Here is a 56,687-nt window from a genome sequence, read left to right on the forward strand (position 1 = left end):
GTTCCTGATTGACCTGGAAGCCCGCGAAAAAGCGCGTACCGGCCTGGCCAACTTGAAGGTCGGCTACAACCGTGTGCACGGCTACTTTATTGAGTTGCCGAGCAAGCAGGCCGAGTCGGCGCCTATCGACTATCAACGTCGCCAGACCCTCAAGGGCGCCGAGCGCTTTATCACTCCGGAGCTCAAAGAGTTCGAAGACAAGGCGCTGTCGGCCAAGAGCCGTGCACTGGCTCGGGAAAAGATGCTGTATGAAGCCTTGCTTGAGGACTTGATCAGCCAATTGGCACCGCTGCAAGACACCGCCGCCGCCCTGGCCGAGCTGGATGTGTTGAGCAACCTCGCCGAACGTGCGCTGAACCTTGACCTGAACTGCCCGCGTTTTGTCAGCGAGCCGTGCATGCGCATCGTGCAGGGCCGCCACCCGGTGGTAGAGCAAGTGCTGACGACACCGTTCGTCGCCAACGACCTGTCGCTCGACGACGACACCCGCATGCTGGTAATCACCGGTCCGAACATGGGCGGTAAATCCACCTACATGCGTCAGACCGCGTTGATCGTGCTGTTGGCGCATATCGGCAGCTTTGTGCCGGCGGCCAGTTGCGAGCTGTCCCTGGTGGACCGCATCTTCACCCGGATCGGCTCCAGCGATGACCTGGCCGGTGGCCGTTCGACCTTCATGGTGGAAATGAGCGAAACCGCCAACATCCTGCACAACGCCACCGAACGCAGCCTGGTGCTGATGGACGAAGTCGGTCGTGGCACCAGCACCTTCGACGGCCTGTCCCTGGCCTGGGCGGCAGCCGAGCGCCTCGCGCATCTGCGCGCCTATACATTGTTCGCCACCCACTACTTCGAACTGACCGTATTGCCGGAAAGCGAGCCGCTGGTGGCCAACGTGCACCTCAACGCGACCGAGCACAACGAGCGCATCGTGTTCCTGCACCACGTGCTGCCAGGGCCGGCGAGCCAGAGCTACGGCCTGGCCGTGGCGCAACTGGCCGGCGTACCGAACATCGTGATCAGCCGCGCCCGCGAGCACCTCAGTCGCTTGGAAACCACGGCGCTGCCCCATGAAAACGTGGTCGCCAGCCCCGCCAAAGCCACGAGCAAAAACGCCGCGCCGCACCAGAGCGATATGTTCGCCAGCCTGCCTCACCCGGTGCTGGATGAATTGGCAAAGCTTGACCTGGATGACTTGACGCCGCGAAAAGCGCTCGAAATGTTATATGCACTGAAGACTCGGATATAACGCTGAGGCTTGCAAGCTGGTAGACTCTCGCGCGGTTTGGGATGCTGCGGGCTCTTAGCCTGGTCCGCAGACTACCACTCCCGAACCTCGCGAGCCCTGCCACAAAGGGTTTCGCCGCCGCCGCCTGAGGAGAGAATTAGAAATGACCTTCGTCGTCACCGACAACTGCATCAAGTGCAAGTACACCGACTGCGTGGAAGTATGTCCGGTGGACTGCTTCTACGAAGGCCCGAACTTCCTGGTCATCCACCCGGACGAGTGCATTGACTGCGCCCTGTGTGAACCGGAATGCCCGGCCGTCGCAATTTTCTCCGAGGACGAAGTCCCGGCAGGTATGGAACAGTTCATTCAGCTCAACGTCGAGCTGGCGGAAATCTGGCCAAATATCACCGAGAAGAAAGATTCGCTGCCAGATGCAGCTGAATGGGATGGCAAGCCCGGCAAGATCGCCGATCTGATTCGCTGATCGGTTTGCTACGACTTAAAAGGCCCTCAAGGGCCTTTTTTGCGTTTTGCAGGCTAGGGTTCACTTTTCTACAGGCAAAAAAAAGGGGCGGTATGACCCGCCCACATTTTTTCCCTAGTCCCTGTATTCCTTTTCATCATCCTGATGAATCGCATCCTGCGACGTTCCTTCAAACCATCGTTCCTTGATGGCTGTGTCAATCCGTGGACACGGGGCCGATCTTAAAGAGTTCCAAAGGAAGTTCAACGGCAACCCAGCCGCCGGCCGAGAGATTTGCGCCTCAGAACAAAAGTAAATAATTGTTATTATTCAATAGGATAGAAAACAACCCGAGTGTATCGAGACGCCCATGGCGGCTAAAAAAACCAAACACTTACGAGAAAGTAAGTAATTGCTTACACGAGCAATTGCGTAAAAGCGTAACTGGCAGGCCTTGAGCGCTCTTCAGACATGAAAAAGCCCCGACACCGTCGAGGCTTTTCTCCTTCACGTCGCTTAGTCGTCGCTGACGGTAATCGTCGGCATTGCCGGTGAAGCCGCTTCCTGCAGGACGATCCGCGCGCCTACGTGGCGGGCCAGTTCCTGATAAATCATGGCAATCTGGCTGTCAGGCTCGGCGACAACGGTAGGCTTGCCTCCGTCGGCCTGCTCACGAATCAGCATGGACAACGGCAACGAGGCCAGCAGCTCGACCCCGTACTGGGTGGCCAGCTTCTCGCCGCCGCCCTCGCCGAACAGATGCTCGGCGTGACCGCAGTTGGAGCAGATGTGCACCGCCATGTTTTCCACGACGCCCAGCACCGGGATGTTGACCTTGCGGAACATCTCCACACCTTTTTTCGCGTCCAGCAGCGCCAGGTCCTGGGGCGTGGTGACGATCACAGAGCCGGCCACCGGGACTTTCTGCGCCAGGGTCAGCTGGATGTCGCCGGTGCCTGGCGGCATGTCGATCACCAGGTAATCCAGGTCGCCCCAGGCAGTCTGGGTTACCAGTTGCAACAGCGCGCCGGAAACCATCGGGCCGCGCCAGACCATCGGCGTGTTGTCGTCAGTGAGGAAGGCCATGGACATGACTTCCACGCCCAGGGACTCAATCGGCACAAACCATTTCTGGTCCTTGACCTTCGGTCGGGTGCCTTCGGCGATGCCGAACATCACGCCTTGGCTCGGGCCGTAGATGTCGGCGTCGAGAATACCCACGCGGGCGCCTTCACGCGCCAGGGCCAACGCCAGGTTGGCGGCGGTGGTGGATTTGCCGACGCCGCCCTTGCCGGAAGCGACAGCAACGACGTTCTTGACATTGGCCAGGCCCGGAATCTGCGCCTGGGCCTTGTGCGGTGCAATCACGCACTGGATGTCGACCCTGGCCGAGCTCACGCCGTCCAGGCCTTCGATCGCCATCTGCAGCATCTGCGCCCAGCCGTTCTTGAACAGACCGGCGGCATAACCCAGTTCCAACTGGACCGACACCCGCTCGCCCTCGATCTCGATGGCGCGCACACAGCCGGCACTGATCGGGTCCTGGTTCAAATAGGGGTCGGTGTACTGGCGAAGAACGGCTTCCACCGCTGCGCGATTCACGGCGCTCATGGGCTACTCCCGAAAAAGACTGACTGAAACAGGCGACTATCCTAACCGTTCCTATGGCTCAACGGCATGCTTTCGCAGGTTTGGAAGATGTTGAAACAGCGCCACGGGGTGAAATATATTTCCCGGCGCTTTATAGTGGCCGACCTCCGTTTCATCAAGTAGCCGAGCCCCATGTCCGAGCCACGCAAGATCCTCGTCACCAGCGCCCTGCCCTATGCCAATGGTTCCATCCATCTTGGCCATATGCTTGAGTACATCCAGACCGATATGTGGGTGCGCTTCCAGAAGCATCGCGGCAACCAATGCATCTATGTCTGCGCGGACGACGCCCACGGTTCGGCCATCATGTTGCGCGCCGAAAAGGAAGGCATCACCCCGGAACAACTGATCGCCAACGTGCAGGCCGAACACAGCGCCGACTTTGCCGAGTTCCTGGTGGATTTCGACAACTTCCACTCGACCCACTCCGAAGAAAACCGCGAGCTGTCGAGCCAGATCTACCTGCGCTTGAAGGATGCCGGGCACATCGACCAGCGTTCGGTCACCCAGTATTTCGACCCGGAAAAGAAGATGTTCCTGGCCGACCGCTTCATCAAGGGCACCTGCCCGAAATGCGGCACCGAAGACCAGTACGGCGACAACTGCGAAAAATGCGGTGCGACCTACGCACCGACCGAGCTGAAGGATCCGAAGTCGGCGATCTCCGGCGCCACCCCGGTGCTCAAGGATTCCCAACACTTCTTCTTCAAGCTCCCGGACTTCCAGCAGATGCTGCAAACCTGGACCCGCAGCGGCACCCTGCAGGACGCCGTGGCGAACAAGCTCTCCGAGTGGCTCGACAGCGGCCTGCAACAGTGGGACATCTCCCGCGACGCGCCGTACTTCGGCTTCGAGATCCCGGGCGAGCCGGGCAAGTACTTCTATGTGTGGCTGGACGCGCCAATCGGCTACATGGCCAGCTTCAAGAACCTGTGTGATCGCACCCCGGAGCTGGACTTCGACGCGTTCTGGAACAAGGATTCCACCGCCGAGCTGTACCACTTCATCGGCAAGGACATCGTCAACTTCCACGCCCTGTTCTGGCCGGCCATGCTTGAGGGTTCGGGCTACCGCAAGCCGACCGGCATCGCCGTGCACGGCTATCTGACGGTCAACGGCCAGAAGATGTCCAAGTCCCGTGGCACCTTTATCAAGGCGCGCACCTACCTGGACCACCTGTCGCCGGAATACCTGCGCTACTACTACGCCTCCAAGCTGGGCCGTGGCGTAGACGACCTCGACCTGAACCTGGAAGACTTCGTACAGAAGGTCAACTCGGACCTGGTAGGCAAGGTCGTCAACATCGCCAGCCGTTGCGCCGGTTTCATCCACAAGGGCAACGCTGGCCTGCTGGTGGCCGAAAATGCCGCACCGGAACTGACCGACGCGTTCCTGGCCGCCGCACCGAGCATCGCCGAAGCCTATGAAGCCCGCGACTTTGCCCGCGCCATGCGCGAAATCATGGGCCTGGCCGACCGCGCCAACGCCTGGATCGCCGACAAGGCACCGTGGTCGCTGAACAAGCAGGAAGGCAAGCAGGCGCAAGTCCAGGCGATCTGCGCCACCGGCGTCAACCTGTTCCGCCAGTTGGTGATCTTCCTCAAGCCGGTGCTGCCGCTGCTGGCCGCCGACGCCGAGGCGTTCCTCAACGTTGCGCCGCTGACCTGGAAGGACCTCGCGACCCTGCTCAGCAACCATCAGTTGAACGAGTTCAAGCCGCTGATGACCCGCATCGACCCGGTCAAGGTCCAGGCCATGACCGACGCATCGAAAGAAGACCTGGTCGCCAGCCAGACCGACACCGGCTCGGCTGCGCCAGTAGGCAATGGTGAATTGGCCAAAGACCCGATCTCTGCGGAAATCGACTTTGACGCTTTCGCCGCAGTCGACCTGCGTGTCGCGCTGATCGTAAAAGCCGAAGCCGTGGAAGGTGCCGACAAGCTGCTGCGCCTGACGCTGGACCTTGGCGGCGAGCAACGCAACGTGTTCTCCGGGATCAAGAGCGCTTATCCGGACCCGTCCAAACTCGATGGTCGCCTGACCATGATGATCGCCAACCTCAAGCCACGGAAAATGAAGTTCGGCATCTCCGAAGGCATGGTGATGGCGGCCGGTCCTGGCGGTGAAGAGATCTACCTGCTGAGCCCTGACAGCGGCGCCAAGCCCGGTCAACGGATCAAGTAAGCCTGCAAGACGGCCCTGTCGCTTCGGCGACAGGGCTTTTCAGCTAGTTCCCCCTTCTCGCTTGCCGGATAATCAGACCCTGTTTGTCTAACCTACCGGCACGCCAATGATCACAGCATGAACCTCATTCAACGTATCGACGCGCTGCTACCGCAGACCCAATGCGGCAAATGCGGGCACCCCGGATGCAAGCCTTACGCAGAGGGCATCGCCAGCGGCGAAGCCATCAACAAGTGTCCGCCTGGTGGACAGGAAACCATCGCCGGCCTGGCGCACTTGCTGAACGTGCCGGTGCTGGCGCTGGATACCTCCCGTGGCGAAGCTGCGGCGCAGATTGCGTACATCCGTGAAGCCGAGTGCATCGGCTGCACCAAGTGCATCCAGGCGTGCCCGGTGGATGCGATTGTGGGCGCCGCCAAGTTGATGCACACGGTGATCGTCGACGAATGCACGGGTTGTGATTTGTGTGTGGCGCCGTGCCCGGTCGATTGCATTGAAATGCGCCCATTGGTCAGCGTGCTGCCGATCGTGGGAGGTCTGGCAGCCAATGATCACGAGCGCCACGAACGCAGCCTCAAGCGTGACCGGGCACGGCGTCGCTACGAACAACGCAACGCGCGCTTGCAGCGGGAAGAGGAGCATCGGCTCGCCGAGCGCCAGGCACGGACCAAACGACCGGCACCGATGGAAACCGCGCCGGTAGATGCCCTGCAAGCGATTACGGACGCAGCGGTGAAGAAGGCCAAGATTGAGGTGGCGATGAGCCGCGCACAGCTGCACAAGTCCTTGAAAGCCTTTGGTCATCCACCGACCTTTGAACAGCAATCTCAGTTGATCGTCCTGCAACAGCAGTTTGAGGCCGCTGAACGCGCATTGGCTGCACTGGAACCAGACAGCACGCCAGCAATGCCACGGTCGCCCGTGAATACTGCCGAACTCAAACGCGCCAAAATCCAGCTGGCGATGCGCCGCGCCGAGCTGAAGAAAGCGCAGGATCGGCTGGCCGCCCCGCAAGAACTGGCCGACGCACAAAACCGGCTCGATGAAGCGCAACGTCAAGTCGATGCCCTGGGCACGTGACCTGCAACGTTGAGACGGGTCAGCAACTGTTTGCTGCATTGCGCTCACGCTAGGGTTGTTACGCGGCGAGGCAGACACCACTTTGATGCCTACCGGGTTTATCCTGCTGGGGTTACTACTGGCAGGGGGCCCGGCCTGGACCCTTTTCACCTTCTCGCTGAACACCGGCAAGGAACCACTCGTCCCATGAACGCCGTAAAACGCCTGGAAATTTTCCGCAGGTTTCACGAAGACAATCCGGAACCCAAAACCGAACTGGCCTACTCCTCGCCGTTCGAGCTGCTGATTGCGGTGATCCTGTCGGCACAATCCACCGACGTAGGCGTCAACAAGGCCACGGCCAAACTGTACCCGGTAGCCAACACGCCAGCGGCAATCCATGCCTTGGGTGTCGATGGGTTATCGGAGTACATCAAGACGATCGGCCTCTACAACAGCAAGGCCAAGAACGTGATTGAGACCTGCCGGATGCTGGTTGAGCTGCACGGCGGTGAAGTGCCACAAACTCGCGAAGCGCTGGAAGCCCTCCCCGGCGTAGGGCGCAAAACCGCCAATGTTGTGCTCAACACCGCGTTCCGACAGTTGACCATGGCGGTAGACACGCACATTTTCCGGGTCAGTAACCGAACTGGTATCGCCCGCGGCAAGAACGTGGTCGAGGTGGAAAATCAATTGATGAAGTTCGTGCCCAAGCCGTATCTGCTCGACTCCCATCACTGGCTGATCCTGCATGGGCGCTATGTTTGTCAGGCGCGCAAGCCGCGCTGCGGCAGCTGTCGCATCGAGGACCTGTGCGAATACAAGGACAAGACATCAGACGATTGAGCAATCATTGGTTTTTTTGATCTGTCGATTGAAAAAATCTTTTTTACCCATTCATGGATTATCGTTATAAGGAGCGCCAACGGCAGTCTTAGCCCGGAGTGAACCTTATGAGCACTGGCAAAGAACAATTGGATGTAGAAGACGACCTCGTTGCAGAGCCGGATGACGATGGCGAAGCCCCCGTTGCGGAGGTGGCCAAGACCAATCTGAGCAAACGTCGCACTATCGACAATCTTCTGGAAGAGCGACGCTTGCAAAAACAACTGGCCGATTACGACTTCGACCTCTGACCTGGCCGTTGACGACCAGAAGCCTCCCTGACGGAGGCTTTTTTCCAACGAGTACTCTGGTTACCTATCGGCGTTTTGATGGACCCCTTCCCACCTATACCAACCCATTGCGCTGGGCCAGTTCAATCAGGTCCACCAGGGAGCGGGCATTGAGCTTGAGCAACAAGCGCGTCTTGTAGGTGCTGACGGTCTTGTTACTGAGGAACATGCCATCGGCGATCTCCTTGTTGGTTTTACCACGGGCCAACTGCTGCAACACCATCATCTCCCGGCCCGAAAGGCGTTCAACCATGTCGGCCTCGCTGGCATTGCCCATGGTAGAGCGCACCGAATTCAGCGCCTGGTTCGGGAAATAGCTGTAGCCGGAAAGCACCGCCTTGATAGCGCTCAGCAACTCGGTCAGGTCCTGTTGCTTGCATACATAGCCTGCCGCCCCCGCCTGCATGCATCGCATGGAGAAATGCCCCGGAGCCTGCGACGTCAGCACCAACACCTTGAACGGCGCAGGCTGTTTGACCGAGGAGAGCCGGCAAATAACTTCCAACCCATCGAGCTTGGGAATTCCAATATCCAGTATGACAATGTCCGGCATATGTTCCCGTGCAAGTTGCAACGCATCGACACCGTTATCGGTCTCGGCAACGACCTCATAACCATGACGCTCCATTAGCATACGCACAGCAAGACGAATGACGGGATGATCATCCACGATCAGCACTTTATTCATAAGAAAGTCCAATTTCGCTGTTCGAATTATTCAGAGCAAGCACAATAGCCTAGTCGTTTCCTAGTTGGCATAGTATTCCCCCCCGCGCAACAGCAAGCAGAGACCCAACCCACAACGTAATAGGAATTGACCTACAAAAAAACGCAAAGTCGACCGTAGCGAGTTGTATGAGGCCTTTCAGATCTTTCCGGTCCCACACATATTTTGAATAAATTACCCCACGGATATGGGATGGACGGCGAAAGTAACGCACACGACTTTCAGGAAATATCCCTTGCTTGTGGTCATCGCTCCCTTGAGAAGCCAAGAAAACCACCACCTTTTTAGTTCCATTAAACATATTTATTTACACCCATATTTCCTACAGAACATTCAGCGCACAACAATTAAATTGTGCTTACTTGTGTGATTTATCTGTAAGACATAGTTCCTTGTCAGGTGTAATTAATTCATTTCACCTCGCAAACAAGCCATCACGTGCAGTTGGCCCGGCAGACAAATTTCCTGTCACCTTAACTTCAACAAAGTTTAAACATCGATAAACAAAAGATCGAATCAAGGCTGCCTGGTTTTTCATCGGGCAAAAAAAAGCCCCTTTCAACAAGGGGCTTTCCTTAGAGTGTCTTGAGCACTCAGAACAACTTGCGACCTTTGTTGGCCGCAATGCGCATGCGCAGTGCGTTCAACTTGATAAAGCCCGCTGCGTCCGCCTGGTTGTAGGCGCCGCCGTCTTCTTCGAAGGTGGCGATGTTGGCGTCGAACAGCGACTCATCGGATTTACGCCCGGTGACGATCACGTTACCTTTGTACAGCTTCAGGCGCACAACGCCGTTCACGTGGACCTGGGAAGCGTCGATCATCTGTTGCAGCATCAGACGCTCAGGGCTCCACCAGTAGCCGGTGTAGATCAGGCTGGCGTACTTAGGCATCAGCTCGTCTTTGAGGTGAGCCACTTCACGGTCCAGGGTGATGGACTCGATGGCGCGGTGAGCGCGCAGCATGATGGTGCCGCCCGGAGTTTCGTAGCAGCCACGGGACTTCATGCCCACGTAACGGTTCTCGACGATGTCGAGGCGGCCGATACCGTGTTCGCCACCGATACGGTTCAGGGTCGCCAGCACGGTAGCCGGAGTCATTTCGACGCCGTCCAGCGCGACGATGTCGCCGTTGCGGTAGGTCAGTTCCAGGTACTGTGGCTTGTCTGGCGCGTTCTCCGGGGAGACGGTCCATTTCCACATGTCTTCTTCGTGCTCGGTCCAGGTGTCTTCCAGCACGCCGCCTTCATAGGAGATGTGCAGCAAGTTGGCGTCCATCGAGTACGGGGACTTCTTCTTGCCGTGGCGCTCGATCGGGATTGCGTGCTTTTCAGCGTAATCCATCAGCTTTTCACGGGACAGCAGGTCCCATTCACGCCAAGGGGCAATCACTTTGACGCCCGGCTTGAGCGCGTAGGCGCCCAGTTCGAAACGCACTTGGTCGTTGCCCTTGCCGGTCGCGCCATGGGAAATGGCGTCGGCGCCGGTTTCGTTGGCGATTTCGATCAGGCGTTTGGCGATCAGCGGACGTGCGATGGAAGTACCCAGCAGGTACTCGCCTTCATAGACGGTGTTGGCGCGAAACATCGGGAAAACGAAATCGCGGACGAATTCTTCGCGCAGGTCGTCAATGTAGATCTCTTTCACGCCCATGGCTTGCGCCTTGGCACGTGCAGGTTCGACCTCTTCGCCCTGACCCAGGTCAGCGGTGAAGGTCACCACTTCACAGTTATAAGTATCCTGCAGCCACTTGAGGATCACCGAAGTGTCCAGGCCGCCGGAATACGCGAGAACGACCTTGTTTACGTCGGCCATGCCATCACTCCACGGGGTTGTACGGAAAGGCGACGATTCTACCGATCAAAACCGTGAAATTACAGGGGCGCGACAGCAAATGAAGATAAAGCGACAGATTATGTCGAGAGGGCGACCGGTGGTCGCACCTTATGAGGTGGCCGCGGGATTGCTCCGGACCGCAGCCTGGGGTGCCGGTTTCTCGGGGGTTGCGACCCGCTCCAGCTGAATATTGACGCGGCGGTTGCGTGCGCGGTTGGCAGCATTGGTGTTGGGCGCCAGCGGGTAGCTTTCGCCGTGGAAGCGCAGGGTAATCTGCGACTCCTCGACGCCGTTGGCCTTGAAGTAGTCCATCACCGCCAATGCACGACGCCGTGAAACATCACGATTGGTCAGGCGGTTGCCGCTGTTGTCCGAGTGGCCGTTCAACTCGATGTGGTTGACGGTCGGGTCGGCCTTCATGAATTCAAGAATCACTGCCAGCTTCTGCTTGGCCGCCGCATCCAGCTCGATGCCACCGCCCGGAAAGCCGACTTCGGTCTGCTTGACCTGATCGTAATTCATCGGCAGCAGCTTGGCGGTGCACAGTTGATAGTCGCTGTAAGCCTTGTTGAACTTCACCGGCAACAGGCGGATTTCCGAGTAGCCGCCCTCACGCCCGTAATGCCGTACGGTCGGCGAACGCCCCTCGAGCAAACCATTGAACAGGCGCCCGGCCTGGGCCTGTGAGCTGTTGAACAGCACTTCGCCACTGCCGGCACGCACGGCTCCCAGATTGATGTCGCCGCGTCCGGGCTGCCAAGGTGCGGCAGCGGCCAGCAAGGTGGCCGAACCTGCGCCCAGCGAACCATTAAAGGCTTTCAGACGAAACGTCGCCTGCTCGCCGGCCCGGCGCACGAACTCACCCGAACCAAAATCGGTGATCGGTTGGCTCAGACGGCACTCAAACTTGTCGCCCTCTACCTTCCACTCAATATTCTCCAGACGTGTCTGGAACGTGAGGGCCATCGCAGGCAGGCTGGCGAACACACTGAGCAGGGCTAGATAATGCTGGCGCACGGGAGGCTCCACTGGTTTCTACAACACTTCAAAGCGTCATACATCGATAAGGCATACGAAAGGCTATCGGATGCATCCTGTAAAACTTGATAGCGAGTGCCTGCAAGAGTCTTTTCCGGTAGCATTCCCACCAGATTGACCCGCCTGGAATCCCCAATGTCCGACCGCCTGACCCTGCTGCGTCCCGACGACTGGCATATTCATCTTCGCGATGGTGCTGCGTTGCCCCAAACCGTGGCCGATGTTGCGCGCACGTTTGGCCGTGCCATCATCATGCCTAACCTGGTACCTCCGGTGCGTAACGCCGCTGAAGCCGACGCCTATCGCCAGCGTATCCTCGCTGCGCGCCCGGCCGGCAGCCGCTTCGAACCGCTGATGGTGCTCTACCTCACCGACCGCACCCAGCCCGACGAGATTCGCGAGGCCAAGGCCAGCGGCTACGTGCACGCCGCCAAGCTGTACCCGGCTGGCGCGACCACCAACTCCGATTCCGGTGTGACAAGTATCGACAAGATCCTGCCGGCCATCGAAGCCATGGCCGAAGTCGGCATGCCGCTGTTGATCCACGGTGAAGTCACCCGTGGCGACGTGGACGTGTTCGATCGCGAGAAGATCTTCATCGACGAGCACATGCGTCGCGTGGTCGAACTGTTCCCGACCCTCAAGGTAGTGTTCGAACACATCACCACCGCCGATGCCGTGCAGTTCGTCACCGAGGCCTCGGCCAACGTCGGCGCGACCATCACTGCGCACCATCTGCTGTACAACCGCAACCACATGCTGGTGGGCGGGATTCGGCCGCATTTCTATTGCCTGCCGATCCTCAAGCGCAACACCCATCAGGTGGCACTGCTGGATGCCGCCACCAGTGGCAATCCGAAGTTCTTCCTCGGCACCGACTCCGCGCCACACGCCCAGCATGCCAAGGAAGCCGCGTGCGGCTGTGCCGGTTGCTACACGGCCTACGCGGCGATCGAGCTGTACGCCGAAGCGTTCGAACAACGCAATGCCCTGGACAAGCTCGAAGGTTTCGCCAGCCTCAACGGCCCGCGTTTCTACGGCCTGCCGGCGAATACCGACCGCATCACCCTGGTCCGTGAAGACTGGACCGCCCCTGCCAGCCTGCCGTTTGGCGAGTTGACTGTTATCCCGCTGCGCGCCGGTGAAACACTGCGCTGGCGCCTGCTGGAGGAAAGCAAGTGAGTGAAGACCATTACGACGACGAACACGAGCACAGCGGTGGCGGTTCACGCCACCCGATGGCCGAGCGGTTCCGCGGCTATCTGCCGGTTGTCATCGACGTAGAAACCGGCGGTTTCAATTGCGCCACCGACGCCTTGCTGGAGATCGCAGCCACCACCATCGGCATGGATGAACAGGGTTTCGTGTTCCCGGAACACACCCACTTCTTCCGCGTCGAGCCGTTCGAAGGCGCCAACATCGAGGCGGCGGCCCTGGAATTTACCGGGATCAAGCTCGATCACCCGCTGCGCATGGCCGTGAGTGAAGAAGCGGCACTGACCGACATCTTCCGTGGTGTGCGCAAGGCGTTGAAGGCCAATGGCTGCAAACGCGCGATCCTGGTCGGCCACAACAGCAGCTTCGACCTGGGCTTCCTGAACGCCGCCGTGGCGCGGTTGGACATGAAGCGCAACCCGTTCCACCCGTTCTCCAGCTTCGACACCGCTACCCTCGCGGGCCTGGCTTACGGCCAGACCGTACTGGCCAAAGCCTGTCAGGCAGCCGGTATCGACTTTGACGGTCGCGAAGCCCACTCGGCGCGCTATGACACCGAGAAGACCGCCGACCTGTTCTGCGGCATAGTCAATCGCTGGAAGCAGATGGGCGGCTGGGAAGACTTCAACGACTAACAGCGCTGTTGTAGTGAGCGGGCTTGCCCCGCGCTGGGGGGCGAAGCCGCCCCAAATCCAACCGCCTCCGTTTTACTGATACACCGAGGTGCCTGGGTTTAGGGCGGCTTCGCCCCCCAGCGCGGGGCAAGCCCGCTCACTACAGCCATTTCCCGCCCATAAAAAAACGGCCTTCTCAGGCCGTTTTTTTGTACCTCAAATCTGGCTTACAGCTTGCCAGCGTTCTCGGTCAGGTAAGCCGCAACGCCTTCTGGCGAAGCGTTCATGCCTTTGTCGCCTTTTTTCCAGTTGGCAGGGCAGACTTCGCCGTGCTCTTCGTGGAATTGCAGGGCGTCGACCAGGCGGATCAGTTCTTCCATGTTACGGCCCAGCGGCAGGTCGTTGATGATCTGGGAGCGCACAACGCCCTTGTCATCGATCAGGAACGCGCCACGGAAAGCCACGCCGCCTTCGGATTCAACGTCGTAGGCCTTGGCGATGTCGTGCTTCATGTCGGCAGCCATGGTGTATTTGACTTTGCCGATGCCGCCATCATTGATGGCAGTGTTGCGCCAGGCGTTGTGGGTGAAATGGGAGTCGATGGAAACGGCAACCACTTCAACGTTACGCGCCTTGAAATCGTCCATGCGGTGGTCCAGAGCGATCAGCTCCGACGGGCAGACGAAGGTGAAGTCCAGCGGGTAGAAGAACACCAGGCCGTATTTGCCTTTGATGGCTTCAGACAGTTTGAAACTGTCTACGATTTCGCCATTGCCGAGGACGGCAGGTACATCGAAATCCGGGGCTTGTTTGCCGACGAGTACGCTCATTGGGTATCTCCTGATGTGAGGGTGACGATTGAAGTAAAAGGACCGGCCCAGTCTGGCGCCTGTAGGCGACAACCCTGTGACGCAGTCACGCTTCGTGAAGACCGACCATCATACACTGAAAAAACCGTTCGTCAGCGCAGGGGCAATACGCGCAAATACCCTACGAATCTACTTTGACAATCATTCTCGTTAACATTAAGATCCATCGCACTCAAGCCTTAAACCCGCGACGGTTCTCCCTTATGTATGTGTGCCTCTGTACTGGCGTCACCGACGGACAAATCCGCGAAGCAATCTACGAAGGTTGCTGCAGCTACAAGGAAGTGCGTGAAACCACCGGCGTTGCCAGCCAGTGCGGTAAATGTGCTTGCCTGGCCAAGCAAGTGGTACGGGAAACCCTGACGCAGCTGCAGACAGCCCAGGCCACGCTCCCCTATTCAGCAGAATTTACACACGCTTAAATCGGCGTGTTTTAAAGAACCGGACTTAGTGTCCGGTTTTTTTATGCCCGCAATTCAATAAGTTAGCGCTAAGACGCGGAACACAAACATTCTTATTCCGATTAATTTTCATTTATTATTCAATAACTTAGGTTTGACACTAAGGTTTTCGCCGCTCAAACTCCGGCCTATATACAGCTATTACAGGGCAGGACCCCAGTCATGAAAGGCGACATCTCAGTCATCCAGCAACTCAACAAAATCCTTGCCAATGAACTGGTCGCGATCAATCAGTACTTCCTGCATGCACGCATGTTTGACGATTGGGGCCTGGAAAAGCTGGGCAAGCGTGAATACAAAGAATCGATCAAAGCCATGAAGGACGCCGACGCGCTGATCAAGCGCATCCTGTTCCTCGAAGGCCTGCCGAACGTGCAGGACCTGGGCAAGCTGAGCATCGGCGAGCACACCCAGGAAATGATCAACAGCGACCTGAAATTCGAGCAAAAGAGCCACAGCGACCTCAAGGCCGCCATCGCTCACTGCGAAACCAAAGGCGACTTCGGCAGCCGTGAGCTGCTGGAAGATATTCTGGAAGACCAGGAAGAACACATCGACTGGCTGGAAACCCAACTGGGCCTGATCGACAAAGTCAGCCTGGAAAACTACCTGCAATCGCAGATGGGCGAATAAGCCCTCGGCACGCAGGTATAAAAAAGCCCCGCTCTCTCACGAGAAGCGGGGCTTTTCATTGCAAGCGAATCAAGCGTCAGTCTTGGCCGCCGCGTTTGCCGCCGCTTCCTTGATCAGCGCTTGCAGCGAACCATCAGCCGCCATCTCAACGATGATGTCGCTACCGCCGACCAATTCACCGGCAACCCACAGTTGTGGGAACGTAGGCCAGTTGGCGTACTTGGGCAGGTTGGCACGGATTTCAGGGTTCTGCAGGATGTCCACGTAAGCGAATTTCTCGCCGCACGCCATGATCGCCTGGGAAGCCTTCGCGGAGAAACCGCACTGAGGAGCGTTTGGCGCGCCCTTCATGTAAAGCAGAATGGTGTTGTTGGCAATCTGCTCTTTGATCGTTTCGATGATATCCATGGAACACCTCGGCTGGAACTTTGCGACTCACAGGTCGGCACGGTGGCGCATTGTAACGCAAAATTCCAGCGCAGTGCTCAGGCGGCTGCGACCTGAACCGGAACGCCGTTGAGCGCAGCGTTGCCCGACAACTCGTCCAAATGCCGCTCGTCGGTCAAGTCGTTCGCACTCGCCCCCGGCTGCCCACTGGCAATGCTCATCTGCACACCCGGACGGCCATGCCCCCAACCGTGGGGCAGGCTGACTACACCGGGCATCATATCCAGGCTGGCCAGTACTTCCACTTCGATCATGCCGATGCGCGAACTCACTCGCACGCGCTGACCATCGCTCAATTGCCGACTGGCCAGATCGTCCGGGTGCATCAACAACTGATGACGGGGCTTGCCCTTCACCAAGCGGTGATAGTTATGCATCCAGGAGTTGTTGCTGCGCACGTGGCGACGACCGATCAACAACAACTCATCCGCCACAGGCAGCGGCTGCGCGGCAAAGCGCGCCAGATCGGCAAGGATCACCGCCGGTGCCGCCTGCACTTTGCCATCCGCCGTTTTCAAGCGCGCAACCAGATTGGCCTTGAGCGGCCCCAAGTCGACGCCATGGGGATGTTCCGCCAGCATCGCCACCGACAACTTGTGGCTCGACGCATCACCGTAAACCCCGGCACGCAACCCGAAGTCGATCATCTGCGCCGGCGCCATGGTCGGCTTCAGCACTGCACCGGTCTGCGCGGCAAACGCCTCTGCCAGACCTACGAAGATCTCCCAGTCATGCAGCGCCCCCGCCGGCTTGGGCAAGATCGCACGGTTGAAGCGGGTGACGTTACGCACCGCGAACATATTGAAGGTGGTGTCGTAGTGATCGTTCTCCAGTGCCGATGTAGACGGCAGGATCAAGTCGGCATATCGCGTGGTCTCGTTGATATAGAGATCGATGCTGACCATGAACTCCAGCCCATCCAGCGCCTGTTCCAACTGGCGGCCGTTGGGTGTCGACAACACCGGATTGCCGGCCACCGTGACCAATGCGCGGATTTGCCCTTCGCCCTCGGTAAGCATTTCCTCAGCCAGGGCCGACACCGGCAACTCGCCGCCATATTCCGGACGCCCGGACACCCGGCTCTGCCAGCGATTGAAATGCCCACCGCCTGTCGACGCCACCAGATCCACCGCCGGCGTGGTGCACACGGCGCCACCGGCACGGTCCAGGTTGCCAGTGACCAGGTTGATCAGTTGCACCAGCCAATGACACAAAGTGCCGAACGCCTGGGTGGAGACGCCCATGCGCCCGTAACACACCGCCCTGTCCGCCGCCGCAAAGTCCCGCGCGAGCTGGCGAATCTGCGCGGCCGGCACTGCACATTGGCGACTCATGGCCTCGGCGGTAAACCCGACGATTGCCTGGCGCACATCGTCCAGGCCAGCGACCGGCAGGTGACTGTCGCGAGTCAGGTTTTCACTGAACAAGGTGTTGAGCACCCCAAACAACAACGCCGCATCTCCGCCGGGGCGCACGAACAGGTGCTGATCGGCCATCGCCGCTGTCTCACTGCGCCGCGGGTCGACCACCACCACTTTGCCGCCACGGGCCTGGATGGCCTTGAGACGCTTCTCCACATCGGGCACGGTCATGATGCTGCCGTTGGATGCCAATGGGTTGCCGCCGAGGATCAGCATGAAATCGGTGTGATCGATGTCCGGAATTGGCAGCAATAGGCCATGACCGTACATCAGGTGACTGGTGAGGTGGTGGGGCAACTGGTCCACCGAGGTCGCCGAGAAGCGGTTGCGCGTCTTCAACTGGCCCAGGAAGTAGTTGCTATGGGTCATCAGCCCATAGTTATGCACGCTGGGGTTGCCCTGGTACACCGCCACCGCATTCTGGCCGTGCCGGGCCTGGATACCCGCCAGGCGCTCGGCTACAAGGGCGAAGGCGTCTTCCCACGGGATTGGCTGCCATTCGCTGCCCACCCGCAACATAGGCTGGTGCAGGCGGTCCGGGTCATTCTGGATGTCCTGCAGTGCCACCGCCTTGGGGCAGATATGCCCGCGGCTGAACGTATCCAGCGCATCACCCTTGATCGAGGTGATCGCCAGGCTGCCGTCGTCGGCCTCGGTGGTTTCCAGGGTCAGGCCGCAGATGGCTTCACACAGATGGCAGGCACGGTGGTGGAGAGTCTTGGTCATGGCCAGTCTCTTTATAGGGGCTTTGACTCAACTATGAGCCGCCACATGCAGGGGCGCCACCAACGTTCGCGGTGTGAATCGACGGGCATCAGGCCCGGCCATGGCTAAGAGTGAGCAAATGTTTCAGAAGCCCGCAAAGCATCGCTGAAACCGACGCAACCGGGCCCAAGCCCGCCGCCGCGCATTGCAAAAGGTTGCGGCGCCAGTGTACAAATGGCCCGCTGCCGTATGGAATTCGTCTTCAAAAGCGCTCTCGCGCCCTTCTTGAACACCCCTAAAAACGTAGCCCTATTGGTAAGACGCGACATTTAATGTCAATATCGCGCCTTCCCCTATTTCGTCGCCCCGTGCGGCTTTCGCCGCAGGTCTCGCCCGTTGTCACAATAAACAAGGCTTTGAGTATCTGCGGTCTGTTGCAAAAAGGTAGTTAATGATGAGCGCAAGGCACTTTCTCTCTCTGATGGATTGCACGCCCGAAGAGCTGGTCAGCGTGATCCGTCGAGGCATTGAGCTTAAAGACCTGCGTAACCGCGGCGTACTGTTCGAGCCTTTGAAAAACCGCGTTCTCGGGATGATCTTCGAGAAATCGTCGACCCGCACCCGCCTGTCCTTCGAAGCCGGCATGATCCAGCTGGGTGGCCAAGCCATCTTCCTGTCACCGCGCGACACCCAACTGGGCCGTGGCGAGCCGATCAGCGATTGCGCGATCGTCATGTCGCGCATGCTTGATGCGGTGATGATCCGTACCTTCGCCCATAGCACCCTCACCGAATTCGCCGCCAACTCCCGCGTGCCCGTGATCAACGGCCTGTCCGACGACCTGCACCCGTGCCAGTTGCTGGCCGACATGCAAACCTTCCTTGAGCATCGCGGTTCGATCCAGGGCAAGACCGTGGCCTGGATCGGCGACGGCAACAACATGTGCAACAGCTATATAGAAGCGGCGATCCAGTTCGACTTCCAACTGCGCGTTGCCTGCCCGGAAGGCTACGAGCCTGACGCGCGTTTCCTCGCACAGGCAGGTGAGCGCGTCACCGTCGTTCGTGACCCACGGGATGCCGTGATCGGCGCTCACCTGGTCAGCACCGACGTCTGGACCTCCATGGGCCAGGAAGACGAAACCGCCAAGCGCCTCGCGCTGTTCGCGCCGTTCCAGGTCACCCGTGCCCTGCTCGACCTGGCCGCGCCGGACGTGTTGTTCATGCACTGCCTGCCAGCCCACCGTGGCGAAGAAATCAGCCTCGACCTGCTTGACGATTCGCGCTCCGTCGCCTGGGACCAGGCCGAAAACCGCCTGCACGCGCAGAAAGCCCTGCTCGAATTCCTCGTCCCGCCTTCGTACCATCACGCATGAGCCATCCACTCCTGCTGAACCTGCGCAATCTGGCATGCGGCTATCAAGATCAACGGGTGGTGCAGAACCTCAACCTGCACCTCAATGCCGGTGACATCGGCTGCCTGCTGGGCTCCTCGGGCTGCGGCAAGACCACCACCCTGCGGGCGATAGCCGGTTTCGAGCCGGTGCACGAAGGTGAAATCAGCCTGGCCGGCGAAGTGATCTCCAGCGCCGGTTTCACCCTGGCGCCGGAGAAACGTCGTATCGGTATGGTGTTCCAGGACTACGCACTGTTTCCCCACCTCAGCGTGGCGGACAACATCGCGTTCGGCATCCGCAAGCACCCGAAAAAAGACCACGTGGTCGCCGAACTGCTGGAACTGGTCAACCTGAAGAACCTCGGCAAACGCTTCCCCCACGAGCTGTCCGGCGGCCAGCAGCAACGCGTTGCCCTCGCCCGCGCACTGGCGCCGGAGCCGCAACTGCTGCTGCTCGACGAACCCTTCTCCAACCTCGACGGCGAACTGCGGCGCAAGCTCAGCCATGAGGTGCGTGACATCCTCAAGGTCCGGGGCACCAGTGCGATTCTGGTCACCCACGACCAGGAAGAAGCGTTCGCCGTGAGCGACCAGGTCGGTGTATTCAAGGAAGGCCGCCTGGAGCAATGGGACACGCCCTACAACCTCTATCACGAGCCGCAGACCCCGTACGTCGCCAGTTTTATCGGCCAGGGGTATTTTATCCGCGGCCAATTGAGCACGCCGGAGTCGGTCAGCACCGAACTGGGTGAACTGCGCGGCAATCGCGCCTACACCTGGCCAACGGGTGGCGCGGTGGATGTTCTGCTGCGTCCGGATGACCTCGTGTATGCGCCGGACAGCGCGTTGAAAGCGCGCATCGTCGGCAAGACGTTTCTCGGTGCGTCGACCTTGTACCGACTGCAACTGCCGACGGGCGCGCAGCTGGAGTCGATCTTCCCGAGCCATGCGGACCATCAGATCGGCGCGGATGTAGGGATTCGGGTGGCGGCGGAACATCTGGTGCTGTTCCAGGCTTCGGGCAGCGTTGCGGCGCAGATTCCCCAATCCGAATCAGGCGTAAGACGCTACAGCCCGGCCACCTGAAGACACCGGCTCAAAAAAAGTGGGAGCGGGCTTGCTCGCGAATGCGGCTTATCAGTGATGACTGTATCGACTGAAACTCTGCATTCGCGAGCAAGCCCGCTCCCACATTTTGATCCAGGTACACCCCAGCGTAGGTTTACGCCCGGCCAATCGGCGCGAATTTGGCCTGGGTGTGCTCCGCCAGCACCGCCGCCGACAGTTCCACTTCAAGCCCCCGCCTCCCCGCACTGACAAAAATCGTCGCAAACGGCTGCGCCGTTTCATCGATAAACGTGCGTAAACGCTTCTTCTGCCCCAACGGGCTGATCCCCCCCAGCAGGTACCCGGTAGAGCGCTGCGCTGCCGCCGGGTCGGCCATTTCGACTTTTTTCACCCCCGCCGCCTGCGCCAGGGCCTTCAGGTCCAGACTTCCGACGACCGGCACCACCGCCACCAACAATTCACCCTTCTCGCTGCTGGCCAGCAAGGTCTTGAACACCTGCGCCGGATCAAGCCCCAACTTTTCCGCGGCTTCCAGGCCATAGGAAGCGGCCTTGGGGTCATGTTCATAACTGTGGATGTGATGTTCGGCGCGAACTTTTTTCAACAGGTCCAATGCAGGGGTCATGCTGGCTCCAAGCGTGGCAAACAGATCGCCAATTCTAGGCCAACCCCACGTAAAACGCTCTACTGCGCGCACTTTGGCAAACACACACAACGTTACAAGCATGATCATTCACCAGGTCAATAGTTTGAAAGTGACTAATGGTTCACTTTCGACCTTTGACAGCAGTGATTCTTGTCTATATTTTTTCGTTTCCGAATACTGTAGGAATAGACCTGCAATATTCGAGCAGTAAGCCGTGTCCGGGATGGGGATCCTTGCCACGGTGAAAATCGCGCAACGCCCCGTTGAGGTCGTGCGCCAGACAAGAACAACAACTGAGGTTTTCCATGACAACTGCTCTTCAACAGCCTTCACTTTCGAGCCAATGCATGGCCGAATTCCTGGGCACTGCGCTTCTGATCTTCTTCGGTACAGGGTGTGTCGCTGCGCTCAAGGTCGCGGGTGCCAGCTTTGGTTTGTGGGAAATCAGCATTATCTGGGGGATCGGCGTCAGCATGGCGATCTATCTGAGCGCCGGTATTTCCGGGGCTCACCTCAACCCGGCGGTGAGTATCGCCTTGTGTATTTTCGCCGATTTCGAAAAGCGCAAACTGCCCTTCTACATCCTCGCCCAGATCGCCGGCGCCTTTTGCGCCGCGGCCTTGGTGTACACGCTCTACAGCAACCTGTTTTTCGATTACGAACAAACCCACCATATGGTGCGCGGCTCACAAGCCAGCCTGGAATTGGCCTCGGTGTTCTCCACCTACCCCCATGCGCTGCTGAGCACCGCCCAGGCGTTCCTGGTGGAAATGGTCATCACCGCGATCCTGATGGGCGTGATCATGGCCTTGACCGATGACAACAACGGCCTGCCACGCGGCCCGCTGGCCCCACTGCTGATCGGCCTGTTGATTGCGGTGATCGGCAGCGCCATGGGCCCACTGACCGGTTTCGCGATGAACCCGGCGCGGGATCTGGGGCCCAAGCTGATGACCTTTTTCGCTGGCTGGGGTGAAATAGCCTTCACCGGCGGCCGCGACATTCCTTATTTCCTGGTGCCGATTTTCGGCCCGATCGTGGGTGCATGCCTCGGCGCCGCGGCCTATCGCGGGCTGATTGCCCGCCATCTGCCGAGCGCCGCACCTGCTGCAGTTGAAGAAACACCTGACACGGCTGTCAACGGCAAGACCCGTATTTCCTGATAGCGCCAGCCTGGACCCACCTGCCCTTTTTGCGGCCCAGGCTGATTACCGATCTTCTTATTTTCCAAGGCATTCGACATGACCGACATTCAGAATAAGAACTACATCATCGCCCTTGACCAAGGCACCACCAGTTCGCGGGCGATCATCTTCGATCGTGACGCCAACGTGGTCTGCACCGCCCAGCGCGAATTCGCCCAGCACTACCCGCAAGCGGGCTGGGTCGAGCATGACCCGATGGAAATCTTCGCCACCCAGAGCGCGGTGATGGTCGAAGCCCTGGCCCAGGCTGGCCTGCACCATGATCAGGTCGCCGCGATCGGCATCACCAACCAGCGTGAAACCACCGTGGTGTGGGACAAGGTGACCGGCCGCCCGATCTACAACGCGATCGTCTGGCAATGCCGCCGCAGCACCGAGATCTGCCAGCAACTCAAGCGCGACGGCCACGAGCAGTACATCAGCGACACCACCGGCCTGGTCACCGACCCGTACTTCTCCGGCACCAAGCTCAAGTGGATCCTCGACAACGTCGAAGGCAGCCGCGAGCGCGCGCGCAACGGCGAACTGCTGTTCGGTACCGTCGACAGCTGGCTGATCTGGAAATTTACCGGCGGCAAGACCCACGTCACCGACTACACCAACGCCTCGCGCACCATGCTCTTCAACATCCACACCCTGGAGTGGGATGCGAAGATGCTGGAGATCCTCGACATTCCGCGGGAAATGCTGCCGGAAGTTAAGTCGTCGTCGGAAATCTACGGCCGCACCAAAAGCGGCATCGCCATCGGCGGTATCGCCGGTGACCAGCAAGCCGCGCTGTTCGGCCAGATGTGCGTCGAAGCCGGCCAGGCCAAGAACACCTACGGTACGGGTTGCTTCCTGCTGATGAACACCGGCGACAAGGCGGTCAAATCCAAGCACGGCATGCTCACCACCATCGCTTGCGGTCCGCGTGGCGAAGTGGCCTACGCCCTCGAAGGCGCAGTCTTCAACGGCGGTTCCACCGTGCAGTGGCTGCGTGATGAGCTGAAAATCATCAATGACGCCCACGACACCGAATACTTCGCCGGCAAGGTCAAGGACAGCAACGGCGTGTATCTGGTGCCTGCGTTCACCGGCCTGGGCGCGCCGTACTGGGACCCGTACGCCCGTGGCGCACTGTTCGGCCTGACCCGTGGCGTACGCGTGGATCACATCATTCGTGCGGCCCTGGAGTCGATTGCCTACCAGACGCGCGATGTACTCGACGCCATGCAACAGGACTCGGGCGAACGCCTCAAGGCCCTGCGCGTGGACGGCGGCGCGGTTGCCAACAACTTCCTGATGCAATTCCAGGCCGACATCCTCGGTACCCAGGTCGAGCGCCCGCAAATGCGCGAAACCACCGCACTCGGTGCGGCCTACCTGGCTGGCTTGGCGTGTGGCTTCTGGGGCAGCCTGGACGAGTTGCGCGGCAAGGCGGTGATCGAGCGCGAATTCGAACCGCAATTGGAAGAAAAGGAAAAAGAAAAGCTCTACGCCGGCTGGCAAAAAGCGGTCAGCCGCACCCGTGACTGGGAGCCCCACGAAGGCGCTGAATAAGCCAACATCCGGTTGTAACTGGCAGGGAGCAGATTCCTGCGTCATCATGGGCCACTTTTGTATGGCAGCCCAAAGGACGCCCAATGAATCTGCCTCCCCGCCAACAACAAATCCTCGAACTGGTCCGCGAACGCGGCTACGTCAGCATCGAGGAAATGGCGCAGCTATTCGTCGTCACCCCGCAAACCATCCGCCGCGATATCAACCAGCTGGCGGACGCCAATCTGCTGCGCCGCTACCACGGCGGCGCGGCTTATGACTCCAGTGTCGAAAACACCGCATACGCCATGCGGGCCGACCAGATGCGCGACGAGAAACAGCGCATCGGCGAAGCCATCGCCGCGCAGATCCCCGATCACGCCTCGTTGTTCATCAATATCGGCACCACCACCGAATCCATCGCCCGTGCGCTGCTCAACCACAGCCACCTGAAAATCATCACCAACAACCTCAACGTCGCCAGCATGCTCAGCGCGAAGGACGACTTCGATGTGCTGCTGACCGGCGGTAATGTGCGCCGTGACGGTGGCGTGGTGGGTCAGGCCAGTGTGGATTTCATCAACCAGTTCAAGGTGGATTTCGCCTTGGTGGGCATCAGCGGCATCGATGAAGACGGCAGCCTGCTGGACTTTGACTATCAGGAAGTACGGGTTTCCCAGGCGATCATCGCCAATGCGCGTCAGGTGATCCTGGCGGCGGACTCCAGCAAATTCGGGCGCAATGCCATGATTCGCCTGGGGCCGATCAGCCTGGTGGATTGTTTGGTCACCGATCAGCAGCCGGTGCCGGCGCTGGTGCAATTGTTGAATGACCATAAGGTGCGGCTGGAAGTCGTTTAAAACCTTCGACTTCTCCGGCGCCTGCGCCGCCACCTTCGCGAGCAAGCCCGCTCCCACACTTGACCGAGTTCCAGCATAGGAATGCGGTCGAATGTGGGAGCGGGCTTGCTCGCGAAGGCGATCTATCCAACACCGACCTCCCCAAGCCTGCATCTGGCTCATGTTCACAATTTTTCCCTCTCCAGCCCGTCGATGAATTTTTTCAATCGAAGTCGGGTGGCTGTGGGCGCGTTTATCAGCTACCATTTTCGCAAATGAACATTAATGTTCGAATTCCAAGATAAAAATCGCGAGGCCAGCCGATGAACCCTTCCACCTTGCCTGCCCCACCGCTTGCCGAAGTCTATGACGTGGCCGTTATCGGCGGCGGGATCAATGGCGTCGGTATTGCAGCAGACGCAGCCGGGCGCGGTTTGTCGGTATTCCTTTGCGAAAAGGACGACCTGGCCAGCCACACCTCTTCCGCCAGCAGCAAGCTGATCCACGGCGGCCTGCGCTACCTCGAACATTACGAATTCCGCCTGGTGCGCGAAGCCCTCGCCGAACGTGAAGTGCTGCTGGCCAAGGCGCCGCATATCGTCAAGCAAATGCGCTTCGTGCTGCCGCACCGCCCACACCTGCGTCCGGCCTGGATGATTCGCGCGGGCCTGTTCCTCTACGATCACCTCGGCAAGCGTGAAAAGCTGGCAGGTTCGAAAAGCCTCAAGTTCGGCCCGGACAGCCCGCTGAAAAGCGAAATCACCAAAGGCTTCGAATACTCCGACTGCTGGGTCGATGACGCCCGCCTCGTAGTCCTGAACGCCATGGCCGCCCGCGAAAAAGGCGCGCACATCCACACCCAGACCCGTTGCATCAGCGCACACCGCAGCAACGGCATGTGGGAAATGAACATGGAACGCGCCGATGGCAGCCTGTTCTCGATCCGTGCCCGTGCACTGGTGAACGCAGCCGGCCCATGGGTCGCCAAGTTCATCAAGGATGACCTGAAGCTGGATTCGCCCTACGGCATCCGCCTGATCCAGGGCAGCCACCTGATCGTGCCGAAACTCTACGAAGGCGCCCACGCGCACATCCTGCAGAACGAAGACCAGCGCATCGTCTTCACCATTCCGTACCTCAACCACCTGACCATCATCGGCACCACCGACCGCGAATACACCGGCGACCCGGCTGCAGTTGCGATCACCGAAGGTGAAACCGACTACATGCTCAAGGTGGTCAACGCCCACTTCAAGCAACAGCTGAGCCGCGATGACATCGTCCACACCTACTCCGGTGTGCGCCCGCTGTGCAACGACGAGTCGGACAACCCGTCGGCCATCACCCGCGACTACACCCTGGCGTTGTCCGGCGGCACAGGCGAGGCGCCGATCCTGTCGGTGTTCGGTGGCAAGCTGACCACCTACCGCAAGCTCGCCGAATCGGCGATGGCGCAACTGGCCCCGTACTTCACCCAGATGCGTCCGAGCTGGACCGCCAAGGCCAGCCTGCCCGGCGGCGAAGACATGACCACGCCAGAAGCGCTGGCCGAAGCGATTCGCCAGAAGTTCGAATGGGTACCGAGCGAAATCGCACGCCGCTGGTCCACCACCTACGGCAGCCGCACCTGGCGCCTGCTGGAAGGCGTACAGTCGCTGGCCGACCTGGGCGAACACCTGGGTGGTGGCCTGTACACCCGCGAAGTCGACTACCTGTGCACCGAAGAATGGGCGACCCAATCCCAGGACGTATTGTGGCGTCGCACCAAGCTTGGCCTGTTCACCACGCCGGAAGAACAAGCCAACGTGCAACGTTACCTGTCCAAGGTTGAGCACAATCGCGGCAAGATCGAAGCGGCCTGACCGCTCAGTCTCGCAAAAGCCCCTGTGCCGTGAGGTCCAGGGGCTTTTTTATGCCTGCCTTGCCATTCGGTTTTCCGAACGCCAACCCCATGGCTATTCGGTTTGCCGGACCAAACGTAAGAAAGTTCGCTACCGACAAAACTTAATCATCATATAAATCAACTGCTTAACCTTTAAGTACTGGTCTGGCACGACTCATGCTCTACACTCCATGACGATTGCCTGAGACGCCTCAGGAGCCGTTACGGGCATTCGCTGTACAAGAGAGCCGTCTAGCCGGCTTCATAAAAAAAACAAATGTCGAGGAAGTATTGATGCGCATCGTTCCCCATATCCTGGGCGCAGCTATCGCTGCTGCTCTGATCAGCACTCCAGTATTCGCCGCCGAACTCACCGGCACGCTGAAAAAAATCAACGACTCCGGCACCATCACCCTCGGGCACCGCGACAGTTCCATTCCGTTTTCCTACATCGCGGATGGTTCGGGCAAGCCAGTGGGCTACTCCCACGACATTCAGTTGGCCATCGTCGAAGCCCTGAAGAAAGACCTCAACAAACCCGATCTGCAGGCCAAATACAACCTGGTCACATCGCAGACCCGTATTCCATTGGTTCAGAACGGCACCGTCGATATCGAGTGCGGTTCCACCACCAACAACGCCGAGCGCGCCCAGCAAGTTGACTTCACCATCAACATGTTTGAAATCGGCACCCGCCTGCTGGTCAAGAAAGACAAGGACGGCAAACCGTCCTACAGCGACTTTGCCGACCTGAAAGGCAAGAACGTCGTGACCACCGCCGGCACCACGTCCGAGCGCATCATCAAGGCGATGAACGCCGACAAGCAGATGGGCATGAACATCATCTCCGCCAAAGACCACGGCGAATCCTTCCAGATGCTGGAAAGCGGCCGTGCCGTAGCGTTCATGATGGACGACGCACTGCTGGCCGGTGAAGAAGCCAAGGCCAAGAAGCCGGACGACTGGGTCATCACCGGTACTCCGCAGTCTTTCGAAGCCTACGCGTGCATGGTGCGTAAAGACGACCCAGCCTTCAAAAAGGCCGTGGATGACGCCATCGTCGGCCTGTACAAGTCCGGCGAAATCAACAAGATCTACGCCAAGTGGTTCGAAAGCCCGATCCCACCAAAAGGCCTGAACCTCAACTTCCCGATGAGCGACAAGGTCAAGGAACTGATCAAGAACCCGACCGACAAGCCGGCTCCGGAAGTAAAGATCTAAAACCTGACTAACCTTATCTCCTGAGGGAGCCAACCCTCCCTCAGGCGTCTGTTACTACCTGCTGGCTTTTATTTGGAACACTCGACCTGGCGGTTTTCGAGCCGATCTTGTGTGCCTGGCGTTCACCGCCGGGCGGGAATGGATTTTCCCCAAGCGGGTGCTTGTACATCGATCGACTTCGAGGGGAGACCCTAATGAATTACAACTGGGACTGGGGCGTGTTCTTCAAGTCCACCGGCGTGGGCGGCGAGACTTATCTCGACTGGTACATCGCCGGCTTGGGCTGGACCATCGCCATCGCTGTCGTGGCATGGATTATCGCCTTGCTGCTGGGCTCCATTCTGGGGGTCATGCGCACCGTGCCAAACCGTATCGTATCGGGCATCGCGACCTGCTACGTGGAACTGTTTCGTAACGTGCCGCTGCTGGTGCAGCTGTTCATCTGGTACTTCCTGATCCCCGACCTGCTGCCGCAAAACCTGCAGGACTGGTACAAGCAAGACCTCAACCCGACCACCTCGGCCTACCTGAGCGTCGTGGTGTGCCTGGGCCTGTTCACCGCAGCGCGGGTGTGCGAGCAAGTGCGGACCGGTATCCAGGCGCTGCCACGCGGCCAGGAATCCGCCGCGCGCGCCATGGGCTTCAAGCTGCCGCAGATCTACTGGAACGTGCTGCTGCCCCAGGCCTACCGGATCATCATTCCACCGCTCACCTCGGAATTCCTCAACGTCTTCAAGAACTCCTCCGTGGCGTCCTTGATCGGCCTGATGGAACTGCTGGCGCAAACCAAGCAGACCGCCGAGTTCTCGGCCAACCTGTTTGAAGCCTTCACCCTGGCTACGCTGATCTACTTCACCCTGAACATGAGCCTGATGCTGCTCATGCGCATGGTCGAGAAGAAAGTCGCGGTGCCCGGCCTGATCTCCGTGGGGGGTAAATAATGGAACTCGATTTCAGCGGCATCATCCCCGCCATCCCAGGCCTGTGGAACGGCATGGTCATGACCTTGAAGTTGATGGTCATGGGCGTGGTCGGCGGCATCGCCCTTGGTACGGTCCTGGCGTTGATGCGCCTGTCGTCCAGCAAGCTGCTGTCGCGCCTGGCCGGCGCTTATGTGAACTACTTCCGTTCGATCCCGTTGCTGTTGGTGATCACCTGGTTCTACCTGGCGGTGCCGTTCGTGCTGCGCTGGATCACCGGCGAAGACACCCCGATCGGCGCGTTCACCTCCTGCGTCGTGGCCTTCATGATGTTCGAAGCCGCGTACTTCTGTGAAATCGTGCGGGCCGGCGTGCAGTCGATCCCCAAGGGCCAGATGGGTGCGGCGCAAGCGATGGGCATGACCTATGGCCAGACCATGCGCCTGATCATCCTGCCCCAGGCGTTCCGCAAGATGACCCCGTTGCTGCTGCAACAGTCGATCATCCTGTTCCAGGACACTTCGCTGGTCTACACCGTGGGCCTGGTGGACTTCCTCAACTCCGCCCGCTCCAACGGCGACATCATCGGCCGCTCCAATGAGTTCCTGATCTTCGCCGGTGTCGTCTACTTCATCATCAGCTTTTCCGCCTCGCTGCTGGTCAAGCGTCTGCAAAAAAGGTTTGCCGTATGATCTCTATCAAGAACATCAACAAGTGGTATGGCGACTTCCAGGTGCTGACCGATTGCAGCACCGAGGTTAAAAAAGGCGAAGTGATCGTGGTGTGCGGGCCATCCGGCTCGGGCAAATCCACCCTGATCAAGTGCGTCAACGCGCTGGAACCGTTCCAGAAGGGCGACATCATCGTGGACGGCACCTCCATCGCCGACCCGAAGACCAACCTGCCGAAGCTGCGTTCGCGAGTGGGCATGGTGTTCCAGCACTTCGAGCTGTTCCCGCACCTGACAATCACCGAAAACCTCACCATCGCGCAGATCAAGGTGCTGGGCCGCAGCAAGGAAGAAGCCACCAAGAAAGGCCTGCAGTTGCTTGAGCGCGTCGGCCTGTCGGCACACGCCCACAAGCACCCAGGCCAACTCTCCGGCGGCCAGCAGCAACGTGTGGCGATTGCCCGCGCGCTGGCCATGGACCCGATCGTCATGCTGTTCGACGAACCGACCTCGGCCCTCGACCCGGAAATGGTCAACGAAGTACTCGACGTGATGGTGCAACTGGCCCAGGAAGGCATGACCATGATGTGCGTGACCCACGAAATGGGCTTCGCCCGCAAAGTGGCCGACCGCGTGATCTTCATGGACGCCGGCAAGATCATCGAAGACTGCCAGAAAGAAGAGTTCTTCGGCGATATCAGCGCCCGCTCCGAACGCGCGCAGCACTTCCTTGAGAAAATCCTGCAACACTAAAACCAACGCCGCGCGGGCTTTTTGTAGTGAGCGGGCTTGCCCCGCGCTGGGGGGCGAAGCCGCCCTAACCCAGTCACCGTATTTCTCCAGATAGAACTAGGGTGCCTGGTTTTGGGGCGGCTTCGCCCCCCAGCGCGGGGCAAGCCCGCTCACTACAGAAGCCTGCTCGCACTGCTGGTTGACCCAAGGCATCTGTGATGAAATGCGACCCCAATCAATATCGCGCCGCGCCGCCATCACTTGCCGTGAAGCCTCGTCTGATTCGCCAACTGTTCCTGCCGCCACTGATCATCATCCTGATGGTCGGCCTGGGTTATATCGGCTTCTGGGTCAGTGACTACTACGGCATCCGCACCCTCAGCGACACCGGCGAGCGCCAGTTGGAGCTGCATGCCCGTACCGTCGAAAGCGAACTGAGCAAATACACCTACCTGCCCAGCCTCCTGGAGCTGGAGTCCAGCGTCTCCAAGCTGCTGGCCGACCCGAACCAGGAAACCCGCAAGACCGTCAACGATTACCTCGAAGGCCTGAACCGACGCAGTCGCAGCCGGGCCATCTATGTGATGGACACCACCGGCCGTGTGCTGGCCACCAGTAACTGGCGCGATGCCGACAGTTACCAGGGTGAAGACCTGTCCTTCCGCGCCTATTTCCAGAACGCCGTGCGTGGCCAGCCCGGGCGCTTCTACGGCATCGGCAGCACCAACGGCGAACCCGGCTACTACCTGGCCCACGGCCTGGAAGAGCACGGCAAGATCATCGGCGTGGCCGTGGTCAAGGTGCGCCTCGAAGCCCTCGAAGAACGCTGGCAACGCGCGCGGCTCGAAGCCTTCGTGAGCGACGAGAACGGCATCATCATTCTCTCCAGCGACCCGGCCCGCCGCCTCAAGGCCGTGCGTCCGTTGAGCGATGACACCAAGGACCGCCTGGCCCACAGCCTGCAATATTACTGGGCCACGCTCAACGAGCTGGAACCCCTGGCCCGCGAGCGCCTGAACGAAAGCGCCGAGAAGCTCACCTTCCCGGCCAACAGTGAAGTGGTCAACGACGAGCAGGAAGTCAGCTACCTGGCGCAGACCCGCCCGCTCAACGACACCCCGTGGAACTTCACCCTGCTCACCCCGCTCAACGACCTGCGCCGCGCCGCGATCAACCAGGGCATCCTGGTGGCCGTCGCCTTTGGCCTGGTGGCATTCCTGCTGATTGCCTGGAACGAGCGGCGCAAGGTCATCGCCACCCGCCTCGCCGCCCGCGAAGCCTTGCAGGAAGCCAATAGCCAGCTGGAACGAAGGATCGCCGAACGCACCGCCGACCTGCGCGCCAGCAACGAACGCCTCAAAGGCCAGATCCGCGAACGACGCCAGGCCGAAGAGACCTTGCGCCGCGCCCAGGATGAACTGGTGCAGGCCGGCAAACTGGCGGCCATCGGCCAGATGTCCACCAGCATCGCCCACGAACTGAACCAACCGTTGGCCGCGCTGCGCACCTTGTCCGGCAACACTGTGCGCTTCCTCGAACGCGGCGCCCTGGACACCGCCAGCGCCAACCTGCAAACCATCAACGAACTGATCGACCGCATGGGCCGCATCACCGCCAGCCTGCGATCGTTTGCCCGACGCGGCGACGATCAGGGCGAAGCCAGCCTGAACAAGGCGGTGGACGCCGCGTTCCAGGTGCTCGGCCCACGCCTGGACAGCCTGCCGCTGACCGTGCACCGCGATTTTGCCCACGCCCAATTGCAGATCGACCAGACACGCCTGGAGCAGATCCTGGTCAACCTGATCGGCAACGCCGTCGACGCCATGCAAGCCCAGCCGGCCCCCGAACTGTGGCTGGAAGGCAGCAGCAGCGAGGGCAAATACCGCCTGCATGTGCGTGACAACGGCCACGGCATCGACCCCGAGGCCCGCAAGCATCTGTTCGAACCGTTCTTCACCACCAAACCCGGCGAGCAAGGCCTGGGCCTGGGCTTGACCCTGTCCGCCAGCCTCGCCGCGGCCACCGGCGGCAATCTTGCCGTGGAGCATCCGGTGGGTGGTGGTACTGCCTTTGTCCTGTGCCTGCCGCTGGTGGGTGCTCAAACAGCTGAGTCGACATGAATACCAACCCCGCAGACCTCACCGTCCTGATTGTCGAAGACGATCCCCATGTACTGCTCGGCTGCCAGCAGGCCCTGTCGCTGGAAGACATTCCCAGCATCGGCGTGGGCAGTGCCGAAGAAGCGCTCAAGCGCATCGACGAGAACTTTGCCGGTATCGTCATCAGCGACATTCGCCTGCCGGGCATCGACGGCCTGGAGTTGCTCACGCGCCTCAAGGCCCTGGATAAAAGCCTGCCGGTGGTGCTGATCACCGGGCATGGCGACATCTCCATGGCGGTCGGTGCGATGCGCAACGGTGCCTACGATTTCATGGAGAAACCCTTCTCCCCGGAACGCCTGGTCGACGTCGCCCGCCGAGCCCTGGAGCAACGCGGGCTGGCGCGGGAAGTCTGGGCGCTGCGCCGCCAGTTGGCCGAGCGCGACTCCCTCGAAGGCCGCATCATCGGCCGCTCGCCGGCCATGCAGAACCTGCGCGAGCTGATCGCCAACGTTGCCGACACCTCGGCCAACGTGCTGATCGAAGGCGAGACCGGCACCGGCAAGGAACTGGTCGCCCGCTGCCTGCATGATTTCAGCCGCCGTCATGACCACCAGTTCGTCGCCCTCAACTGCGGCGGCCTGCCGGAGAACCTGTTCGAAAGCGAGATTTTCGGCCACGAGGCCAACGCGTTTACCGGCGCCGGCAAGCGCCGTATCGGCAAGATCGAACACGCCCACCAGGGCACGCTGTTCCTCGATGAAGTGGAAAGCATGCCGATCAACCTGCAAATCAAACTGCTGCGGGTGTTGCAGGAACGCACCCTCGAACGCCTGGGTTCAAACCAGAGCGTGGCAGTGGATTGCCGGGTGATCGCCGCGACCAAGTCCGACCTCGATGAACTGAGCCGCGCCAGCCAGTTCCGCAGCGACCTGTACTACCGCCTCAACGTGGTCACCCTGGAACTGCCGCCCCTGCGCGAACGCCGCGAAGACATCCTGCAATTGTTCGAACACTTCCTGCAGCAGTCGTCCCTGCGCTTCGACCGCGCGGTGCCGGAGCTGGACAACCAGACCCTGTCGAGCCTGATGAGCCACGACTGGCCGGGCAACGTGCGCGAACTGCGCAACGTCGCCGAACGCTTCGCCCTCGGCCTGCCCGCCTTCAAGAAAAGCGGCGCGGCCGGCAGCGGCCAGGGCCTGGCCTTTACCGAAGCGGTGGAAGCCTTCGAACGCAACCTGCTCAGCGACGCCCTGCAACGCAGTGGCGGCAACCTGACGCAAGCCAGCCAGGAACTGGGGATGGCCAAGACCACCCTGTTCGACAAGGTCAAAAAATACGGGTTGAGCCACTGATGGACCTGTTCCTCAAAGCCGCCCTTGGCGCGGCAGTCGTGTTGATCCTGGCCGCGCTGGCCAAGACCAGGAACTACTACATCGCCGGCCTGGTGCCGCTGTTCCCGACCTTTGCGCTGATCGCCCACTACATCGTCGGCAAAGGCCGCTCGGTGGAAGATTTGAAGACCACGATCCTGTTCGGGATGTGGTCGATCATTCCGTACTTTGTGTATTTGGCGACGTTGTATGTGATGGTGGATCGGTTGCGGCTTGAAGCCTCGTTGGCCGTCGCGGCAGTTGCCTGGCTGATGGCCGCGACTGTGCTGGTCACTGTCTGGGTACGCCTGCACACCTGACACAACTCGGTTAAAAATGTGGGAGCGGGCTTGCTCGCGAAAGCGGTGTGTCAGTCAAAGATATTCCAACTGAACCACCGCATTCGCGAGCAAGCCCGCTCCCACATTTGGATCAGTGACTGACAGAAAGATCAGCGCACGATCTTGTCGACCTGGATGCCCAGCTTTTTCAGGCGATACCAGAAGCTCCTCTCCGAAATCCCGATCTTCGCCGCCGCAGCCGCCTGCACCCCATTGCTCTCCTGCAATGCCGCCAGAATGTACGCCTTCTCTACCTCAGCCAGCGCAGCGTCGAGGTCCTGGGGAATCCCCGGCCCGTCACTGAGGATCGCAGCAACGCCAGCTTCACTTGGCTTCGACGCAAACAGATACCCCGGCAGGTCGATGTCTTCGATCACCGGCGTGGCCGCCACAATCGTCGCGCGCTCCACGCAGTTTTGCAGTTCACGGATATTGCCCGGCCAGTGATACGCCGCCATCGCCTGCAACGCCTCCGGGCTGAAGCCGGTGATGCGCTTGCCGGCCGTGGCACTCAGGGTGTGGGCAAAGTGCCGGGCCAGGGGCGCGATGTCTTCCACGCGTTCGCGCAAGGCAGGCAAGGGAATCGGGAACACGTTGAGGCGGTAGTACAAGTCTTCGCGAAACTCCTTGTTGGCCACCGCCTCCAGCAGGTTCTTGTTGGTGGCGGCGATTACCCGCACGTCTACCTTGCGCTCTCGGGGGTCGCCTACCGGCTCGATCACCCGCTCCTGCAACGCGCGCAGGATCTTGGCCTGCAACGCCAGCGGCATGTCGCCCACTTCATCAAGAAACAGCGTGCCCTTATCGGCCTGCTGAAAGCGTCCGATCCGGTCCGACACCGCGCCGGTAAACGCGCCTTTGCGATGGCCGAACATTTCGCTTTCCAGCAGCCCCTCGGGGATCGCCGCGCAGTTGACCGCCACGAACGGCTTGTCGGCGCGGCTGCCATGCTTGTGGATAGCCCGCGCGACCATTTCCTTGCCAGTGCCGCTCTCGCCGGTGAGCAGGATCGTCGCGGTGCTGTCACGCACCGCGTCCACCGCCTGCAACACGCTACGAAACGCCGGGCTGTCGCCGACCAGGCTGTCGAACTGGGCGTGTTCATCCAGCTCGGCGCGCAGGCGCGCGTTGTCACGCAGGATGTCGCGAAACTGCAAGGCCTTGGCCACCGTGATGTCCAGCTCATCAATATCGAAGGGTTTGGCGATGTAGTCGTAGGCGCCGTTGCGCATCGATTGCACGGCGTTTTTCACGGTGCTGTAGGCCGTCATCACGATCACCGGCACCTGGGGATAACGCACCTTGATCTCGGCCAGCAGCGCCGGGCCGTCCATGCCGGGCATGCGCCAGTCGCTGATCACCAGGTCGATGTCTTCCTGCTCCAGCACCTTGAGCGCGTGCAGGCCGTTACCGGCAATGAAGACCTGGATGTCGTTCTGGCCCAGGGCCGATGCCAGCAGATCGCAGAGTTTGGGTTCGTCGTCGACCACCAGAATGCTATACGTCATGGTTGTCCTCGTCGTCTTGGTCAATCGCTGGAATATACAGGCTGAAGGTGGCGCCGGCATCGACCTCGCTGACGCATTCGATGCTGCCGTCGTGGCTTTCCATGATTGAGTAGACCTTGGCCAGCCCCAGGCCCGTGCCCGACGCCTTGGTGGTGACGAAAGGCGTGAAAATGCGCTCGATCATCTCGGGCGCAATGCCTTGGCCGCTGTCGGCGATGCTGATTTGCGTGGTGCCGTCGCCAAGCGTGCGAATACCGACGGTCAACCGCCCACCTTCGGGCATCGCGTCGATGGCATTGAGGATCAGGTTGAGGCAGGCCTGCTTGAGCTGCTTGGCATCGGCATAAATCGTCGCGCCCGGCGCCTGATCATCGAGCTGCACATCGATCTTGTGGCTGGCCAGTTCCGGCGCGCAAAAGCCGAGGATTTCATCCACCAGCGGGCGGGCCGCCTGCAACACGCGCAACGGCGGGTTGGGTTTGGCGAAGTCGAGAAACTCGGTGATCAGTTCGTTGATCCGGCTGACTTCGCTGACCACATATTCCAGATGACGCTTGTCCGTTTCCGCCAGGTCAGCGCGCCGGTGCAGCAGTTGGGTCGCAGTCTTGATAATGCCCAACGGGTTGCGGATTTCGTGGGCCAGGCCCATGGCGACTTCACCCAGGGCATGCAGGCGATCACGCCGACGCAGTTGCGCTTCCAGGTGATGCAACTCGCCCAGGCGCTCGGTCATGTGGTTGAAGGTGCTGCTCAACTGGGCCAGTTCGTCGCCACCGCTGACCGCCACGCGGTGTTGGTAGTTACCGCAGATCACCGCACTCACCCCCTCGGACAGGTCACGCAACGGCTGGGTCAGGCGCCGTGACACCAACACCCCGGCGCCCAGGGACAACGCCGAACTGACCAGGAAGATCAGCACGAACAGATTGCTCTGGTTCACCAGCCCCACCAAGCTGGTGTGGCGCAGCAGGCCGCTGAAGATAACGCCTTGCAGCTCACCGGCATCATTGAAGATCGGCCAGTACAAGCCACTGTAGTTGTTGGTGAATTGCTCGCTGGGCTGGCGCGTGCTGCGCATTGCCGCTTCGACGTCCCTGGGGATGCGCGAGGGATGATCCTGGAAACGCTGGGTCGAGAAAATCTCCGAGAAGCCCTTGGGGTTGGCCAGGTACAGGCGCAGGTCGAGGGAATGCACTTCGGCCACGCTGGTGAGGAAACTGCTGTCCAGATAGGTGGCCACCAGCAGCAGGTAATCGACGCCGTCCTTGTTGGTCTCGAACGTCGAGACCACGATGCCGGTATCGACACCCGACACACTCACGGTTTGCAGCACCGCATTGCCGGTCAGGTTGATCTGTTTGACGATGTCATCGGGCGCGGTGCTGAACATGATTTTGTGGTCGCTGACGCGAATCAGCGCCACCACGTCGATGTCCGTTGCGTCGGCAATATCCGCGGTCAGCCGGTCGTGTTTGGCGGCTTGCTTGCCCGACGGCGGACTGGCGTAGCGCAGGAACAGTTTGGCCATGCGCGCGTTGTCATGAACGATGTCGCCGATCTCGTCCTTGACGATACGGGTCGACTCTTGCAGCCAGATCCGCACGTTGCTGTCGAAAATCTGCGACAAGGTGGTGGCGGCCAACTCCGCCGCGATCATGGTGGGGATCACACTGACCAGCCAAAACGCCAACACCAGCTTGCGCTGGACGCTCCAGCGTGAAATGGCAAAGGGGCGGGCTTTCTGGCGGGTCTTGGTGATCATCAGGTTTCGCTTATCGCAGCAGCCATGGCAGGGTCGGAACGATCCGGTCGAATAAACAGTTTTACTAGCTTGAGCAGGCCGTTGACCAGCCGGTTGCGGTGCCGGAAAAACACGCTGTTGCCCTGGAACTCGCAGCCCAGGCGCAGCTTACTGGCATACCCGGCCTGTCCGCACTCGTAGACGGCAATCTTGTGTTCAATACAGTAGTCGACATTGGTCAGCCAACTGCGGAAGTACAGGTTGTAGTCACGGCTGAATTCAACGTCATGCCCGAAGAACTTGTCCACCAGGCGGTGCTCGTCCAGCAGGATCAGGTTGAACGCCACCAGGTGGTCATCCACCCAGTAAAGAACACATACCGCGCGCTCCCCAAGGCGTTCCAGCACACCGGTGAAGTAGCCAGCGGGCAGGCGCTCGAACTGCAAGTCGGCGCGGGTGAGCGTAGCTTCGTACAGGCGCATGATCTCGGGTAGCACATCGTCGATATTGCGTCGCCACTCGACCCGCGGCCCCGGTGCACGCAGTTTGCGGCGCAGGTCCTTGCGCGTGGATTTACCCAGGGAACCGAGGTAGGCGTCCACCGAGCCGTAGGGCAGCGGCAACACGCCCGTGGGCAAACTCGGCATGCTTTGGAAGCCGGCGGCGCGGCAGCTGTCGGACCAGTGCGGATCGTTGCTTGGCGCGTCCTTGACCGCTACGAGGCCGATGCCGAACTCATCGGCGTCCTGGCGTGCGGCGGCGAGCAGATGCTTGAGCAACAGCGGGCGGCGCGATTCAGGCACGCTGCTGGCGAAGCCGACGTCGCAGCGCTCGGCTACCGGGGAACCGAGGGCATACAAGCCCAACTGCAAAAGACCCGGCCACAGTCGGTCCAGGCGTTCGGTCAAACGCTTGCCGGCGCCCGACACCGTGGTGTCAAGGCGGTAATGGGTGATGAACGCGGCAGCCACGGCCACCAGCGTTCCATCTTCGTACACCGCGAGGTACCGCCATTGGAAATCCGCGATGGCGGCGCTTTCCACGGCGACGTAATAGTCCCAGTCCTCCAGAGCACCGGGAAAACAGTCATTCCAGGCACTGCGCTGGAGGGCCCGGATGCTGGGGAAGGCTTGGGCGGTAATCACATTTTTCCCTTATTGCTATGGCCAACACCATTCAACTGTGTGCAGCTTTTTGTAGGAGCGGGCTTGCCCGCGATAGCAGTGGATCAGTCAACACCGCCATCGCAGGCAAGCCAGCTCCCACATTGACCTGACCTGGCTTGAGCCTTGTGTGCTGGTCAACGAACTCGGCGCTCAGCTCGATCACCCGGCGGTATTGCAGGTCGACGGTGATCATGTGGTAGCAGTTGTCCAGCAGGATCTTGGTCACCGGCCCGCCCAGATGGCGCTCGACATAATCCGCGTTCCAGCGGCTGGTGATGTCGTCCTCGATGGAATGCAACACCAGCGCCGGCACGTTGATCTCGGGCATGCGTTTCTTGACCACTGCGTTCATCCGGTGCAACTCGCGCACGGTGATGCCCTCCATGGTCAACAAGCCCGCCTCGCTGCTCTCGCCCTCCTTCATCTGCCGCTCAACGATGGCCCGCAGGCGTTCGTTCTTGATGCCATAGGGCGGCTTCTCTTCGAAGCGGCAGATGTGCACGCCGAACGGGATTTTCATCAGCAACGGGGTAAGGAACGCCAGCTTGTTGATGCTCCAGCCGTCGTACTTCAAGGTGGTCGAATACATCAGCAACCCGCTCACTTGCCCTGGATGCTCGGCGGCCACGTACATCGACATCACCGCGCCCATGGACAAGCCACCGACGAACACCTGGGCGTGGCGTTGCTTGACCTGGGCGAAGGTCTTGCGCACGCCGTCGTACCAGTCCAGCCAGCCGGTGGCCTGCAAGTCGCTGTTATCGCCGCAATGCCCGGCCAGGGTGGGCACGTACACCGTGCAATTGCCCGCCTTGGCCAGGCCCTTGGCGACTTGGCGCAATTCCGTCGGCGTGCCGGTCAGGCCGTGGATCAACAAGATCCCGACCGGACCTGCACCGAGAACGAAACCGGCAGTACCTTCACCGAGGTCGATCTCAGGCGTATTCACCGTTTGGTCGCTCGCACCAGCAGTTGCTCCAGCAGCTTCAGGCCCAGGTCGATTTCCGGGTAGCTGATTTCCAGGGACGGCGCCAGGGTGATCACGTTTTTGTAGTAACCGCCCACGTCGAGGATCAGCCCGAGTTTCTGGCCGTCCACGATCATGTCGCCTTTCATGCCTTCTTCGACCATGTAGTCCAGGGTTGCCTTGTCCGGCGTGAAACCATCCGGGCCGCAGATTTCGCAGCGCAGGGCCAGGCCCAGGCCGTCGACGTCGCCGATGATCGGGAAGCGTTTCTGCAAGTCCTGCAGGCCTTCGAGGAAGTATTTGCCCTTGGCCATGACCATCGCGCCGTAGTCGACTTCGTTGGTCATCTTGAACATTTCCAGGCCTACCGCCGTGCCCAACGGGTTGGAGGCGAAGGTGGAGTGGGTCGAACCTGGCGGGAAGATCTTCGGGTTGATCAACTCTTCACGGGCCCAGATACCGCCCAGTGGGTTGAGGCCGTTGGTCAGCGCCTTGCCGAACACGATCACGTCCGGTTGCACGTCGAAGTGTTCGATCGACCACAGTTTGCCGGTGCGATAGAAGCCCATCTGAATCTCGTCGGAGACCATCAGGATGCCGTGCTGGTCCAGCACGTGCTTCAACTCACGGTAGAAGTTCATCGGCGGGATCACGTAGCCGCCGGTGCCCTGGATCGGCTCGACGTAAAACGCGGCGTATTCGCTGGAACCGACTTTCGGGTCCCACACGCCGTTGTATTCAGTCTCGAACAGGCGCGCGAATTGCTGCACGCAGTGGCTGCCGTATTCCTCCTTGGTCATGCCTTTAGGGCCACGGAAGTGATACGGGAACGGAATGAACTGCGCACGCTCGCCGAAGTGGCCGTAGCGGCGACGGTAGCGGTAGCTGGAGGTGATCGACGAGGCGCCGAGGGTACGCCCGTGGTAGCCGCCTTCGAAGGCGAACATCAGGCTCTTGCCGTTGGTGGCGTTACGCACCACTTTCAACGAGTCTTCGATGGACTGCGAACCGCCGACGTTGAAGTGCACACGACCGTCGAGGCCGAATTTCTTCTTGGCGTCGACCGCGATCATTTCCGACAGCTCAATCTTGCCCTTGTGCAGGTACTGGCTGGCGATTTGCGGCAGGGTGTCGATCTGCTGTTTCAGCGCGTTGTTCAGGCGCGGGTTGGCGTAGCCGAAGTTGACCGCCGAGTACCACATTTGCAGGTCGAGGTAGGCCTGGTCTTCGGTGTCCCACACGTAGGAGCCTTCGCAACGGCTGAAAATACGCGGCGGCTCGATGTAGTGGACGGTGTCGCCGTAGGAGCAATACTTGGCTTCTTTATCCAGAAGGATCTGGTCTTCGGCGGTAGCGATGCGGATATCAGACATGGTGGAAGAGTTCCTGGTTGTCGGCAGCAGTAAAGGAGGTGGCGTTGGCGGCGTTGCCCTGGGGCAGTCGGGCCAGCAAGGCGCTGACTTCGGCGAAGGTGTCGAAGCGCGCGTGGGGAATGTTGTGGGTGACGCAGTAGTCGGCAAGGCTGCCCTTGGCAAAGACGAAGTCGGCGGTGGAGGCCACGCACATGTCGGACTTGCCGTCGCCGATCACCAGCACGCGTTTGTTGCGCGGCGTGGATTTGCACTTGCAGTTGCCGGAGGCGGCGCGGCAGGCGTCGCTGGAATACGGGAAGTCGATGCGCCAGCTGTTCTGGTCGACCTGGCGCAGGCGGTTGGCGAGGATCGGCAACAAGGTCACGTAGTTGCGCGACAGGATGCGCGCGATGCCTTGTTCGATGCCGTCACTGACCACTTCGATGGACGCGCCCAGGCCGATGACCTGATCGACGAAGTCGGGGAAGTCCGGGTCAATCTCAACGCTGTCGAAGTACGCCAGCAGTTCCGTCGGGGTGGCCTTGATCAACGCCAGTTGGCGGCTCAGGCATTCGCGTGAACCGATGTGCCCGTCCAGCCATTGCTGTTCGATGGTTTCCCACTCGGGCCCGGCGAAGCGTTGGAGGACGTTGTCGATAACATCGGTGGGGGTGATGGTCCCATCGAAGTCGCACACGATATGCCAGTCGATCATCTGTGTTTACCTTGGAAGAGCGCGCTGTATGCGCTTGCACCAGGGCTAGAGCAGGGACTGTGCCAACCGCACAAAGCCCAGCGGGGCTGGGGCTTTGCACGCTGCGTGATGGCATTTGTGTCAGCTGAGCTACAATTTTTGTAGCTTGCTACAAACAAGATCAGTGCTTGCGTCAGGGCGGCGCTTCGCGCGTTCATGCGCGCATATCCCCAGAAGGAAACGCTTCCATGCACAAGGTCAGTTCTGCTGTAGTCGCCGGTTTATTGGGGCTGTGGGGCTTTTGCAACGCGGCCCAGGCCGAGCCCATCACCGGCGAAGTCGGCGCGGGTCTTACCTATCAACCCCACGACCCGACCGGCAGCCGCTACGAAACCCGTCCCGTGCCCTACCTGGACCTGGACTGGGGCAATGTCAGCCTGAGCACCGAAGACGGCTTGAGCTGGAGCGCGCTGAAGACCCACGGGATCACCGCCGGCCCGTACATCAATTACTTGCAGGGGCGCACCTCGAACGGCGAGCTGCAAGGCTTGCGCAACGTCTCGGACATGGCTGAAGCAGGCGGTTTCATCCAATACGCCCCGGCCGATTTCTGGCGCGTATACGCCCAATTGGGGCGGGCCGTTGGCGGCGGGCACGACCAAAGCGGCGTGCTGGGTAAAGTCGGCGGCGAACTGGGCTACCCGCTGGGCGGCGGCATCATCGGCAGCAGCAGCCTGATGGCGCACTTTGCCGACGCGCGCCAGACCCAGACCTTTTTCGGCGTCGACGCCAATGAGTCTGCGGCCTCGGGCTTTCGCCCGTACAACGCCAGCGGCGGCTTCCAGAATGTGACGCTGAGCCAGAGCTTCGAGTTTCCGCTGGCGCCCAACTGGTCCTTGCTGACCAGTGCCAGCTGGGTACACCTGGTGGGTTCAGCGGCAGACAGCAGCATCGTCAAGGAAACCGGGGATGTGAACCAAGGCCAGGTGCAGACGGCGATCAGCTACAAATTCAACTGATTCAACTGGAACAACATGTGGGAGCTGGCTTGCCTGCTCCCACATGGGCCTGCATTTCATAGCAGGTTGTTCAGTTTTCTTCGCCTTCGGCCAACAAGGCGATCCCGCCGATAATCACCGCCACGCCCACCCAGTGCAGCGCGCTGATATGCTCCCCCAGCCCCAGCCACGAACCGAGCAATACCACCACAAACACCAGTGAACTCAGCGGAAACGCCAGGGACAGGCTGCTGCGCCGCAGGATCAGCATCCACACGAAAAACGCGCCGATGTAGCAGGCAATCGCCGCCAGGATTGCGGGGTTGCGCGCCACCTCACCCAGCCACAGCCAATTGAAGTCCATCTGCCCCAACTGGTCGCCGGCCACCTTGGTAAACAACTGTCCGGCGCTCTCGGTGCAGATCAGCAACGCCCACAACACCACCGTGCCAAAGCGCCCGTGTAGCCATGCGTGCGTGCTCATACCTGCCCTCCTCCAATCGCCACCAACATCACGCCCAAGGTGATCACCCATGTCCCCGCCCAACGGCGACGGCTGACGGTCTCACCCAGCACCACTTTGCCCACCAGCACCACCCCGCAATACGCCAGCGCGGCGGCGGGGAACAGCAGGCTCAAGGGCGCACGGGACAAGGCTTCGAGCCAGACAAAAAACTCAATCGCATAGGCGCCGATCCCCGCCCACAACAACGGCGCATTGAATACCTGGCCCCAGAACGCGTTCAGGCGAAAGCCGCCTTCCAACTCGGGCAAACGGTCCAGGCCGAGCTTGAAACACAGCTGGCCGATCACATCCAGCACGATGGAAAACGCCACCAGCAACACCACGGTCAACGTCACGGGAACAACTCCTCAAACAGGTCGATCAGGGCCGCATTGGTGGCCGCATTGCGTTGCAGATCCTCGGGGCTCCAGCGCTCGGGTGGCGGCTGGTCGGACTTGGCTTCCCAGCGCTTGAACGCGTTGCTGAATGCAGGCTGGGCGAACTCGCCGCACACGTCGATGCCAATGATCCGCTTGCGCGCCGCCAAGGCGCGCAGGGCCTGGAGCAAGTGGCTCAGGCGCATGCCGCCCTGATCCCAATTGGTGGCGGCGTCTTCGCTGGCGAGCACGTCTTTGTCGATGGTGATCCAGATCGCCTCGGTGGGCAGGCTGTCGATCATCTGGTCGAGAAACTCAGCCCAGTTCAGCTCGGCCAAATTGCGCCAGTGCAGGTGGTTTTCCTGCTGCCGGTGCCCGGCGCCATCGCCGACCCGGCCCCAGACTTTCGAGGGTGGATGCTGCCAGGGAAACAGCTGCAATTGCCCGCGTTTGAGCGCCCCGAGGTTGCCACCGCGCAGTTGCGGGTTATGCAGGTCGTCGCTGCAGGGGCCGAGGGTGACGATGCGTTTGATCGCCGGCATTTTCAGCGCGCGATTGACCCACGAGCCACAGTGGCGCTTGGGCGCAAAGCGCACCCAGTCGGGGTGGTTATCGAAGTGGATCAGGCTGACGGGCTCTTTCAAGTCGGCGAGAAACGCCGGTGTGAGGTGGTGATAGTCGCCGGAGCCGACAAACAGGATGTCCGGCCGCGCATCCACCGGCCGGGGCCGCTGGGCCAGGCGTTGGGCGAAAGACTTCCAGGTTTTTTCGGTGGACCACAGGCGCAGCTTGGGGCCCAGGTCCAGCAGGTCGATGCGCGTGGCCTGACCGCTGGCCAGGCGCAGGGCAATCGGTGCCTGGCCGGTGAGGCTGTGGTCGAGATCAAGAATATTCAAGGCAGAGGTGCCCCCTTTATGGCTTCAGGGGGTCAATGCAAGGGCCGGGCCAGCGGGTCTCTTGTGAACAATGAGTAACCCATGTGGGAGCGGGCTTGCTCGCGAACGCGGTGGATCAGCAACAGGTTTAGTGACTGGCACTCCGCTTTCGCGAGCAAGCCCGCCCCCACATTTTTAGTTGCGGGATTCGTTGATGATCTGGCGAATCGCGCCGACAAACGCTTCAGCCGGTTGCCCACCGCTCACCGCGTACTGGTCGTTGAACACAATGGTCGGCACCGACGTCACGCCACGCGACACCCACAGTTCCTCTTGCTCACGCACCTCGGCGGCATATTCGTCAGACGCCAGAATCTCAGCCGCGCGCTTGAGGTCCAGCCCGACGCTTTCGGCGATGATCGCCAGGGTCGCGTGGTCGGAAGGGTCCTGGCCGTCGCTGAAGTACGCCTTGAACAGCGCTTCCTTGAGGTTGTACTGCAAACCTTCGAGGCCGGCCCAATGCAGCAGGCGGTGAGCATCAAAGGTGTTGTAGATGCGGCTCTGGCCGTCGGTGCGAAAGGCAAAGCCCAGCGCGGCGCCCATGTCGCGGATGCGCTCGCGGTTGGCCTGGGATTGCTCGGCAGTGGAGCCGTATTTTTCGCTGATGTGCTCGACGATGTTTTGCCCTTCGGCGGGCATGTTGGGGTTCAGTTCGAACGGCTGGAAATGGATCTCGGCCTGTACGTCGGCGCCGAGCTGGTCGAGGGCTTCGGTCAGGCCCCGCAGGCCGATGATGCACCAGGGGCAGGACACGTCGCTGACGAAATCGATTTTCAGGGGAGTACTCATGGTGGGCAACCTCGTAGGCAAAAACGCGCCAGAAAGGTTGCACGATACACCAATGTCACAACACCTTCGAAGGCTCGCCCAGGTCAATCCGCGCCAGGTGCGCCGCGTCTTGGCGATGGGCTTGCAGGTACGGCAACACCGCCGTCAGCAGCGGCGCCTTGAACGCTTCCTGGAAACGGTGGGCCATGCCGGGAATCAACCTCAATTCGCTGCCCTGGATATGCGCCGCCAAGTGCACGCCGTGCATCACCGGCAACAGCGGGTCGGCGGTTCCGTGGACGACCAGGGTCGGCACGCGCAGTTGGTTGAGTAGCGGCACGCGGCTCGGTTCGGCAAGGATCGCCATGATCTGGCGCTTCACGCCATCGGGGTTGAACGCGCGGTCGTAGGACAGCGCCGCCTGGTGCAACAGGGCCTGGCGATCATCCTTCACATTCGGGCTGCCCAGTGCGGCGAGCAAGTCGGCCTGCTGCTCTAGCGCCACTTCACGGTTGGGCGCGCTGCGTCGCGACAACAATTGCACCAACGCCGCATTCGGCGCCGGCAGGCCTTCGGCGCCGGAGCTGGTCATGATCAGCGTGAGGCTTTCGACTCGCTGCGGCGCCATGGCCGCCAGGTGCTGGGCGATCATGCCGCCCATGCTCGCGCCCAGCACGTGGAATTGCTGGATCTGCAACGCGTCCATCAGGCCAATGGCGTCATCGGCCATATCGGTCAGTGTGTAAGGCGCCGCCACCGGCAGGCCGAGTTTGTAGCGCAGCACTTCGAAGGTCAGGTTGGCGCTGGCCGGGGCCTGGCGCCAGGAGGACAGGCCGACGTCACGGTTGTCGTAGCGGATCACCCGAAAACCCTGTTGGCACAGGGCGACGACCACTTCATCCGGCCAGTGGATCAACTGCCCGCCCAGGCCCATCACCAGCAACAAGGCCGGGTCGGACGCACGACCGATGCTCTGGTAGGCGATGCTTACCTGAGCCAGGTCGACCGATTGGGTCGGGACATTGACGTCACATCGAGAAGCCGCAAAAGACGGCAGGCCGAACAAGAAAGCGGCCAGTAAAAGCAACACGCGCATGAAAAACACCGAAACGCAGAACCCCAGTAGAGCGCGAGTCTGATGAAGTTTGTTCAAGCGCGCTGCCACAGTTGCGTGACAGTTTGATGAAGAGTGCCCAGCGGTCATAGTCGACAGGCCTTGCAACGTGAGACAAACTCACGCTATTCCGATTCGTCACAAATTATCTTCATGGAGAGCCCGTGCTCGAAATCCGCCACCTCAAGACCCTGCACGCCCTGCGCGAAGCCGACAGCCTGGTGGAAGCCGCCGAACGTCTGCACCTGACGCAATCGGCGCTGTCCCACCAGTTCAAGGAGCTGGAAGAACGCCTGGGCATGCCGCTGTTCGTGCGCAAGACCAAGCCGCTGCGCTTCACCAGCGCCGGCCTGCGCCTGCTGCAATTGGCCGACGCCACCCTGCCGCTGCTGCGCGGCGCCGAGCGTGATATTGCGCGTTTGGCCGGTGGCACCGCCGGACGCTTGCACATGGCGATCGAATGCCACAGTTGCTTCCAGTGGCTGATGCCGACCATCGACCAGTTCCGCGACGCGTGGCCGGAGGTCGAGCTGGACCTGGCCTCCGGCTTTGCCTTCGCACCACTGCCGGCCTTGGCCCGTGGCGACCTGGATCTGGTGGTGACGTCCGACCCGCTGGAACTGCCAGGCATCACCTATGTACCGTTGTTCACCTACGAAGCCATGCTGGCGGTGGCGAACCAGCATGCGTTGGCGAGCAAATCCTATATCGTCCCCGAAGACCTGCTGACCGAAACCCTGATCACCTATCCGGTGGAGCGCGACCGCCTGGACATCTTCACCCGCTTCCTCGAACCCGCCGACGTCGAACCGGCCCAGGTGCGCACCTCGGAGCTGACGGTGATGATGATGCAACTGGTGGCCAGCGGCCGTGGTGTGTGCGGCATGCCCCATTGGGCGCTGCATGAATACAGCTCGCGCGGGTATGTGAAAGCCAAGCGCCTGGGCGAGAAAGGCTTGTTTGCGACGCTGTATGCGGGGATTCGTGCGGACATGCTGGATGCGCCGTATATGCGCGATTTCCTGCTGACGGCCAAGGACACGTCGTTTTCGACATTGGATGGGGTCAGCGCCGTCCGCTGATACTGAAAACTCTGATGATCAAAATGTGGGAGCGGGCTTGCTCGCGAATGCGGTGGTTCAGTCGAATTATCTGTACCTGACACACCGCTTTCGCGAGCAAGCCCGCTCCCACATTGGATAGGGTTTCCACAGTTGGATTTCAGTCGGTCTTCAGTTCGCGCCACATGTGGATTTTGTCGAAGTATTCGACGCCCACCCTCACCGCCAACGGTTCCAGGCCGTATTGGATGAAACCGCAACGCTGGTACAGCGCAAACGCCGCGTCATTGCCGGCGGTTACGGTCAGTTGGATCACCTTCAGGCGCGGCTGCCTGCGCGCCTCATCCAGTGCCGCCTCGACCAGTTGACGGCCCACACCCTGGTGCTGATGGCGGGCATTCACATACATGCCAAACAACGTCACCTTGTGCCACGCCTTCTCCCGAGGCTCGAACGCCAGGCCGACAATACCGACCAGTTCATCCCCTTCAAAAGCACCGAGCAATCGATCCAACGGGCTGTCCAGGCGCTTCTCCCACCAGCTCAACGGCATCGCCGCACGCTCGGCCACGCTGGAGGTGAAGGCCTGGGGATAGACGCCATACGCCTCCAGCATCAATGCCCGATACGCCTGCGCGTCACGGGCGGCCAGCGTGCGGATGATCATGCGCTGCGGCGCTGCTCAAGCATCAGGCGCACGGCCAGGGCCGCCAGCACGAAGCCCATGAAGTAACGCTGCACCGCCAGCCAGGTCGGGTTGTTGATAAACCAACTGGCAATACTCGCGGCAAAAATCGCGATCAGCGCATTGACCATAAAACTCACGCTAATCTGGGTGAAACCGAGCATCAGGCTCTGGGTGAACACCGAACCGTGCTCCGGGGTGATGAATTGCGGAAACACCGAGAGGTAGAACACCGCGATCTTCGGGTTCAACGCGCTGGTGAGAAAGCCCATGGTCACCAACTTGCGCGGGGAGTCCGCCGGCAGTTGCTGGGCTTCGAAGGGCGAGCGCGCGCCGGGCTTGACCGCCTGCCAGGCCAACCACAGCAGGTACAGCGCGCCGGCCCATTTGAGCACTTCATACGCCATTGGCACGGCAAGAAACACCGCGGTCAAACCCGCCGCCGCGGCGAACAGGTGCACAAAGAAACCCGCGACCACCCCCAACAACGACACCAGGCCGGCCTTGCGCCCCTGGCAGATCGAACGGGAGATCAGGTAGATCATGTTCGGACCAGGGGTCAACACCATCAGCAGGCAGGCAGCGGCGAAAATCAGCAACTCGTTGAGTGGGATCACGGTTCAGTCCTTTGAGCCTGTGTGTCAGGCGGTGGTGGTCAGCGATGCGCGATAAAACGGCAGGATCAGGTCACGTGTCAAGGGTGCCAAAACCAGGCCGCCATCGCCGGCCGGGTCGATCCAACGCACTTCTTCAATTTCGGCGGCGGGGTTCACCGGCACGTCGATGCAAACCTTGTACAACTGCGCCTCGACGGTATAACCAGGCTCATTGGCGGCGGGTGCCGAAAAGTGCCCGAGGTATACGGCGGCGTTGGGGTCGATACGCAGGTTGAGTTCTTCGTGCAGTTCACGGGCCAGGGCTTCGGCAGGTTGCTCACCGGCGTCGATCTTGCCGCCCGGTTGCATGAACGCCTGAGTACCGCGCTTGCGCACCAGCAGGGTTTGGCCGTCGCTGCCGATCAGGAGGGCGGCGGCGATGCGGATGGTGGACGGCATGGGAGGGTTTCCTTGGGGCAAAGGGTGCAAGAATCACATGTGCGCATGGAACACAGCAATCAATGTGGGAGGGGCGGTGCGACGACTCGACCAGGCCCCTCGCGGATTTTTTACTGGAGTGCGCCTGAAGCGCCTGGGTCTTCCTTGATGAAGACGCTGTACTTGGCGCCTTCCATCGCCTCGAACGCAATCAGCTTGTCCACCAGCGGCAGGTTCAGCACCTTGCCGGCGTTGAGCAGCAGCATGCCGTTGTCGGCGTTGAGGTTGCGCGCCAGCACCATGCCGTCGGCCAGTTCGCGGGTGGTCAGCACTTTGATCGACGGATCACCGAGGGTCACATCGCTGAGGAACTTGGCGCAGGCCTGGGAGAACGCTTCCACCAGCTCCGGGTCATAGAGTCGCCCGGTGTATTTCTGGATGTACAACAGCGCCTCGCCACTGTTCATCTGCCGTTCAAGGATCAGGCCCTTCTGCAACTCGATGAAGTCCACCGCCAGTTTCAACAGGCGCGAGCCGAACGGGATCGCCTCGCCCTTGAGGTGGTCGGGAAACCCGCTGCCATCCCAGCGCTCCTGGTGGTGGCGAATGATCCGCGCCGCGTCCTTCATCGGTTCCAGGGTCATCAACAGCGATTCACTCTGGGTCGGATAGGCACGGTACTGTTCGCGGTCGGTGCTGTGCAGTTTGTCGGACGGGGCGACCAGCATGTTGTCGTTCCAGCTCAGCTTGCCGATGTTGTAGAGCGCGGCGGCCATGGTCAGGTCGCGGGTGCTGGCTTCGTCCATGCATTGGGACGCGCAGTACACGCGCACCAGTTCGATCAACGGGCGGTTGGTCTGCTTGTCCTTGGGCAGGCGCAGGTTGGCCAGCAGCGAGAACACTTCGGTGCCGGTCACATAGCTGCGCTTGAGTTCGTCGTAGGCCAGGTCGAGCATGTCGGCGGTTTGCTGCAACTCGCTGGTACGCGCGGCCACGCGTTTTTCCAGGGTGGCGTTGAGCGTCTTGAGCTGATCGTTCTGCTCCAGGGTCAGGCGCTCCAGGCGCTGATGCTCCAGGGCCTGCTGCAGGATCAGCTTGAGCTCGTCGTCATTCCAGGGTTTGCCGATATAACGGTGGATCTGCCCTTCGTTGATCGCCTTGATGATCGTCGGCAGGTCGGCGTAGCCGGTCAGCAGGATACGGCTGGTGGCCGGGTAAAGCTCGTGGACCTTGGCCAGCAGCGTGGCGCCGTCCATGTTCGGCATGCGCGCATCGCTCATCACCAGGTCGATGGGTTGCGCCGCCATGATCTCCAGCGCCTGGGCACCGCTGCCGGCGAGCACCACGTCATAGGGCTGGCCCCGCAGCAGGCGACGCAGGCTGTTGAGGATCGACTCTTCGTCGTCGACCAGCAAGATCGTAGGGTTCACAGCGAGTTGATCATCCATGGATACTGCGCCTTCAAATTAAACAGAATTGATCTAAATTGAACCATTGAGCCCGGAGGTACTGCGTCGTAGAAAAGCCTGGCCTATAAACGCCGGATGCCTCAGGGTAACAACCGGGGTTGATTTGACGCCAACTGGCCGTTGATTTCAAGGGAACTCGACTACGCTGTCAGAGCCGGTGTGCGCTTCGCTCAGCAGTGGAATCAGGGAAGGAATCGTTATGTTGTCGTACCTTACGCAGTTACGGAGCGCGTCATGAATCCGGGCTCAGGACGGGCAAACCGTCGCATTCTGATCGTCGATGACACCGCATCGATCCACCAGGACTTTCGCAAGATCCTCTGTGCCCATCCCGATGATGAACCGACCCTGGACGGCCTCGAAGAGGCGCTGTTCGGCACGGTCGCCCCGGTGCGCCAGGCGTTTGAGCTCGACTCCGCCTACCAGGGGCAAGAGGCCCTGGCCCTGGTGAACAAGGCCCTCGCGGCGAACGCCCCTTATGCCATGGTGTTTATCGACATGCGCATGCCGCCAGGCTGGGATGGCCTGCAAACCATCGAACAGCTGTGGAATGTCGACCCCAACTTGCAGATCGCACTGTGCACCGCGTACTCCGACTATTCCTTCGAAGCCATCGAGGCGCGGTTGAAGTACAACGACCAGCTACTGATCCTGAAAAAACCCTTCGACCACCTGGAAATCCGCCAGATGGCCAGCGCCCTGACCTGGAAATGGCAGCTCGCCCAAGATGTCGCGCTCAAGGTCATCGGCCTGGAACGCACCATTGAAGAACGTGTGCAGGAACTGCTGAAAGTCTCGCACCTGCTGCAATACGACGCGCTCACCGAGTTGCCCAACAGCACGCTGCTGGGTGACCGCCTGAGCCAGTCCATTGCCCTGAGCCGGCGGCATGACAAACAGTTGGCGGTGATGTTTGTCGGGCTCGACCGCTTCAAACGCATCAATAACGCGTTGGGCTACCCGGTCGGCGACGAGGTACTCCAGCAGGTCAGCCAGGGCCTGGTGGCGACGGTGCGCGATTCGGACTCGGTGTTCCGCTACGGCTCCGACGAGTTCGTCATCGTCCTCAACGACATCCAGCACCCCCAGCAAACCCAGCATGTGGCACATAAGATCCTCAAGGCCATCGGCGCCACCCGCCACGTCGCCGGGCACGACCTGAGCGTCACCGCCAGCCTGGGCATCAGCATTTACCCCAACGACAGCGGCAATGCCGTGGAGTTGATCAAGCACGCTGAAACCGCCATGCACACCAGCAAGGAGCGTGGCCCCAACGACTTCAGCTTCTATACCGAGGACATGAACCTGCGCGCCCAACGCCAGCAGAACATGGAAAGCGCGATTCGCCAGGCGCTGGACCGCGATGAGTTCGTGCTGCATTACCAGCCCAAGCTGGACCTCAAGTCCGGGCAGATCGTCGGGGCGGAGGCGCTGATCCGCTGGTATCAACCGCGCTCAGGCTGGGTCAACCCGGCCGAGTTCATTCCGGTGGCCGAAGACAGCGGCCTGATCGTGCGCGTGACCCTCTGGGTGTTGCAGCAAGCCTGTGAACAGACACAAGCCTGGCGGGAGATGGGCCTGGCGCCGTTGACCATCTCGGTGAATGTCTCGGCCATTGACCTGCGCCAGCGCGACTTTGTCGACAACCTGGCCGCCATCCTCAAGCAGACCGGCCTGCCACCCGCACAGCTGGAGCTGGAAATCACCGAAAGCGTGTTGATGCAGAACGTCGAGGAAACCGTCACCCAGCTGGAATCCATCAAGGTCATGGGCGTGCGCCTGGCCCTGGATGATTTCGGCACCGGTTACTCCAGCCTGAGTTACCTGCGGCGCTTTCCCATCGATGTGTTGAAAATCGACCAATCCTTTGTGCGCGGCATGGGTACAAACAGCCAGGACGCGCAGTTGATCAGCGCTATCATCGGCATGGGCAAGAGCCTGGACCTGAACATCATTGCCGAAGGGGTGGAAACCTTCGAGCAACTGACCTTCCTGCGCAATCAGCACTGCGAGGAAGGTCAGGGATTCTTGTTCAGCAAGGCCGTGTCATCGAAGGATTTCACCCAGATGCTGCAAGTGGGTTCCGCGACGCTGATGCCCAACCAATAAACAGCCCTATGCTTGCAAGGAGTGCTCGCTTGAGCCAAACCCCAACCTACCGTCTCATGCTCCTGCTGTGGGTGAGCCTGCCGCTGGCGGCCGCGCCGCTGGACGAAGCGCTCAAGCCGTTGCCTGCGGTGCCGGCGCTGGACCCGGCCAAAGTCGAGCTGGGTCGTCGGCTGTTCAACGAAACGCGCTTGTCGGTCAACAACACGCTGTCCTGCGCCAGCTGCCACCGCCTGGAAATCGGCGGGGGCGACGACAAACCCTTCTCCCTGGGCTTTGATGGCAAGCCGGTGCAGATCAATACCCCGTCCGTGTTCAACGCCAGCCTGAACTTCAAGCAGTTCTGGAATGGCCGGGTAGACACGCTGGAAGCGCAGGTCGAACAGGTGGTCATCAGCCCGGTGGAAATGGGCAGCGACTGGAAGACAGTGGTGCAGAACCTCACCGACCTGCCCCTCTACCAAAAAGCCTTCAGCCAGGCGTACCCCGATGGCGTCACCGCCGCCAATGTGCAAAACGCCCTGGCCACCTACGAACGCACGCTGCTCACGCCCAACTCGCGCTTTGACCAGTACCTGCTGGGCAACACCGAAATCCTGACCCTGCAGGAAAAATACGGCTACCAGCGCTTCAAGGATTACGGTTGCATCGCCTGCCACCAGGGCGTGAACATCGGCGGCAACATGTTCCAGAAATTCGGCGTGATGGGCGACTACTTCAAGGCGCGCGGCAACCCGGTCGAAGCGGACCTGGGACGCTACCTGCTGACCAAGGACGAAGAAGACCGGCACGTGTTCAAGGTGCCGAGCCTGCGCAACGTCGCGATCACCGCGCCGTACTTCCACGACGCTTCGGCCAAGACCCTGGAGAACGCGGTGGACGTGATGTTCAAGTACCAGTTGGGGCGTAACCCGACCCAGGAAGACAAGGACCTGATTGTCCAGTTTCTCAAGACCCTTACCGGCGACTGGGCGGGCAAACCTCTATGACTCTGTCTTCGCGCCGTACCAGCCAAGTGCTGTTGACCCTGGTCACCCTGCTCCTGGCCTCGACGCTGGTGTTTCTGTACCTCAAGTCGACCCGCGACCAGACCGCCAGCTACACCGAGTCACGCGACCTGATCCGCCAGCTCCAGCAACTCAACGCGCAATGGGACAGCGAAGTGCTCAAGGCACGGATCGCCATCACCCACAACTACGACCCGCTGGTCACGCCGCTCACCGACATGACCCGCTTGTGGGCCAACCTGAACGATCGCGACACCTACCACAGCCCCCAAGACCTGCCGCGCTGGCAAGCCACCAAAGCGGCGTACCAGGCCGCGATCCAGGAAAAAGCCCGGCTGGTGGACCAGTTCAAGTCGCACAACGCAGTGCTGCGTAATTCCCTGGCGTTTTTGCCGACTGCCGAAGATGACATCCAGGCCCAGTTCAATCGCTATGACGATCAAGACCGCCTGCAACTGCAAAGCGTGGCAACCGACACCTATGACCTGTTGCTCAGCAGCCTGGAGTTCGCCCAGGTCACCAGCGATGATCGGGCCGCCGATATTCTGGTGGGCCTGGGCAAACTGGAGGTCAACAAGGAACGCCTGCCCACGGAGTTCCAGGCACCGGTCGAAATTCTCAGCAATCACATCTCGCTGATCCTGCGCGAGCAACCTGTGGTCAACAACCTGCTCGAACGGATCGCTAACGTGCCCGTGGCCGAGCGCCTGGATGACCTGACCACCCACCTCAATCAGGACCAGCAAGCCGCCGACCTCATCGACCACCAATACCACCGCTACCTGCTGATCTTCTCGACCTTGCTGGTGGTGCTGCTGCTCTACCTGGCCGTGCGCCTGCTGCGCAGCTTTGCCGAGATCAACCGGGTCAACCGCGCCTTGCAGGCGGCGAACGAAACCCTGGAACAACGGGTGGAAAGGCGCACCCAGCAGCTCAAGGATGCGCAAACCGAACTGCTCGACAGCGCGCGCCAGGCCGGTATGGCCGAGATCGCGACCAACGTGCTGCACAACGTCGGCAACGTGCTCAACAGCGTGAACATCTCCGCCGACCTGGTCACGCGCAAACTGCGCAGCAGCAAGGCGCTGGGCCTGGGCAAGGCGATGCAGTTGATCAACGAACACCAGGCAGACCTGGGCACCTTTCTCACCCAGGATGAAAAGGGCAAGCTGCTGCCCGGCTACCTGAACCAGTTGGTGGAGGCCATCGCCCAGGAACAACACGGCATGGCCGAAGAACTGGCGCAACTGAGCAAAAGCGTCGACCACATCAAGGACATCGTCTCGACCCAGCAATCCTATGCCGGCGCATCCGCCCTGCTGGAGCCGGTGCACATCAGCGCCTTGATGGAGGACGCCCTGCGCATGAACGCCGGTGCCCTGAGCCGGCACCACGTCACGGTGGTCAAGGACTTTGCCCAGGTGCCGGAGATTCTCGCGGACAAACACCGCTTGCTGCTGATCATGGTCAACCTGATCAGCAACGCCAAATACGCCATGAGCAACCTCTCCAACCGCCCGCGGCAGATGACCCTCAGCGTGCAGCCGCTGGGCGACGGCAACCTGCAGATCAGCGTGAAGGACGACGGTGAAGGCATCCCGCCGGAAAACATGGCGCGGATCTTCACCCACGGCTTTACTACCCGCAAGGAAGGCCACGGCTTCGGCCTGCACAGCTGCGCCCTGGCGGCCGTAGAGATGAAAGGCCAGCTCAGCGCCCACAGCGACGGGCCTGGCCTGGGCGCGGTATTTACCTTGACGATTCCCCTAACCCTGGCCGGACATCCCGAATGAACCAACCGCCCAACCGGCGCATCCTGTTGATCGATGACACGCCGTCGATTCATGACGACTTCCGCAAGATCCTGATGCCCACCACCGAGTCGAACCAGGCGCTGGACGACATGGAGTCCGCCCTGTTTGGCGGTCCGGAAAAACCCCAGGCCCAGGCATTCGAGCTGCACTCGGCGTACGGCGGCGAAGAGGGCCTGGGGTTGCTGGCAACCGCCATGGCCGAGCAACGCCCCTACGCCCTGGCCTTTGTCGACATGCGCATGCCCCAGGGCTGGGACGGCGCCAAGACCATCGAGGAGCTGTGGAAAGTCGCCCCCGACCTGCAAGTGGTGGTGTGTACCGCGTACTCCGACTACTCCTGGGAAGAACTGCTGGAACGTCTGCACGCCCATGATCGCTTACTGATCCTGAAGAAACCCTTCGACAACATCGAAGTGCAGCAGATGGCCAACACCCTCTCCAACAAGTGGGACATGGCCCGCCGCGCCGCCCTGCAAACCTCGCACCTGGAGCTCTTGGTGGAGCAGCGCACGCAGGCGCTGCAAGTGGAAATCGAAGAACGCAAACACCTGGAAAGCCAGTTGGTGCAGTCGGAAAAACTCGCCTCCCTGGGCCAACTGGCGGCGGGTGTGGCCCATGAAATCAATAACCCGGTGGGGTTTATCTCCTCCAACCTCAGCACCCTCGACGGCTACTTCGAGCAACTGCAACAGATGCTGGATGCCTATCGCCAGGCCGAAGCGCTGCTGCCCGCCGGCGAGCAGCGCGACCGGCTCATGGCACTGGCCAAGACCCTGGAACTGGATTTTCTGCGGGAAGACATTCCGATCCTGATCCGCGAATCCAAGGACGGTATCGGGCGCGTGGTACAGATCGTCAAGGACCTGAAGAACTTCTCACGGGTGGACACCGACCAGACCTGGCAGTGGGCCAACCTGCAACAAGGCATCGACTCCACGCTGAACATCGTCGCCAGCGAACTCAAGTACAAGGCCGACGTGGTGAAGCAATACTCCCCCCTGCCGGAAATCGAATGCCTGGCTTCGCAGCTCAATCAAGTGGTGATGAACCTGGTGGTCAACGCGGCACAGGCCATGGGCCCGGAACGCGGCACCATCACTATCAGCAATGGCGTGGAAGGCGAAAACGTCTGGCTGGAAGTGGCCGACAACGGCTGTGGGATTGCCCCGGAGACGGTGCAGAAAATCTTCGATCCGTTCTTTACCACCAAACCAGTGGGCGAAGGCACGGGCTTGGGTTTGTCGCTGTCGTACGGCATCGTCAAGAAACATGGTGGCGATATTTCTGTCAGCAGCGAGCCGGGTAAGGGGACGAAATTTCGGGTGGTGATACCGATTCGGCAGACGGCGGCGTAGGGCACGCCGCCGAATATTGCTCACTCCTGGGCTTGTTTCGCACTCGACCCAAACGCCGCAAAACGCTTGTTGAACCCGGCGATCCGGCCTTCGGCCTGGGTTTTACGCTGCTGGCCGGTATAGATCGGGTGCGAGGCGCTGGACACGTCCAGCGGGATGTAGGGGTAGGTGTTGCCGTCGCTGTGTTTGTGGGTACGGTCGCTGTCGGCGGTGGAGCCGATCAGGAAGAACACGTCGGCGGCCGTGTCGTGGAACAGTACAGTGCGGTAGTCGGGGTGGATTCCAGCTTTCATGGGGCCTCCGGGGCGTCTGGGTGCATTTCAAGTGTTATACAGTAACGCAAATCACGCAGCCAAACGAGAACCGATTGCAATAAGAATAGGCCTGCCACTTCT

The 56,687-nt window shown here is 60.5% G+C and carries 53 protein-coding genes (1 of these 53 running past the window's edge); 29 read left to right on the forward strand and 24 right to left on the reverse strand.

The window, feature by feature from the left end; genetic code table 11:
* Positions 1 to 1,249, forward strand: partial view of a DNA mismatch repair protein MutS gene (gene mutS, locus LIY36_RS13510; protein WP_226455990.1) — the 3' portion only. It extends 1,331 nt beyond the left edge of the window; 1,249 of the gene's 2,580 nt are visible here — the last part of the coding sequence; its start codon lies beyond the left edge, outside the window; it ends in the stop codon at positions 1,247 to 1,249.
* 142 nt (positions 1,250 to 1,391) lie between these two features.
* Positions 1,392 to 1,715 (forward strand): ferredoxin FdxA, encoded by a 324-nt coding sequence (gene fdxA / locus LIY36_RS13515; RefSeq protein ID WP_192297299.1) that lies wholly within the window; start codon positions 1,392 to 1,394, stop codon positions 1,713 to 1,715.
* Positions 1,716 to 2,210: 495 nt separating this feature from the next.
* On the opposite strand, the gene apbC is transcribed toward fdxA, so the two are convergent.
* Entirely contained in the window at positions 2,211 to 3,305 is a 1,095-nt protein-coding gene (apbC, locus tag LIY36_RS13520; RefSeq protein ID WP_226455943.1) for an iron-sulfur cluster carrier protein ApbC, read from the reverse strand.
* A 171-nt stretch (positions 3,306 to 3,476) separates the two neighbouring features.
* On the opposite strand from apbC, the gene metG reads away from it, so the two are divergent.
* From metG to LIY36_RS13540, 4 genes are all read left to right on the forward strand, one after another.
* The gene (metG, locus tag LIY36_RS13525; protein WP_226455944.1) at positions 3,477 to 5,528 is read left to right on the forward strand and encodes a methionine--tRNA ligase; all 2,052 of its coding nucleotides are present in this window, start codon (positions 3,477 to 3,479) and stop codon (positions 5,526 to 5,528) included.
* 117 nt (positions 5,529 to 5,645) lie between these two features.
* Positions 5,646 to 6,608: an electron transport complex subunit RsxB gene (rsxB, locus tag LIY36_RS13530; RefSeq protein ID WP_226455945.1), complete on the forward strand. Its 963-nt coding sequence runs from the start codon at positions 5,646 to 5,648 to the stop codon at positions 6,606 to 6,608.
* A gap of 186 nt (positions 6,609 to 6,794) precedes the next feature.
* Positions 6,795 to 7,433, forward strand: a complete 639-nt coding sequence (gene nth / locus LIY36_RS13535) for an endonuclease III (RefSeq protein WP_192297303.1) — start codon at positions 6,795 to 6,797, stop codon at positions 7,431 to 7,433.
* A gap of 107 nt (positions 7,434 to 7,540) precedes the next feature.
* A complete protein-coding gene (locus tag LIY36_RS13540) occupies positions 7,541 to 7,723 on the forward strand; it encodes a PA3496 family putative envelope integrity protein (protein WP_192297304.1) in 183 nt (60 codons plus the stop codon).
* Positions 7,724 to 7,817: 94 nt separating this feature from the next.
* Here the strand turns inward: LIY36_RS13540 and LIY36_RS13545 are convergent, their stop codons facing one another.
* The 3 genes from LIY36_RS13545 to LIY36_RS13555 all read right to left on the reverse strand — a co-directional run bounded on the left by LIY36_RS13545 (position 7,818) and on the right by LIY36_RS13555 (position 11,338).
* Complete coding sequence (locus tag LIY36_RS13545; protein WP_122719714.1) at positions 7,818 to 8,450, reverse strand: response regulator transcription factor; 633 nt, start codon at positions 8,448 to 8,450, stop codon at positions 7,818 to 7,820.
* Between the two features lie 632 nt (positions 8,451 to 9,082).
* Positions 9,083 to 10,300, reverse strand: coding sequence for an argininosuccinate synthase (locus LIY36_RS13550; protein ID WP_029295244.1), 1,218 nt, complete (start codon positions 10,298 to 10,300; stop codon positions 9,083 to 9,085).
* A 129-nt stretch (positions 10,301 to 10,429) separates the two neighbouring features.
* Positions 10,430 to 11,338 carry a flagellar protein MotY gene (locus tag LIY36_RS13555; RefSeq protein WP_226455946.1) on the reverse strand — a complete coding sequence of 303 codons (909 nt, stop codon included), beginning with the start codon at positions 11,336 to 11,338 and terminating at the stop codon, positions 10,430 to 10,432.
* 156 nt (positions 11,339 to 11,494) lie between these two features.
* On the opposite strand from LIY36_RS13555, the gene pyrC reads away from it, so the two are divergent.
* Positions 11,495 to 12,541: a dihydroorotase gene (gene pyrC, locus LIY36_RS13560; protein WP_192297306.1), complete on the forward strand. Its 1,047-nt coding sequence runs from the start codon at positions 11,495 to 11,497 to the stop codon at positions 12,539 to 12,541.
* Positions 12,538 to 13,209, forward strand: a complete 672-nt coding sequence (gene rnt / locus LIY36_RS13565; RefSeq protein ID WP_083359903.1) for a ribonuclease T — start codon at positions 12,538 to 12,540, stop codon at positions 13,207 to 13,209. Before pyrC ends, rnt begins: the two co-directional genes overlap by 4 nt.
* Before the next feature lie 206 nt (positions 13,210 to 13,415).
* Here the strand turns inward: rnt and LIY36_RS13570 are convergent, their stop codons facing one another.
* Positions 13,416 to 14,018, reverse strand: a complete 603-nt coding sequence (locus LIY36_RS13570) for a peroxiredoxin (protein ID WP_003172097.1) — start codon at positions 14,016 to 14,018, stop codon at positions 13,416 to 13,418.
* 242 nt (positions 14,019 to 14,260) lie between these two features.
* Here LIY36_RS13570 and LIY36_RS13575 point away from each other — a divergent pair, with 242 nt between their 5' ends.
* Together LIY36_RS13575 and bfr are read left to right on the forward strand one after the other, a co-directional pair.
* On the forward strand, positions 14,261 to 14,479 hold the full coding sequence (locus LIY36_RS13575; RefSeq protein ID WP_159933212.1) for a bacterioferritin-associated ferredoxin: 219 nt from the start codon (positions 14,261 to 14,263) through the stop codon (positions 14,477 to 14,479).
* 201 nt (positions 14,480 to 14,680) lie between these two features.
* Positions 14,681 to 15,151 (forward strand): bacterioferritin, encoded by a 471-nt coding sequence (gene bfr / locus LIY36_RS13580; protein WP_192297307.1) that lies wholly within the window; start codon positions 14,681 to 14,683, stop codon positions 15,149 to 15,151.
* A gap of 69 nt (positions 15,152 to 15,220) precedes the next feature.
* Here the strand turns inward: bfr and grxD are convergent, their stop codons facing one another.
* Positions 15,221 to 15,559, reverse strand: a complete 339-nt coding sequence (gene grxD, locus LIY36_RS13585) for a Grx4 family monothiol glutaredoxin (RefSeq protein WP_065906770.1) — start codon at positions 15,557 to 15,559, stop codon at positions 15,221 to 15,223.
* Between the two features lie 77 nt (positions 15,560 to 15,636).
* Positions 15,637 to 17,745 carry a molybdopterin oxidoreductase family protein gene (locus tag LIY36_RS13590; protein WP_226455947.1) on the reverse strand — a complete coding sequence of 703 codons (2,109 nt, stop codon included), beginning with the start codon at positions 17,743 to 17,745 and terminating at the stop codon, positions 15,637 to 15,639.
* 433 nt (positions 17,746 to 18,178) lie between these two features.
* Here LIY36_RS13590 and argF point away from each other — a divergent pair, with 433 nt between their 5' ends.
* Both argF and LIY36_RS13600 read left to right on the forward strand, forming a co-directional pair.
* Entirely contained in the window at positions 18,179 to 19,099 is a 921-nt protein-coding gene (gene argF, locus LIY36_RS13595) for an ornithine carbamoyltransferase (RefSeq protein WP_192297309.1), read from the forward strand.
* A complete protein-coding gene (locus LIY36_RS13600) occupies positions 19,096 to 20,205 on the forward strand; it encodes an ABC transporter ATP-binding protein (protein ID WP_226455948.1) in 1,110 nt (369 codons plus the stop codon). The genes argF and LIY36_RS13600 overlap by 4 nt, the downstream gene beginning before the upstream one ends.
* A 136-nt stretch (positions 20,206 to 20,341) precedes the next feature.
* Here the strand turns inward: LIY36_RS13600 and ybaK are convergent, their stop codons facing one another.
* Positions 20,342 to 20,812 carry a Cys-tRNA(Pro) deacylase gene (gene ybaK, locus LIY36_RS13605; RefSeq protein ID WP_226455949.1) on the reverse strand — a complete coding sequence of 157 codons (471 nt, stop codon included), beginning with the start codon at positions 20,810 to 20,812 and terminating at the stop codon, positions 20,342 to 20,344.
* A 326-nt stretch (positions 20,813 to 21,138) separates the two neighbouring features.
* Between ybaK and LIY36_RS13610 the strand changes: the two genes are divergently transcribed.
* The 11 genes from LIY36_RS13610 to LIY36_RS13660 all read left to right on the forward strand — a co-directional run bounded on the left by LIY36_RS13610 (position 21,139) and on the right by LIY36_RS13660 (position 33,615).
* Entirely contained in the window at positions 21,139 to 21,996 is an 858-nt protein-coding gene (locus LIY36_RS13610; RefSeq protein WP_192297312.1) for an MIP/aquaporin family protein, read from the forward strand.
* Between the two features lie 78 nt (positions 21,997 to 22,074).
* On the forward strand, positions 22,075 to 23,580 hold the full coding sequence (glpK, locus tag LIY36_RS13615; RefSeq protein WP_226455950.1) for a glycerol kinase GlpK: 1,506 nt from the start codon (positions 22,075 to 22,077) through the stop codon (positions 23,578 to 23,580).
* An 83-nt stretch (positions 23,581 to 23,663) separates the two neighbouring features.
* Positions 23,664 to 24,419 (forward strand): DeoR/GlpR family transcriptional regulator, encoded by a 756-nt coding sequence (locus tag LIY36_RS13620; RefSeq protein WP_226455951.1) that lies wholly within the window; start codon positions 23,664 to 23,666, stop codon positions 24,417 to 24,419.
* Between the two features lie 302 nt (positions 24,420 to 24,721).
* On the forward strand, positions 24,722 to 26,260 hold the full coding sequence (gene glpD / locus LIY36_RS13625) for a glycerol-3-phosphate dehydrogenase (RefSeq protein WP_226455952.1): 1,539 nt from the start codon (positions 24,722 to 24,724) through the stop codon (positions 26,258 to 26,260).
* A gap of 314 nt (positions 26,261 to 26,574) precedes the next feature.
* Positions 26,575 to 27,501 carry a glutamate/aspartate ABC transporter substrate-binding protein gene (locus LIY36_RS13630; RefSeq protein WP_192297316.1) on the forward strand — a complete coding sequence of 309 codons (927 nt, stop codon included), beginning with the start codon at positions 26,575 to 26,577 and terminating at the stop codon, positions 27,499 to 27,501.
* Between the two features lie 194 nt (positions 27,502 to 27,695).
* Positions 27,696 to 28,442: an amino acid ABC transporter permease gene (locus LIY36_RS13635; RefSeq protein WP_192297317.1), complete on the forward strand. Its 747-nt coding sequence runs from the start codon at positions 27,696 to 27,698 to the stop codon at positions 28,440 to 28,442.
* On the forward strand, positions 28,442 to 29,113 hold the full coding sequence (locus LIY36_RS13640; RefSeq protein WP_192297318.1) for an ABC transporter permease subunit: 672 nt from the start codon (positions 28,442 to 28,444) through the stop codon (positions 29,111 to 29,113). Before LIY36_RS13635 ends, LIY36_RS13640 begins: the two co-directional genes overlap by 1 nt.
* The gene (locus tag LIY36_RS13645; protein ID WP_226455953.1) at positions 29,110 to 29,844 is read left to right on the forward strand and encodes an amino acid ABC transporter ATP-binding protein; all 735 of its coding nucleotides are present in this window, start codon (positions 29,110 to 29,112) and stop codon (positions 29,842 to 29,844) included. Before LIY36_RS13640 ends, LIY36_RS13645 begins: the two co-directional genes overlap by 4 nt.
* 197 nt (positions 29,845 to 30,041) lie before the next feature.
* A complete protein-coding gene (locus LIY36_RS13650; RefSeq protein ID WP_226455954.1) occupies positions 30,042 to 31,943 on the forward strand; it encodes a sensor histidine kinase in 1,902 nt (633 codons plus the stop codon).
* Positions 31,940 to 33,277 (forward strand): sigma-54-dependent transcriptional regulator, encoded by a 1,338-nt coding sequence (locus LIY36_RS13655; protein WP_192297321.1) that lies wholly within the window; start codon positions 31,940 to 31,942, stop codon positions 33,275 to 33,277. The genes LIY36_RS13650 and LIY36_RS13655 overlap by 4 nt, the downstream gene beginning before the upstream one ends.
* Entirely contained in the window at positions 33,277 to 33,615 is a 339-nt protein-coding gene (locus LIY36_RS13660; RefSeq protein ID WP_226455955.1) for a GlpM family protein, read from the forward strand. Before LIY36_RS13655 ends, LIY36_RS13660 begins: the two co-directional genes overlap by 1 nt.
* Before the next feature lie 131 nt (positions 33,616 to 33,746).
* Here LIY36_RS13660 and LIY36_RS13665 read toward each other — a convergent pair whose 3' ends face one another.
* Genes LIY36_RS13665 through LIY36_RS13690 form a run of 6 tightly spaced genes read right to left on the reverse strand, consistent with a single transcriptional unit; the run spans position 33,747 to position 41,085 of the window.
* Positions 33,747 to 35,144, reverse strand: a complete 1,398-nt coding sequence (locus LIY36_RS13665; protein WP_226455956.1) for a sigma-54-dependent transcriptional regulator — start codon at positions 35,142 to 35,144, stop codon at positions 33,747 to 33,749.
* The gene (locus LIY36_RS13670) at positions 35,134 to 36,906 is read right to left on the reverse strand and encodes a sensor histidine kinase (protein ID WP_226455957.1); all 1,773 of its coding nucleotides are present in this window, start codon (positions 36,904 to 36,906) and stop codon (positions 35,134 to 35,136) included. Before LIY36_RS13670 ends, LIY36_RS13665 begins: the two co-directional genes overlap by 11 nt.
* Positions 36,906 to 38,030 (reverse strand): GNAT family N-acetyltransferase, encoded by a 1,125-nt coding sequence (locus LIY36_RS13675; protein WP_226455958.1) that lies wholly within the window; start codon positions 38,028 to 38,030, stop codon positions 36,906 to 36,908. Before LIY36_RS13675 ends, LIY36_RS13670 begins: the two co-directional genes overlap by 1 nt.
* A gap of 31 nt (positions 38,031 to 38,061) precedes the next feature.
* A complete protein-coding gene (locus tag LIY36_RS13680) occupies positions 38,062 to 39,000 on the reverse strand; it encodes an alpha/beta hydrolase (protein ID WP_226455959.1) in 939 nt (312 codons plus the stop codon).
* On the reverse strand, positions 38,997 to 40,391 hold the full coding sequence (locus LIY36_RS13685; RefSeq protein ID WP_192297331.1) for an aspartate aminotransferase family protein: 1,395 nt from the start codon (positions 40,389 to 40,391) through the stop codon (positions 38,997 to 38,999). Before LIY36_RS13685 ends, LIY36_RS13680 begins: the two co-directional genes overlap by 4 nt.
* A complete protein-coding gene (locus LIY36_RS13690) occupies positions 40,384 to 41,085 on the reverse strand; it encodes an MtnX-like HAD-IB family phosphatase (protein WP_192297332.1) in 702 nt (233 codons plus the stop codon). The genes LIY36_RS13685 and LIY36_RS13690 overlap by 8 nt, the downstream gene beginning before the upstream one ends.
* 227 nt (positions 41,086 to 41,312) lie before the next feature.
* On the opposite strand from LIY36_RS13690, the gene LIY36_RS13695 reads away from it, so the two are divergent.
* On the forward strand, positions 41,313 to 42,083 hold the full coding sequence (locus LIY36_RS13695; protein WP_226455960.1) for a MipA/OmpV family protein: 771 nt from the start codon (positions 41,313 to 41,315) through the stop codon (positions 42,081 to 42,083).
* A gap of 70 nt (positions 42,084 to 42,153) precedes the next feature.
* Here the strand turns inward: LIY36_RS13695 and LIY36_RS13700 are convergent, their stop codons facing one another.
* The 5 genes from LIY36_RS13700 to LIY36_RS13720 form a co-directional block, all read right to left on the reverse strand.
* Entirely contained in the window at positions 42,154 to 42,546 is a 393-nt protein-coding gene (locus tag LIY36_RS13700; protein ID WP_192297334.1) for an EamA family transporter, read from the reverse strand.
* Positions 42,543 to 42,923, reverse strand: coding sequence for a transporter (locus tag LIY36_RS13705; RefSeq protein ID WP_192297335.1), 381 nt, complete (start codon positions 42,921 to 42,923; stop codon positions 42,543 to 42,545). The genes LIY36_RS13700 and LIY36_RS13705 overlap by 4 nt, the downstream gene beginning before the upstream one ends.
* A complete protein-coding gene (locus LIY36_RS13710) occupies positions 42,920 to 43,840 on the reverse strand; it encodes an arginase family protein (RefSeq protein WP_226455961.1) in 921 nt (306 codons plus the stop codon). Before LIY36_RS13710 ends, LIY36_RS13705 begins: the two co-directional genes overlap by 4 nt.
* A gap of 174 nt (positions 43,841 to 44,014) precedes the next feature.
* Entirely contained in the window at positions 44,015 to 44,668 is a 654-nt protein-coding gene (locus LIY36_RS13715; RefSeq protein WP_192297337.1) for a DsbA family oxidoreductase, read from the reverse strand.
* A 55-nt stretch (positions 44,669 to 44,723) separates the two neighbouring features.
* On the reverse strand, positions 44,724 to 45,743 hold the full coding sequence (locus LIY36_RS13720) for an alpha/beta fold hydrolase (protein WP_226455962.1): 1,020 nt from the start codon (positions 45,741 to 45,743) through the stop codon (positions 44,724 to 44,726).
* 182 nt (positions 45,744 to 45,925) lie between these two features.
* Between LIY36_RS13720 and metR the strand changes: the two genes are divergently transcribed.
* Positions 45,926 to 46,843 (forward strand): transcriptional regulator MetR, encoded by a 918-nt coding sequence (gene metR, locus LIY36_RS13725; protein ID WP_192297340.1) that lies wholly within the window; start codon positions 45,926 to 45,928, stop codon positions 46,841 to 46,843.
* Between the two features lie 139 nt (positions 46,844 to 46,982).
* On the opposite strand, the gene LIY36_RS13730 is transcribed toward metR, so the two are convergent.
* From LIY36_RS13730 to LIY36_RS13745, 4 genes are all read right to left on the reverse strand, one after another.
* On the reverse strand, positions 46,983 to 47,489 hold the full coding sequence (locus tag LIY36_RS13730; RefSeq protein WP_226455963.1) for a GNAT family N-acetyltransferase: 507 nt from the start codon (positions 47,487 to 47,489) through the stop codon (positions 46,983 to 46,985).
* Positions 47,486 to 48,124, reverse strand: a complete 639-nt coding sequence (locus tag LIY36_RS13735; protein WP_192297344.1) for a LysE family translocator — start codon at positions 48,122 to 48,124, stop codon at positions 47,486 to 47,488. Before LIY36_RS13735 ends, LIY36_RS13730 begins: the two co-directional genes overlap by 4 nt.
* Before the next feature lie 24 nt (positions 48,125 to 48,148).
* Entirely contained in the window at positions 48,149 to 48,562 is a 414-nt protein-coding gene (locus LIY36_RS13740; RefSeq protein WP_192297346.1) for an NUDIX hydrolase, read from the reverse strand.
* 110 nt (positions 48,563 to 48,672) lie between these two features.
* Positions 48,673 to 49,989, reverse strand: a complete 1,317-nt coding sequence (locus LIY36_RS13745) for an HD domain-containing phosphohydrolase (RefSeq protein WP_192297348.1) — start codon at positions 49,987 to 49,989, stop codon at positions 48,673 to 48,675.
* 255 nt (positions 49,990 to 50,244) lie between these two features.
* Here LIY36_RS13745 and LIY36_RS13750 point away from each other — a divergent pair, with 255 nt between their 5' ends.
* The 4 genes from LIY36_RS13750 to LIY36_RS13765 are packed head-to-tail and all read left to right on the forward strand — an operon-like array spanning position 50,245 to position 56,292.
* Complete coding sequence (locus tag LIY36_RS13750; RefSeq protein WP_226455964.1) at positions 50,245 to 52,119, forward strand: putative bifunctional diguanylate cyclase/phosphodiesterase; 1,875 nt, start codon at positions 50,245 to 50,247, stop codon at positions 52,117 to 52,119.
* Positions 52,120 to 52,175: 56 nt separating this feature from the next.
* On the forward strand, positions 52,176 to 53,105 hold the full coding sequence (locus LIY36_RS13755; RefSeq protein ID WP_225595308.1) for a cytochrome-c peroxidase: 930 nt from the start codon (positions 52,176 to 52,178) through the stop codon (positions 53,103 to 53,105).
* Positions 53,102 to 54,916: a DAHL domain-containing protein gene (locus LIY36_RS13760; RefSeq protein WP_226455965.1), complete on the forward strand. Its 1,815-nt coding sequence runs from the start codon at positions 53,102 to 53,104 to the stop codon at positions 54,914 to 54,916. The genes LIY36_RS13755 and LIY36_RS13760 overlap by 4 nt, the downstream gene beginning before the upstream one ends.
* Positions 54,913 to 56,292, forward strand: coding sequence for an ATP-binding protein (locus LIY36_RS13765; protein WP_226455966.1), 1,380 nt, complete (start codon positions 54,913 to 54,915; stop codon positions 56,290 to 56,292). Before LIY36_RS13760 ends, LIY36_RS13765 begins: the two co-directional genes overlap by 4 nt.
* Before the next feature lie 20 nt (positions 56,293 to 56,312).
* On the opposite strand, the gene LIY36_RS13770 is transcribed toward LIY36_RS13765, so the two are convergent.
* Complete coding sequence (locus LIY36_RS13770; RefSeq protein ID WP_226455967.1) at positions 56,313 to 56,585, reverse strand: type B 50S ribosomal protein L31; 273 nt, start codon at positions 56,583 to 56,585, stop codon at positions 56,313 to 56,315.
* Positions 56,586 to 56,687: the final 102 nt, after the last annotated feature.

Source organism: Pseudomonas sp. AF03-9, from assembly GCF_020515815.1.
Taxonomy (GTDB): domain Bacteria; phylum Pseudomonadota; class Gammaproteobacteria; order Pseudomonadales; family Pseudomonadaceae; genus Aquipseudomonas.

What these genes read in the sequence shown, in the direction of transcription:
- LIY36_RS13750 (WP_226455964.1), top strand. Translation starts at nt 50,245, where the DNA reads ATGAATCCGGGCTCAGGACGGGCAAACCGTCGCATTCTGATCGTCGAT.
- grxD (WP_065906770.1), bottom strand. Translation starts at nt 15,559, where the DNA reads ATGGATATCATCGAAACGATCAAAGAGCAGATTGCCAACAACACCATT.
- LIY36_RS13700 (WP_192297334.1), bottom strand. Translation starts at nt 42,546, where the DNA reads ATGAGCACGCACGCATGGCTACACGGGCGCTTTGGCACGGTGGTGTTG.
- LIY36_RS13695 (WP_226455960.1), top strand. Translation starts at nt 41,313, where the DNA reads ATGCACAAGGTCAGTTCTGCTGTAGTCGCCGGTTTATTGGGGCTGTGG.
- glpD (WP_226455952.1), top strand. Translation starts at nt 24,722, where the DNA reads ATGAACCCTTCCACCTTGCCTGCCCCACCGCTTGCCGAAGTCTATGAC.
- pyrC (WP_192297306.1), top strand. Translation starts at nt 11,495, where the DNA reads ATGTCCGACCGCCTGACCCTGCTGCGTCCCGACGACTGGCATATTCAT.
- LIY36_RS13720 (WP_226455962.1), bottom strand. Translation starts at nt 45,743, where the DNA reads ATGCGCGTGTTGCTTTTACTGGCCGCTTTCTTGTTCGGCCTGCCGTCT.
- LIY36_RS13755 (WP_225595308.1), top strand. Translation starts at nt 52,176, where the DNA reads ATGCTCCTGCTGTGGGTGAGCCTGCCGCTGGCGGCCGCGCCGCTGGAC.
- LIY36_RS13690 (WP_192297332.1), bottom strand. Translation starts at nt 41,085, where the DNA reads ATGATCGACTGGCATATCGTGTGCGACTTCGATGGGACCATCACCCCC.
- LIY36_RS13665 (WP_226455956.1), bottom strand. Translation starts at nt 35,144, where the DNA reads ATGACGTATAGCATTCTGGTGGTCGACGACGAACCCAAACTCTGCGAT.
- LIY36_RS13740 (WP_192297346.1), bottom strand. Translation starts at nt 48,562, where the DNA reads ATGCCGTCCACCATCCGCATCGCCGCCGCCCTCCTGATCGGCAGCGAC.
- LIY36_RS13545 (WP_122719714.1), bottom strand. Translation starts at nt 8,450, where the DNA reads ATGAATAAAGTGCTGATCGTGGATGATCATCCCGTCATTCGTCTTGCT.
- LIY36_RS13620 (WP_226455951.1), top strand. Translation starts at nt 23,664, where the DNA reads ATGAATCTGCCTCCCCGCCAACAACAAATCCTCGAACTGGTCCGCGAA.
- LIY36_RS13645 (WP_226455953.1), top strand. Translation starts at nt 29,110, where the DNA reads ATGATCTCTATCAAGAACATCAACAAGTGGTATGGCGACTTCCAGGTG.
- LIY36_RS13640 (WP_192297318.1), top strand. Translation starts at nt 28,442, where the DNA reads ATGGAACTCGATTTCAGCGGCATCATCCCCGCCATCCCAGGCCTGTGG.
- LIY36_RS13650 (WP_226455954.1), top strand. Translation starts at nt 30,042, where the DNA reads ATGAAATGCGACCCCAATCAATATCGCGCCGCGCCGCCATCACTTGCC.
- LIY36_RS13760 (WP_226455965.1), top strand. Translation starts at nt 53,102, where the DNA reads ATGACTCTGTCTTCGCGCCGTACCAGCCAAGTGCTGTTGACCCTGGTC.
- argF (WP_192297309.1), top strand. Translation starts at nt 18,179, where the DNA reads ATGAGCGCAAGGCACTTTCTCTCTCTGATGGATTGCACGCCCGAAGAG.
- LIY36_RS13670 (WP_226455957.1), bottom strand. Translation starts at nt 36,906, where the DNA reads ATGATCACCAAGACCCGCCAGAAAGCCCGCCCCTTTGCCATTTCACGC.
- LIY36_RS13550 (WP_029295244.1), bottom strand. Translation starts at nt 10,300, where the DNA reads ATGGCCGACGTAAACAAGGTCGTTCTCGCGTATTCCGGCGGCCTGGAC.
- LIY36_RS13570 (WP_003172097.1), bottom strand. Translation starts at nt 14,018, where the DNA reads ATGAGCGTACTCGTCGGCAAACAAGCCCCGGATTTCGATGTACCTGCC.
- LIY36_RS13600 (WP_226455948.1), top strand. Translation starts at nt 19,096, where the DNA reads ATGAGCCATCCACTCCTGCTGAACCTGCGCAATCTGGCATGCGGCTAT.
- ybaK (WP_226455949.1), bottom strand. Translation starts at nt 20,812, where the DNA reads ATGACCCCTGCATTGGACCTGTTGAAAAAAGTTCGCGCCGAACATCAC.
- LIY36_RS13610 (WP_192297312.1), top strand. Translation starts at nt 21,139, where the DNA reads ATGACAACTGCTCTTCAACAGCCTTCACTTTCGAGCCAATGCATGGCC.
- LIY36_RS13745 (WP_192297348.1), bottom strand. Translation starts at nt 49,989, where the DNA reads ATGGATGATCAACTCGCTGTGAACCCTACGATCTTGCTGGTCGACGAC.
- LIY36_RS13635 (WP_192297317.1), top strand. Translation starts at nt 27,696, where the DNA reads ATGAATTACAACTGGGACTGGGGCGTGTTCTTCAAGTCCACCGGCGTG.
- LIY36_RS13765 (WP_226455966.1), top strand. Translation starts at nt 54,913, where the DNA reads ATGAACCAACCGCCCAACCGGCGCATCCTGTTGATCGATGACACGCCG.
- bfr (WP_192297307.1), top strand. Translation starts at nt 14,681, where the DNA reads ATGAAAGGCGACATCTCAGTCATCCAGCAACTCAACAAAATCCTTGCC.
- apbC (WP_226455943.1), bottom strand. Translation starts at nt 3,305, where the DNA reads ATGAGCGCCGTGAATCGCGCAGCGGTGGAAGCCGTTCTTCGCCAGTAC.
- LIY36_RS13685 (WP_192297331.1), bottom strand. Translation starts at nt 40,391, where the DNA reads ATGTCTGATATCCGCATCGCTACCGCCGAAGACCAGATCCTTCTGGAT.
- LIY36_RS13660 (WP_226455955.1), top strand. Translation starts at nt 33,277, where the DNA reads ATGGACCTGTTCCTCAAAGCCGCCCTTGGCGCGGCAGTCGTGTTGATC.
- LIY36_RS13630 (WP_192297316.1), top strand. Translation starts at nt 26,575, where the DNA reads ATGCGCATCGTTCCCCATATCCTGGGCGCAGCTATCGCTGCTGCTCTG.
- LIY36_RS13540 (WP_192297304.1), top strand. Translation starts at nt 7,541, where the DNA reads ATGAGCACTGGCAAAGAACAATTGGATGTAGAAGACGACCTCGTTGCA.
- nth (WP_192297303.1), top strand. Translation starts at nt 6,795, where the DNA reads ATGAACGCCGTAAAACGCCTGGAAATTTTCCGCAGGTTTCACGAAGAC.
- LIY36_RS13715 (WP_192297337.1), bottom strand. Translation starts at nt 44,668, where the DNA reads ATGAGTACTCCCCTGAAAATCGATTTCGTCAGCGACGTGTCCTGCCCC.
- LIY36_RS13655 (WP_192297321.1), top strand. Translation starts at nt 31,940, where the DNA reads ATGAATACCAACCCCGCAGACCTCACCGTCCTGATTGTCGAAGACGAT.
- glpK (WP_226455950.1), top strand. Translation starts at nt 22,075, where the DNA reads ATGACCGACATTCAGAATAAGAACTACATCATCGCCCTTGACCAAGGC.
- metG (WP_226455944.1), top strand. Translation starts at nt 3,477, where the DNA reads ATGTCCGAGCCACGCAAGATCCTCGTCACCAGCGCCCTGCCCTATGCC.
- LIY36_RS13730 (WP_226455963.1), bottom strand. Translation starts at nt 47,489, where the DNA reads ATGATCATCCGCACGCTGGCCGCCCGTGACGCGCAGGCGTATCGGGCA.
- LIY36_RS13770 (WP_226455967.1), bottom strand. Translation starts at nt 56,585, where the DNA reads ATGAAAGCTGGAATCCACCCCGACTACCGCACTGTACTGTTCCACGAC.
- rsxB (WP_226455945.1), top strand. Translation starts at nt 5,646, where the DNA reads ATGAACCTCATTCAACGTATCGACGCGCTGCTACCGCAGACCCAATGC.
- fdxA (WP_192297299.1), top strand. Translation starts at nt 1,392, where the DNA reads ATGACCTTCGTCGTCACCGACAACTGCATCAAGTGCAAGTACACCGAC.
- LIY36_RS13590 (WP_226455947.1), bottom strand. Translation starts at nt 17,745, where the DNA reads ATGACCAAGACTCTCCACCACCGTGCCTGCCATCTGTGTGAAGCCATC.
- LIY36_RS13575 (WP_159933212.1), top strand. Translation starts at nt 14,261, where the DNA reads ATGTATGTGTGCCTCTGTACTGGCGTCACCGACGGACAAATCCGCGAA.